This window comes from Thermus composti (assembly GCF_014647535.1).
Classification (GTDB): domain Bacteria; phylum Deinococcota; class Deinococci; order Deinococcales; family Thermaceae; genus Thermus; species Thermus composti.
This window is the reverse complement of sequence record NZ_BMPJ01000005.1, coordinates 1-53879: the sequence shown is the minus strand read 5'-3', so window position 1 is coordinate 53879 and position 53879 is coordinate 1. Positions and strand designations below refer to the sequence as shown.

Genomic DNA, 53879 nt, shown 5'->3' with positions numbered 1-53879 from the left:
CCTCACGGTGAAGAAGGTCCTGGTGGCCGAGGCGGTGGACATCGCCAAGGAGTACTACGCCGGCCTCATCCTGGACCGCGCCAAGAAGCGGGTGGTCCTCATGCTCTCCAAGGAGGGGGGCGTGGACATTGAGGAGGTGGCCGCCAGGAACCCGGAGGCCATCCACAAGTTCTGGATTGACCCCCACAAGGGCTTCCGCCCCTTTGAGGCCCGGGAGATGGTGAAGCGGGCGGGGCTTGAGGGCAACCTCAACAAGCTGGCCCAGGTCCTGGTGGCCCTCTACCGGGCCTACGAGGGGGTGGACGCCTCCATCGCCGAGATCAACCCCCTGGTGGTCACCACCGACGGCCAGATCGTGGCCGCCGACGCCAAGATCGTCCTGGACGACAACGCCCTCTTCCGCCACCCCGACCTGGCGGAGCTCAGGGAGGTGGAGGCGGAGCACCCCCTGGAGGTGGAGGCCAGCAACTACGGCTTCGCCTACGTGAAGCTGGACGGCAACATCGGCATCATCGGCAACGGGGCGGGGCTTGTCATGTACACCCTGGACCTGGTGAACCGGGTGGGGGGAAGGCCCGCCAACTTCCTGGACATCGGGGGCGGGGCCAAGGCGGACGTGGTCTACAACGCCCTCAAGGTGGTCCTCAAGGACCCCGACGTCAAGGGGGTCTTCATCAACATCTTCGGCGGCATCACCCGGGCGGACGAGGTGGCCAAGGGGGTGATCCGGGCCCTGGAGGAAGGGCTCCTCACCAAGCCCGTGGTCATGCGGGTGGCGGGCACCGCCGAGGAGGAGGCCAAGAAGCTCTTGGAGGGGAAGCCCATCTACATGTACCCCACGTCCATTGAGGCGGCCAAGGCCATCGTGGCCATGGTGGGAGGTGCGGCGTGATCCTGGTGAACCGCGAAACCCGCGTCCTGGTCCAGGGGATCACCGGCCGGGAGGGGCAGTTCCACACCAAGCAGATGCTGGACTACGGCACCAAGATCGTGGCCGGGGTCACCCCCGGTAAGGGGGGAATGGAGGTTCTAGGGGTTCCCGTCTACGACACGGTGAAGGAGGCGGTGGCGAACCACGAGGTAGACGCCTCCATCATCTTCGTCCCCGCTCCCATGGCGGCGGACGCCGCCCTCGAGGCGGCCCACGCCGGCGTGCCCCTCATCGTCCTCATCACCGAGGGCATCCCCACCCTGGACATGGTGAAGGCGGTGGAGGAGATCAAGACCTTGGGAAGCCGCCTCATCGGGGGGAACTGCCCGGGGATCATCAGCGCCGAGGAGACCAAGATCGGCATCATGCCCGGCCACGTGTTCAAGCGGGGGAAGGTGGGGATCATCAGCCGCTCCGGCACCCTCACCTACGAGGCGGCGGCGGCCCTTTCCCAGGCGGGGATCGGCACCACCACCACCGTGGGGATCGGGGGCGACCCCGTCATCGGCACCACCTTCAAGGACCTCCTCCCCCTCTTCAACGAGGACCCCGAGACCGAGGCGGTGGTCCTCATCGGCGAGATCGGGGGTTCCGACGAGGAGGAGGCGGCGGCCTGGATCAAGGAGAACATGAAAAAGCCCGTGGTGGGCTTCATCGGGGGGCGCTCCGCCCCCAAGGGTAAGCGCATGGGCCACGCCGGGGCCATCATCATGGGGAACGTGGGGACCCCGGAGTCCAAGCTAAAGGCCTTCGCCGAGGCGGGCGTCCCCGTGGCCGACACCATTGACGAGATCGTGGAGCTGGTGAAGAAGGCCCTAGGCTAAAGGAAAAACCCCAAAGCGGTCTAGCCCCCCCTTAGGGGGGGCTTTCTCACGCCCGCCCGGTGGCCTGGGCCAGGGCGAGAAGCCTTTCCCCGTGCGCTTCCTTAAGCTCCCCGGGCCTAAGCCGCCAGGCCCAGTTCCCCGAGGGCCTTCCCGGGTAGTTCATCCGGGCCTCGCTTCCCAAGGCCAGAACGTCCTGCACCGGGTAGACGGCAAGCCGGGCCACGGACTTCATCCCCAGGTGCATCAGGGCCCAGGGCACCTCCTCTTCTTCCCGGAAGGCGATCCCCCAGTCCGCCAGGTATTGGGCCATGAAGGCCCTCTCGTGGGGCGTGGCGGTGCGGTACCAGCCCAAGGTGGTGTCGTTGTCGTGGGTGCCGGTGTAGACCACCACCCGGCCGTGGGCGGGGTAGTTGTGGGGGAGGAAGGGGTTTTCCATCCCGTCGTCAAAGGCGAACTGCAGGACCTTCATCCCGGGAAGGCCGAACCGGTCCCGCAAGGCCTCCACCTCGGGGGTGATCACCCCCAGGTCCTCGGCCAAAATGGGCACCTCGCCGAAGGTCTCCTGGATCTTCTGGAAGAGCTTCTCCCCCGGGGCCTTGACCCAGCGCCCCTCCACCGCCGTGGGGCAGCTTGCGGGGATCTCCCAGTAGGCCTCAAAGCCCCGGAAGTGGTCTATGCGCACCAGGTGGAAAAGCTCCAGGGCCTTCTCCAGGCGGCGGATCCAGAAGGAAAAGCCCTCCCGCTCCAAAACGTCCCAGCGGTAGAGGGGGTTCCCCCAGCGCTGCCCCGTCTCCGAGAAGTAGTCGGGGGGCACCCCCGCCACCACCGTGGGGCGGCCCTCCTCGTCCAGGTGAAACCACTCGGGGTGGGCCCAGACCTCGGCGGAGTCCTCGGCCACGAAGATGGGCATGTCCCCGATGATCCGGATGCCCAAGGCCTCGGCCTCGGCCTTCAAGGCCCCCCACTGGCGGAAGAAGAGCCACTGGGTGAAGGCGTGGAAGGCCACCTCCTCGGCCAAGGCGCTTTTCGCCTCCCTCAGGGCCTTCTCTTCCCGCTTTCTCAGGGGAAGGGGCCACCGGTTCCAGGGAAGCCCCCCGTGGTGGGCCTTCAGGGCCATGAAGAGGGCGTAGTCCTCAAGCCAAGAGGCCTCCCTTTCCTGGAAGCGGGCGAAATCTTCCCGTTCCTCCTGGGTGGCCTTCTCCTTAAAGCCCCGGAAGGCCTCCCTCAGGGCGGGCCACTTCCAGGCGTAAAGGAGGCCGTAGTCCACCCGGCCCTCTGGAAAGCCAGGGTCTTCCAGGCGCAAATAGCCCCGCTCCGCAAGGGGCCTCAGGTCTATGAGGTAGGGGTTTCCGGCGAAGGCGCTAAAGGACTGGTAGGGGGAGTCGCCGTAGCCCGTGGGGCCTAAGGGCAGGACCTGCCAGTACCGCCCCCCCGCCTCCCGCAGGAAACGGAGGAAGTCCCGGGCCTCCTGGCCCAGGACACCGACGCCGTAGGGGCCGGGGAGGCTCGTGGGGTGGAGGAGGAGGCCAAAAGCGCGGGGAAGCTCCATGCCTTAAGTCTACCCCAAGCCGATGGAAAAGCTTCCAACCCTAACCAAGGACCCTCTCAAGAAGGCCCCTTAAGCCTTTTTGGGGCCCCACCGTGGCTTCCGCCACGGTGGGGTACCTAGCCCACCTTGTTCCCCTTCTCGTCGTAGGTGTAAAACCCCCGGCCCACCTTGCGGCCCAAAAGCCCCGCCTGGACCATGCGGCGAAGGAGGGGCGAGGGGCGGTACTTGTCGTCCCCGAAGCCCCGGTGGAGGACCTCCATGATGGCGAGGCAGGTGTCCAAACCGATGAAGTCGGCTAATTCCAAAGGCCCCATGGGGTGGTTCATCCCCAGGCGCATGATCCCGTCAATGGCCTCCTTGGTGGCCACCCCCTCCCGGAGGGCCTCAATGGCCTCGTTGATCATGGGCATGAGGAGGCGGTTGGAGATGAAGCCCGGGTAGTCTTGGACCTCGAGGGGGGTCTTCCCCATGCGCCTCGCCACCGCCACCACCACGTCCCGGGTCTCCTCGGAGGTGAGCTCCCCCCGGATCACCTCCACGAGCTGCATGAGGGGGACCGGGTTGAAGAAGTGCATGCCGATGAAGCGCTCGGGGCGCCCGGAGTAGCGGGCGAGGGCGGTGATGGGGATGGAGCTGGTGTTGGAGGCCAGGATGGCCTCGGGCTTGGCCAGGGCCCCCAGGCGCTCAAAGAGCCTCCGCTTCTCCCCCTCGTCCTCCACGATGGCCTCCACGATGAGGTCGGCCTCCTTTAGGTCCTCGAGGCGCAGGCTCGTCCGGACCCGCCCCAGGGCCTCGTCGTGGGCCTCCTGGGTGATCCTTCCCTTCTCCAAAAACCTGCCTAAAGAGCGCCTTATGGCGGCGAGGCCCCTTTCCAGGAAGCTTTCCGCCACGTCCACCAGGACCACCTCGTAGCCCGCGCTCGCCGCCACCTGGGCGATGCCGCTACCCATCTGCCCCGCGCCCACCACGCCGATCCTTTTCACCTCCATGGCGCTCACCCCGGCCCATTCTACGCCCTGAGGTTCACCAGGAGGACCCCAAGGAGGGCGACCCCCCCGCCCAGGAGGGAAAGGAAGGAGGGCACCTCCCCGAGCCAGAGGTAGGCGATGAGGAGGGCCAGGACCGGGGAGAGGTAGAGGAAGGAGGAAAGGCGGGAGGCGGGGGTGCGGGAAAGGGCGTAGGTCCAGGTGAGGTAGGCCAAAGCCCCGGGGAAGACCCCGAGGTAAAAGGCGGCGAGGAGGGCGGGCCTTGGGGCCTCCCTCAGGGCCTCGGGAAGCCCGGGGAAAAAGGCGAAAAGAGGCAGGGTGCCGAGAAGCAGGGTGTAGACGGTCATCTCCTCGCTCCCGTAGCGGCCAAAAAGGGGCTTTTGCAGGACGAAGTAGAAGGAGGTGGAAAGGGCGGCGAGGAGGATCAAGAAGGCCCCGGGGCTAAGCCCCACCCCGCCCCCTTCCCCGAAGGCGATGAGGGCGGAGCCCAAAAAGGCGAGGCCGAAGCCGAAAACCCCCCGCCTCCCAAGCCTTTCCCCAAGGAAGAGGTGGGAAAGAAGGGCGGTGAAGACGGGCCCCGTGGCGATGAGGAGGCTCGCCGCCCCCGCGCTCACCGTGAGCTCCCCGTAGACGAGGGCGGTGTGGTAAAGGGTGATGCCCAAGAACCCGAGGAGGAAGAGGCGGGGAAGGTCCTCCCGCCTCGGGGGAGAAAGCCCCCTCAAGAGGGCGTAGAGGAGGAGAAAGCCCCCCGCCACCAAAAAGCGGAGGAGGACGAGGTGGCCGGGCTCAAGGCCCTGAAGCCCCGCCCGGATCCCGGCGAAGGCGCTCGCCCAGAAGAGGATGGTGAGAAGGGCCGCCCCTAAGGCCCTAGGCTCCATGGGGAAGGACCAGGTAGAAGAGGCCCTCGTCCAAAAGGCCCCGCTCCAAGAGGGCGTTCACCTCCCGGGCCGAGACCCTCTGGACCCGGGCCTTCACCTCCTCTAAGGAGAGGTAGCGGCCCGTGTAGAGGTACTCCATCCCCAGGTGGAAAAGCCGCTGCATGGGGGTCTCCCCGGCGAAGACCAAGGCGGTGGCCAAGGGGGTCTTGGCCCGTTCCACCTCCTCTTCGTCCACCCCTTCCCGCCTAAGGCGGGCAAGCTCCGCCCTCAGGGTCTCCAGGACCGCCTCCTTGCGGGCGGGGTCCGCCTGGACGTAGGCGTGGAAGGTCCCGGCCCGGTCCGCCTCCTCGAGGCCAAAGGAGGCCACCTCGGCGAGGCCCGTGTCCACCAGGGCGAAGTGGAGCCTGCCCGAGCCCTCCTCCCCCAGGAGGTGGGCGAGAACCTGGCCGGCGAAGCGCGCCTCCTCCTGGTAGGCCACCCCGGGGAAAAGCCCCACCAGGTAGAGGGCCCGGGCCTTCTCGTAGGGGCGCTCCTCCACCCCGAAGGCGGGCTCCAAGGGCGGGTAGGTCCGCCCGGCCTCGCCTTTGGGCCAGGCCTCGGTGAGGCGCTCGGCCTCGGCGAGGAGGCGGTCAAAGTCCACCCTGCCCGTGGCGGCCAGGACCATGTTCTTGGGGAGGTAGCGCCTTTGGTGGTAGGCCGCCATCTGGTCCCGGGTGAGGGCGGTGATGCTTTCCACCGTGCCCAGGACGCTATTCCCCAAGGGGTGCCCCCGGAAGAAGCGGGCCCGGGCCCACTCGTAGGCCATGAAGCCGGGGCGGTCCTGGTAGCGGGCGATCTCCTCCAGGATCACCTGCTTTTCCGTCTGGAAGTCCTCGAGGCGGAGGGCGGGCCTCATGAGCCGGGAGAAGAGGGCAAGGAGCTCCGAGGCGAACTCGGGGAGGACCGCCCCGTAGTAGACGGTGGCCTCCTCGGAGGTGAAGGCGTTGTACTGGGCCCCCATGCGGTCAAAGGCCTGGTTCACGGAAAGGGCGTCCATGCCCTCGGGGCCCTTGAAGACCATGTGCTCCAGGAAGTGGCTCACCCCGCTTTCCGCCTTCTCCTCGTCCCGGGCCCCGGTCTTCACGAAGTAGCCGAGGGCCACGCTCCTCGCTTCAGGCACGATCTCGGCGATGACCTTAAGGCCGTTTTTTAGCTCCGCTTCACGAAACACCGTCCACCTCCCCCAAAAGCCCCACCCAGGGGTCCTTGTAGGGGTGCGCCCTGAGGAAGGCGTTCACCGCCTGCAGGTCCGTCCCCTCAATGGCCCCTTCAATCTCGGCGAGGGGGCGCACCCTTCCCAGGTAGAAGAGGTCCCGGGCCATGGAGGCGGCCCGGCTTCTAATGGACTCGTCCGCCATCACCAGGGCGGTCTTTAGGCCCACCTTGGCCCGGGAAAGCTCCTCCTCCGTAACGCCCTCCTCCAAGCGCGCCATCTCCTTGAGCATCACCTCCAGGGTCTCCCGGGCCCTTTCCTTGGTGGTGCCGGCGTAGGCCATGAGGAGGCCCTGGCCCTTGACCCCGGCGGGGAAGGCGGAGACGGCGTAGACCAAACCCCGCTTCTCCCGCACCTCGGTGAAAAGGCGGCTAGACATCCCCCCGGAGAGGACCTCGAGGGCAAGCCTCGCCGCGTAGAAGCCCGGGTCCTCAGGACCCACGTCGGGGTAGGCCAGGCCGATCTGCACCTGGGCCGTGGGGCGCTTTAGGACGAAGCGGTGGGGCTCGGAAAGCTCCGGCCTAGGGTACAAAGCCTCCTCCCCCTCCCAGGCGAGGAAGGGCTCGAGGGCGGCGGATAGCCTTTCCCAGGAAACCCCTCCCGCCACGGCGAGGATGGCCCCTTTGGGGGTGTAGCGCCTCCTGTAGTCCACCTTCAGGGCCTCGGCGCTCGCCCCCTTAAGGCCCTCCTCCCGGCCCAAGGGCTCGCGCCCGTGGGGGGAGCGGAAGACCTGGCGGCGAAGCTCGCTTAAGAGCTTCCTTGCGGGCTGGTCCTCCAGGGAGAGGAGGGCCTGAAGGGCCACGGACCGGACCGCCTCCAGGCCCTCCTCGGGAAGGCGGGGTCTCGTGAGGAGGAGGGCGTAAAGGCGGAAGACCTCCTCCAAGACCTCGGGGAGGAAGGCGGCGGCGAAGGCGGTGTACTCCAGGCCCGCCCCGCTACTCCGCCGCACCCCCAGGGCGTCCAGGGCCTGGGCCAGGGCCTTGGCGTCCAGGTCCCCGGCCCCCTTCCAAAGCCACCCCTCCAGGAGGGTGCTCGCCCCCTCCATCCCCTCGGGCTCGTTCACCGCCCCGGCGGGGACCAGAAGCTGGAAGGCAACCCCGGGGAAGTCCCTTTCCTCCAGGGCCACCACCAGGCCGTTGGGTAGGCGCTCCACGCGGCTCACAGGCCTAAGGGTATCATGGAAAGCGTGACGCAAGAGGAGCTCAAGGCCAGGCTCCTCAAGCCCCTTCTCCGGGAGCTCAAGGACGGGGCGCAGGACCGGGTGGTGGTGGGGGGCCTCGAGGCCTTGGTGGAAAACCTGGCCCGCCCTTTCCCCGAGATCCGCCGCCTCTTCCAGGGCTACGGGGAAAAGCCCCCGGAGGAGCGCAGGCGGGCCCTGGAGGCGGCCATCCGCCTGCTCCAAGGGGAGGAAGCCCCCGATCCCCCACCCCCCCAGGCCCGCCTGGCCCCAGAGGACTCCGCCCACCGCCTCGCCCCCCCGCAAAGCCGGAAGAAACTTTCCGAGCTCGGCCTTCGCACGGTGCGGGACATCCTCCACCACTACCCCCGCCGCTACGAGGACCGGAGGACCCTCCCCGGGGTGCGCTTCCTGGAGGACGGCAAGAAGGCCACCCTCCAGGTCAAGGTCCTGGCCAAGGAGCTCACCAAGACCCCCAGGAAGGGGATGCAGCTCGTCCAGGTGAAGGCCCAGGACGCCTGGGGGTGGCGGCTCACCCTGGTCTGGTTCAACCAGCCCTGGGTCCTCTCCCAGATAGAGGTGGGGTCCACCCTCATCGTCACGGGCAGGGTGGAAAGGCGGGGCGGGGTCAGGCTTTTCGTGGAGCACTTTGAGGACGAGGGCACGGAATCCCTCTCCACGGGGCGCATCGTCCCCATCTACCCCGCCAAGGAGGGGATAAGCCAGGCCTTCCTCCGGCGCACGGTGAAGCGCGCCCTGGAGGAGGCCCTGCCCCTTCCCGACCCCATCGCCCCCTACCGGGAGGCCCTCGGGCTTTGGGAATACAGCGAGGCCCTAAGGGCCATCCACTTCCCCGAGGACGAGGAGGCCCTGAAGCGGGCCCTCCTCCGCCTCAAGTTTGACGAGTACCTCCTCCTGGAGCTCAAAGCCCTCCTGGACGCCGGGGGAATGGTCCTGGGAAGGGCCTTCCGGGTGGAGCCCTCCTGGGTGGAGGAGTTTCAAAAATCTCTCCCCTTCCCCCTCACCCGGGCCCAGCGAAGGGTCATGGAGGAGATCGCCAAGGACATGGAAAGCCCCCGCCAGATGGCCCGCCTCCTCCAAGGGGACGTGGGCTCGGGGAAGACGGTGGTGGCGGCCTTCGCCCTCTTCCTGGCCGCCCGAAACGGGGCCCAGGGGGCCCTCATGGCCCCCACGGAGATCCTGGCCCGGCAGCACCACCAAAACCTCACCCGCTACCTCTTCCCCTTAGGCATCAGCGTGGAGCTCCTTTTAGGGTCCATGACCGCCAAGGAGAAGGAAGCCGCCACGGCCCGCCTCCGCTCGGGGGAGGCCCAGGTGGCCGTGGGCACCCACGCCCTGATCCAGGAAGGGGTGGGGTTTAAGGACCTGGGCCTCGCCGTGGTGGACGAGGAGCACCGCTTCGGGGTCTTGCAGCGGCGGGCCCTCCTCAAGCTCGCCAAAGCCCCCCCGGACGTCCTGGTCATGTCCGCCACCCCCATCCCCCGCTCCCTGGCCCTAACCCTTTACGGGGACCTGGAGGTGAGCGTCCTGGACGAGATGCCCCCAGGCCGCACCCCGGTGAAGACCAAGGTCCTCCCCCACCGCCTCCGCCTCCAGGCCTACGCCTTCGCCCGGGAGGAGGTGAAAAAGGGCCACCAGGTCTATGTGGTGGCCCCGGCCATTGAGGAGAACGAGGAGCTGGACATCCGGGCAGCCACCACCCTTTACGAGGAGCTAAAGGGCCTCCTTCCCGGGGTGCGCCTGGCCCTCCTCCACGGGAAGATGCCCGCCCGGGAGAAGGAGGAGGTCATGGAGGCCTTCCGGCGCGGGGATTACGACCTTTTGGTCTCCACCACGGTGATTGAGGTGGGGGTGGACATCCCCAGGGCCACCCTCATTATCGTGGAGAACGCCGAGCGCTTCGGCCTCGCCCAGCTCCACCAGCTAAGGGGCCGGGTGGGCCGGGGGGGGCTTGAGGGCTACGCCATCTTCATCGCCGGGGAGGCGAGCCAGAAGACCCTGAAGCGCCTGAAGATCCTCGAGGCCTCCACCGACGGGTTCTACATCGCCGAGATGGACCTGAAGCTAAGGGGCCCCGGGGAGCTTAGGGGGACCAGGCAGTCGGGCTACCCGGAGCTTCGGCTTGGGGACCTGGCGGAGGATACGGACATCATTGAAAAGGCCCGGGCCCTGGCCAAGCGGATCCTCGAGGCCGACCCCGACCTCTCCCGCCCCGAGCACCAGGCCCTAAGGCGGGAGCTCCAGGCCCAGGCGGAGCGGGTGGGCTTCCGGGAAGTGATCTGATGCGGGCCCTTCCTCACCCCCATCTCCCCGCCTTCTTCTCCGAGGGGGGGGCCTTTCGGGCCAAGGCCCTCCAGGACTACCTCCTCACCTTAAGGGAGGTCTACGTCCGCTACGCCCCCCTGCCCCCCGTGGCCCTTTACGTCCTCTCCGAGAAGGACTGGCGGGCCCGCCTCCCCTACCCTTACGGCCTTCCCTTCCAGCACGCAGGGCCCGAGGGCCTCGCCCTCTACGCCCCCCTCACCTACCCGGAAAGGCTCCTTTACCGCCTGAGGGAAGCCCTCCTCCCCCTGGGGCCGCCCCCTGGGGAGATCCCCGCCTTCTTGGACCTGAACCTGGGGCACGAGTACGCCCACGCGGTGCAGGTGGCCTGGCGGCTCCGCACGGGGGCCCGGTGGCTGGACGAGTTCTTCGCCAACTACCTCTTCCTCCTGGCCCTAAAGGAGGCCCGGCCGGACCTGGCCGAGGTCCTCCTAAGCTGGAGCCGGTACCTGGCGGGCCTAAACCCTAAGCGGAAGAGCCTTTCCGCCTACGAGCGGAGGCGGGGCGGCCTCGAGGGGGCCCTCTGGTTCCAGGCCCGCTTCACCCTGAAGGCGGAGGAGATCCAGGCGCAAGGGGGCGACCGGCTCCTAAAGGCCTTCCTGGAGGCGGCCCCCCTGGACCGCAGGAAGGGGCACCGCCTCCTCCTGGCCCTTTACCCGGACCTCAAGGACTGGTTCGCCTCCTTCAGGGCCGCACCCGGGGCGGCGTCTTCCCCTCCGCCATCGCCCTGAGCCAGTCCAGGAAGGAAACCTCCCCCACCTTCAGGGTGTAGAGCTCAGGCCTCGGCAGGATGCAGTGCTGGCCTCCGGGAGCCAGGTAGAAGGTGTAGTTTTCCGCCTGCGCCGGCCGAAGCACCGCCTCCTGAGCCTTCATGGCCCACTCCCTTGCGGTGGCCTCGGAAGGGGAAGCCTCCCCCTTCATCAAGGCGTAGAAGAAGATCTGGGTCCCGTCCAGAACCGTGGTGTACTGGGCGATGACCGCCTTGGGGTAGGCCTTGGCCAGGGCCAGGTAGATCTCCTGGACCTCGGGGTTTGGGGAAAGGCCGGGAAGCTCCGGGAGCCTGGGGTTCCAGCGGGCGAAGCCGGGGAAGCCCTCGGTGCGCACCCCCACGCCCGCGTCCCCGCAGACGGCGATCTGGGCGTTTTTGTAGGTGGAAAGGACCTTGTCGGCCCAGAAGACGGCCCCGTAGGCCCCGGCGCTGCACCCGGTGATGAAGACCCGCTCGGGGTTGGTGTGGTTCCTAAAGACGTACTCCAGCACCGCCCGCACGTTCCTGGCCCCCTGGTGGTGGACCTTGAAGCCCCCGTAGTCCACCGTGGCCTGGCCCACGTGGAGGTCCCCGGTGCAGTAGGGGATGAAAACGTGGGTCCAGCCGTAGAAGGGGTTGGCCACGCTGATCCGGTTATAGATGCCCTGGGCAAGCCCCAGCTCCTGGATATCCACCTGTTTGCGGTAGGTGCGGCTTTCCGGGCCGCAGGTGGCGGCGTCCCAGCAGGCCCCGCCCCCCTGGAAGTCTATGACCACCTTCCTGGGGTCCCCGGGGCTCACGTAAAAGCGGTAGGGGGAGCCGTCCGCGCAAACCCCGCCGGGCACCTCCACCGCTTGCCAGAGGGAAAGCCCCTGGGCCAGGGCCACGGCCAAAAGAACCCATAGCGCCAAAAGACGCTTCATTGGACACCTCCAAAAGGGAGTCTAACCAAGCAGGTTAGACCCGGTCAAGGGAGCGCTGACTTCAAACCCTTATACAAATAACCTGGCTAGGCCCGTTTTGCGCGGCCTTCCCCATAGGCCTAAGCTAGACCGCCCGCTAGCGAACGGCCCTAAGGGGAAGCCCCTCCGCCCTGGCCCAGGCCTCCCAGGCCAGGGCGGGCCTTTGGGCGAAGAAGGCCAGGAGGCGGGCGTAGGCGGGGTTTTCCGGGGAGGCCGGGGTCAAGGCCGCCCCTAGAAGCTCACCAAGCCCCGCCTTTTCGCAGAAAAGGGCCCAGAGGTGGGGCTCCAAGGCAGCCAAGGCCACCTCCCCTTCGGCCGCCGGGTAGACCCCGTAGCAGAGCGCCGAGCCGTCCAGGAAGGGAATGGGCGGGTAGGCGATGGCCTTCACCGCCTCGCTTAGGGCCACCTCGTAGACCCCGCCCCCCAGGAGAAGCCCTTTAAGGGCGGTAAGGGCCAGGGCGTAGGCCCCAGCCAGGTCGGCGAACTGGAAAGCCCGCCAGGGAAACCGGCCAAGAAGCCCCGCTTCCGCCAGGTAGGTGAGGTCGTGGCCCGGGTCCGGGGCATCGGGATAGCCCCTTAGGCGCAGGTAGACGAGCCGGGGGTTGACCCTAAGGAGCACCTCGGGGCCCAACCCCAGCCGCTCCATCACCCCCGGGCGGTTGGACTCTAGAAGGATGGCGGCCTCCCGCACCCACTCCAAAAGCCGCTTCCGCCCCTCCTCCGCCTTCAGGTCCAGGGTAAGGATCTCCTTTCCCCCGTTCAGGAAGCGGTAGGCCTCGAGGGCTAAAGCCCTCAAGGGGTCCCCGGAAGGGGGCTCCACCTTGAGGACGGGAAAGCCCATGTCGGCGAGGAGCTTCCCCGCCAAGGGCCCCGGCAAAAGCCGGGTCAGGTCCAAGACCCTACCGGGGGGCCATGCGGAGGGCGCCATCCAGCCGGACCACCTCCCCGTTCAGCATGGGGTTTTCCAGGATGTGGAGGACCAAGGCGGCGTACTCCTCGGGGCGGCCCAAGCGCCTGGGGAAGGGGACCTGCTCCGCCAAGGAGGCCTTGGCCTTCTCGGGAAGCCCCTGGAGGAGGGGCGTGTCAAAGAGCCCCGGGGCCACCGTCACCACCCGGATCCCCCATTCGGCCAGCTCCCGGGCGGCGGGGAGGGTGAGGGCCACCACGCCCCCCTTGCTCGCCGCATAGGCCGCCTGGCCGATCTGGCCCTCAAAGGCGGCCACGCTGGCGGTGTTCACGATGACCCCCCGCTGCCCCTCGGCGTCGGGAGGGTTTTCCCGCATGGCCCAGGCGGCAAGGCGCAGGACGTTGAAGGTGCCGAGGAGGTTCACCTCCAAGACCTTGCGGAAGCTCTCCAGGTCGTGGGGGCCCTCCCTGCCCAGGATCTTCCGGGCGAGGCCAATCCCGGCGGCGTTCACCACGGCGAAAAGGGTCCCCGCCCTTTGGGCCTCCGCCACCGCTTGGGCCACGTCCTCCTCCCGGGTCACATCCCCCTCCACGTAGGAAAGGCCGTCCTCGCCCCGCTTCAGGTCCAAGACCACCACCCGGTACCCCTTGTCCCTCAGGGCCAGGGCCGCCGCCCGCCCAAGCCCCGAGGCCCCACCCGTCACCAAAGCGCTTTGCATCCTTCCCCTCCTAGATCCTCTGGATCACCGTGGCCGTGGCCTGGCCGTGGCCGATGCACATCACCTGGAGGCCGAACTCCCCTCCCGTGCGCTCCAGCTCGTAAAGGAGCTTGGTCATGAGGATGGCCCCCGTGGCCCCCAAAGGGTGGCCGTGGGCGATGGCCCCGCCATTGGGGTTCACCCGCTCGGGGTCGGGGCGGAAGTGGCGCATCCAGGCGAGGACCACGCTGGCGAAGGCCTCGTTGATCTCTATGACGTCCAGGTCTTTTAGGGAAAGCCCCGCCCGCTTTAGGGCCTTCTCCGTGGCGGGGATCACCTCAAGAAGCTGCATCGTGGGGTCCCCCGCCACCACCACCCGGGCGAGGAAGCGGGCCCTAGGCCTTAGGCCCAAGGCCAAGGCCTTCTCCCGGTCCCCAAGGAGGAGGGCCGCCGCCCCGTCGGAGATCTGGCTGCTGTTGCCGGCGGTGACCACCCCGTTTTCCCGGAAGACGGGCTTTAGGGCGAGCATCTTCTCGTAGTCCACATCCGGGCGAACCCCCTCGTCCCGGCTCAGGAGAAAGGGCTTCCCCTGGGCGTCCAGGCCCTCTAGGGGCAAAAGCTGGGCGGCGAAGCGCCCCTCCTTTTGGGCCCGGGCCGCCCTTTTGTGGGAGAGGTAGCTCCACTCGTCTAGCTCCTCCCGGCAAAGGCCGTAGCGCTCGGCGATGCGCTCGGCGCTTTCCCCCTGGTGGACGAGCTCGTAGCGCTGGAAAAGCCCGGGGTTTAGAGTGTGGAAGCCCCCGCAGATGTCCGAGAACATGGGGACCCGGGTCATGCTTTCCACCCCACCGGCGATGGCGAAGTCCAGATCCCCGGCGGCGATGGCCTGGGCGGCGAAGTGGACGGCCTGCTGGCTGGAGCCGCACATGCGGTTCAGGCTCACCGCCGGCACCTCCTTAGGAAGCCGGGAGAGGAGGACGGCAAGCCGCCCCACGTTGGCCCCCTGCTCCCCCACCTGGGTTACGCACCCTGTGATCACGTCTCCGATGAGGCCCGGGTCTATCCCTGTGCGCTCCAAGAGGGCGTCCAGGACCTTGGCGTAGAGGGCATCGGGCCGCCAGGCCCTAAGGGCCCCGTTCCTCTTGCCGATGGGGGTGCGGACGGCCTCGAGGATCACCGGCTCTCCCATACCCAACCCCTTTAGAACCAGTGTACCCCGTTGACCCTCTCCTGACCCAGCACCCCTAGGCTTAGGGCATGCGGATCCTGGTGACCAACGACGACGGGATCTTTAGCCCGGGCCTCAGGCCCCCCGCCGCTCCGCCGCCTCCCCCGCCCCAAACCCCAAAAGCCCAAGCCCAAGGAGGCCCAGGGCGAAGGGAAAGGGCTCGCCCTGGGAGATCATCCCCACCCCGGCCCCTAGAAGGGCGGCGAGCAGGGTGGAGAAAAAGCCGGTGAAGCTCGCCGCAAGCCCCGCCACCCGGCCAAGCCCCTCCAAGGCCCTGGCCTGGGCGTTGGGAAAGGTGAAGGCCACCAGGACGAGGACCAAGGAGAGGTGCAGCCAGAAGGAGAAAACCCCTGGGGCCAGGGCGTGGAGGGGCAAAAGGAGAAGGAGGCCGAGAAGCCCCCTTAGGGCAAGCCTGAGCGCCCGCCCCAGGCCCAGCCGGGCCACAAGCCTCGGGCCCAAAAGGTTGGCCAGGGCTAAGAGAAGGCCCGTGGCCCCGAAGGCCAGGGCGAAGCGGGCGTTGGAAAGCCCCAGGTGGTCCTTGTAGAGCTGGGCCGAGGCGCTCAGGTAGGCGTAGAGGATCCCGAAGACCCCGCCCAAGGCCAGGGTGTAGCGGATGGCCCGGGGGTCCCGGACTACCCAGAAGACTCCTTCCTCGAGGCTTTTCCAGGCCAGGGGGCGCCGCTTGGCGGGAGGAAGGGTCTCCCGGAAGCGCCCGCTCCAGAGGAAGGCCAGGGCCCCGAGGAGGGCGGGGAAGGCGTAGGGCCCCCAGGCCCCAAGGCCAAGAAGGAGAACCCCAAGGCTTGGGGCCAAAACCGGGGCCACCATGAGGACCAAGAGGGCGTAGGAGAGGAGGCGGGCCATGGTCTCGCCCCGGTAGCGGTCGCGGACGCTGGCGGTGACCCCGATGCGGAAGCTGGCGGCGAAGAAGCCCTGGACCCCCCGTGCGAGGAGGAGGAGGCCGAAGGAAGGGGCCACCACGGTGAGGCCCGCCGCCAGGGCGAAGCCCAAGAGGGCCCCCCTAAGGACCGGCCGCCGCCCCCAGGCGTCCATCAAGGGGCCGAAGAGGAGTTGCCCCAGGGCGAAGCCCAAAAAATACACCCCCACCACCAGCTGGGCCGCCGTGGGGGTGATGCCGTAGCGGAGGGCGGTGGCCTCGAGGGCCGGAAGCATCACGTCTATGCTGAAGGCACCCAAGGCCATGAGGGTGCCTAGGAAAGGATCTCCTCCCGCGGTCCCATACGCCGAAAAGGCTACCCGCCCCCGGCCCTCCAAAAGGTGTCCGGCGGCCTTGCGGGGCGAAAAGCAAACCGCCCTCGCTTCCGAGGGCGGTAGCTTTGCTTCTTTTCGCTGGTGGCGGCGGTGGGACTCGAACCCACGACACCACGATTATGAGTCGTGTGCTCTAACCACCTGAGCTACGCCGCCAAGCGCGCCAGGCACCCCCTATCTTAGGGGAGGGGCCCCGGTCGGTCAAGGCGCCCCCAAGCAAGAAGGCTTCCCCACCCCCGAAAAGGCCAGGCATGAATCAGGTTCAGGACACCTTTCTTCCCCTAAGCGGGGTATGCTAGAGCCGGAGGTTAGGTATGGCCTACAAGCACATCCGGATCCCCGAGGACGGCGAGCGAATCACCATCCAGGGAGGCACCCTACAGGTGCCCGACCGGCCCATCATCGGCTTCATAGAGGGGGACGGCACCGGCCCCGACATCTGGAGAGCGGCCAAGCCCGTCTTAGACGCCGCCGTAGAGAAGGCCTACGGGGGCAAGCGGAAGATCGCCTGGGCCGAGATCTACGCCGGGGAGAAGGCCAACCAGGTCTACGGCGAGCCCATCTGGCTTCCCGAGGAGACCCTGGACTTCATCCGCGAGTACCTGGTGGCCATCAAGGGACCCCTGACCACCCCGGTGGGGGGCGGGATCCGCTCCATCAACGTGGCCCTAAGGCAGGAGCTGGACCTCTACGCCTGCGTGCGCCCGGTGCGCTGGTTCAAGGGGGTGCCAAGCCCGGTGAAGCACCCGGAGCTCGTCAACATGGTGGTCTTCCGGGAAAACACCGAGGACATCTACGCCGGGATTGAGTGGCCCGCGGGGAGCGAGGAGGTGAAGAAGGTCCTGGACTTCCTCAAGCGGGAGTTCCCCAAGGCCTACGCCAAGATCCGCTTCCCCGAGACCAGTGGCCTCGGGATCAAGCCCGTCTCCAAAGAGGGCACGGAGCGCCTGGTGGCCGCGGCCATTGACTACGCCATCAAGGAGGACCTCCCCAGCGTTACCCTGGTCCACAAGGGCAACATCATGAAGTTCACCGAGGGGGCCTTCCGGGAGTGGGGCTACGCCCTGGCCCGGGAGAAGTACGGGGCGGTACCCCTGGACGGGGGCCCCTGGCACGTGATGAAAAACCCCAGGACGGGCCGGGAAATCGTCATCAAGGACATCATCGCCGACAACTTCCTGCAGCAGATCCTCCTCCGCCCCGACGAGTACTCGGTGATCGCCACCCTGAACCTGAACGGGGACTACATCTCCGACGCCCTGGCCGCCCAGGTGGGGGGGATCGGCATCGCCCCCGGGGCCAACATCAACTACCAGACGGGCCACGCCGTCTTTGAGGCCACCCACGGCACCGCCCCCAAGTACGCGGGCCAGGACAAGGTGAACCCCTCTAGCGTCATCCTCTCCGGGGAGATGATGCTCCGTTACCTGGGCTGGAACGAGGCGGCGGACCTGATCCTACAGGCCATGGAGCGCACCATCTCCAAGGGCCTTGTCACCTACGACTTCCACCGCCTCCTCCAGGCGGAGGGGAAGCCCGCCACCCTCCTCAAGACCAGTGAGTTCGGCCGGGCCCTCATTGAGCACATGTAGCCAAGGGCCCACGGGTTGATTTCGCAACACGAGGCCTTTTCGGGGTAGTTAAACCAGGGCGAAGCGGGCCTCGAGGGCCGGAAGGTCCGCCTCCAGGAAGCGGAGGCGGGCCTCGGCGTTTAGGGGGAGGGCCTGGGAGAGGGCCACCTGGGCGGAAAGCCCGAGCTCGGGGAGGAGGAAGACCCCTTGCGCCCCCCTTCGCTCCACCAGGACCCCAGGCCCCTCGTAGCCCTTTTCCTGGAGGTAAAGGAGGGTCCAGTGGAGCTTGCTCTTGCGCTCCGCCTCCCGCACCAGGTCGGCCACCGCCTCCGCCGCCCCCACCCTTTCCAGAAGCTCCGCCTGGGAAAGGGGCCTTTCCCCCTTGAGCCAGGCCCTTAGCTGCTGGTGGGCCACCAGGTCCAGGTAGCGCCTCAAGGGGCTCGTCACCTGGGCGTAGAGGGGAAGCCCGAGGCCCTTGTGGGGGGCGGGGACCGCCTTGAGCTGGGCCCGCTTGAGGGCCTTCCTCTGCTCCCACATGGCGGCAAGCCCCTCCCCCTCCACCCTCCGGCTTGGGGCCTCCTGGGTGGCGAAGGGGAAGGGAAGCCCCTCCTTCAAGGCCAAGTGGGCGGCGGCGTAGCCCGCAAGGAGCATGGCCTCCCGCACCCAAAGGCGGCTTGGGTAGGGAGGAAGGGGCGTGATCCGGATCTCCTCCCCTTCCACCCGCACCTTGGCCTCGGGCAACAAGAGGTCCAGGGCCCCTTGGGCCAGGCGCTTCCGGTGGAAGGCCTCCGCCACCCGGCGCAAGGGGCTGAGCTCGGGCCGGTCCAAGGCCTCCTTGTAGGTGAGCCGCTGGACCCGGACCCAGCTCGGGTAGACCCGTTCCTCCAGGAGGTCGCCCTCCTCCGAGACCCATAGCTCAAAGGTGAGGGCCGGGGAGACCTCCTTTAGGCCCAGGCCGAGGGCCTCGGTGATGGCGGGGGGGAGCATGGGCACCGTCCCCTCGGGGAGGTACAGGTTCGCCCCCCGGCGCAAAGCCTCCCGGTCCAAGGGGCTTCCCGGGAGCACCAGGGCCGCCACGTCCGCCACGTGGACGAAGAGGCGGAAGCCCCCCTCCACCTCCTCGGCGAAGACGGCGTCGTCGGGGTCCTGGCTTCCCTCGTCGTCTATGGCGAAGGCGGGGAGGTGGGTGAGGTCCGCCCGCTTTTCCTCAGGGAGGGGGGGGACGGGGAGGTCTGGGGCCTCCAGAGGAAGGCCAAGCCTCCTGGGATGGGGGTTTTCCCGCCGCCACACCCCAAGGCGCAAAAGAAGCCCCTGGGCCGCTTCAGGAGTCTCGGGGAGGCCTAGGGCCTTTAGGACCCGGCTTTCCTTTCTTTCGCCCAGGGCCAGGGCCTCCACCTCGGCGAGGAGGGGGCGGTCTTCCTCCTCTGGGGCCCCCCTCCTAAGCCGCTCCACCCCTTCCCGGAAGGCCCTTTCTCGGGCCTCCTTCTGCCTTTGGGCCTCGAGGAGGGCGGCAAGCTCTTCCCGGGTCCGTGCCCGGACCCTTTCCCCCTCCCAAACGAAGCGCTCCCCCTTCTGGGCGAGGAGAAAGGCCCCGTAGGCGGCCTCCGGGGTGTAGGCCCCGTAGACCAGCTCGGCGAGCTCCCTAAGGCTTACCGCCTGCCCTTCCAAAAGCTCCCAGGCGGCCTCCTCCTCCCCTTGGGGGGGCGTTAGGTCCAAGGTGGCGGGCCCTGGGTGAAGGAGGAGGACGTCCTTGGGCCGGACCCGCTGGGTCTCCCCGCCGGGAAGGGTGAGGAGAAGCCGGTCTCCCCGCTCCTCGGCCAGGGCGGGCTTGCCTTTGTAGATGACGAGGGCGCGCTGAAGGGCCATAAGGCTCTCCTTCTTGTGGACAGCTTTCGGGAGCCGCGTAGCGGGTCCCCGACCCTTCCAAGAAGCCGGGGCGGCACCCCGAGGCCGAGTATACTAGCCCCCGTGGAGTGGGACCTTTCCGACCTGTACGCCGGGCCCGATGACCCCAGGATAGCCCAGGACCTCGAGGCCGCCCTCGCCCTGGCCCAAAGCCTGGACCCCCAGGGGCTTTGGGACCCCGAAGGGGCCCAAGACCTCCTAAGCCGCTACGAAAAGGCCCTGGAACTGGCCTACAAGCCCCTGAACTACGCCAGCCTCTACTTCGCCACCCGCACCCAAGACCCCGAGGCCAAGGCCCTCCTGGACCGGGTGCGGAGCCGCTTCACCGAGGTGAAAAACCGCCTCGTGCCCCTGGAGGTGGCCCTGAGGAAGCTCCCCGAGGAGGCCTTCCAGAAGCTCCTGGACCACCCGGGGCTAGCCGACCTCCGCCACTTCCTGGAAAGGCAAAGGGCCTACGCCCCCCACACCCTCTCGGAAAGAGAGGAGGAGCTCTTAAACCTCAAGGCCCTGGTGGGAAGGAGCGCCTGGAGCCAGTTCTACACGGAGTACACGGGCCGCTTCCGCTTCCAGGTGGGGGGGAAGGAGCTCACGGAGATGGAGGTGCGGGCCCTCCGCCGCGACCCAGACCCCGCGGTGCGGCGGGAAGCCCACCAGGCCCTTTACGGGAAGCTCCTGGCCGAGGCCCCCACCCTGAGCGCCGTCTTCAACGCGGTTTATCTGGATTACCTCCAGGAACTTAGGCTAAGGGGCTTCGCCCACCCCTTAGAACCCGTGGCCCTCCGGGACGAGGTGGAGGTGAGGGACATAGAAGCCCTCCTCGAGGCCACCCAGGCCCACTACCCCTTGGTGGAGGCCTACTACCGCTGGAAGGCCAAAAGGCTTGGCCAGGAGAAGACCCCAAGCCAAGACCTCCTCGCCCCCTTGGGGAAGAAGCCCAAGGTGCCCTTTGAAGAGGCCAAGGAGCTGGTCCTCACCGCCTTCCGCCGCTTCTCCTCCGAGGTGGAGGCCATCGCCCGGGAGTTCTTTGAAAAGCGCTGGATAGACGCCTACCCGAGGCCCGGCAAGCGGGGCGGGGCCTTTTGCAGCGGGGGGCTTCCCTCCACCCACCCCTACGTCCTCCTCAACCACACGGACGACCTGGATAGCGCCCACACCCTGGCCCACGAGCTCGGGCACGGGGTCCACTTTTATTTGGCGAGGAAGCAGCGCCTCCTCAACTTCGGGGCCTCCACCCCCCTGGCGGAGACCGCCAGCGTCTTCGCCGAGATCCTCCTGGACGACCTCCTCTTAGAAAGGCTTTCCGGGGAGGAAAGGACCCTCCTCCTCGCCGAGCGGGTGGAGGACGCCATCAACACCCTCTTCCGCCAGGTGATGTACACCTTCTTTGAGCGAAGGAGCCTCGAGGCCCGCAAGGAGGCCGCCCTCTCCCCCGAGGCCTTCCACGCCCTCTGGGACGAGGAGCAAAGGAAGCTCTACGGGGAGGCCGTGGCCTGGACGGAGCTGGACAAGGCCGCTTGGGCGGGCATCCCCCACTTCGTCCACTACCGCTTCTACACCTATAGCTACGCCCTGGGCTACCTGGTGGTCCTGGCCCTTTACGGCAAGTACCGGGAGGAGGGGGAGGCCTTCGTGCCCAAGTACCTGCGGATCTTGGAGGCCGGGGAAAGCGCTAGCCCCAAGGAGATCCTGGCCGAGGCCGGGGTGGAGCTGGGCTCGGAGGCCTTCTTCCGCCACGGCTTCGGGGTCCTGGAATCTTGGCTCAAAGCCCTCCCCTAAGGGAGAATAGGGGGATGGACCTGGTTTACCGCCCCGAGCGCTACCCCTTCCTCACCGAGGGCCTTCCCGGGGTGGGGGGGGAGATAAGGGTGGAGCCCCAGGACTTCCAGGTGGAGGAGGTACCCGCCTATTCCCCCTTGGGGGAAGGGGAGCACCTCTTCTTCCTCCTGGAGAAGGAGGGCCTCACCACCCGGCAGGTGGTGGAGTTTTTGCGAGACCAGGTGGGCGTGCCGGAAAAGGAGATCGGGGTGGCGGGCCTCAAGGACAAGCACGCCCGCACCCGGCAGTGGCTTTCCATCCCCCGAAAATACGAAGACGCCCTCTGCCTCCTGGAAAACCTGAGGGGGGTGCGGCTTCTCACGGCCGACCTCCACCCCCACAAGCTCCGCACGGGCCACCTCAAGGGCAACCGCTTTCGGATCCTCATCCGAGGCGCCCATGGCCGGGAAAGGGCCGAGGCCATCCTCAAGGCCCTCCAGGCAAAAGGAGTCCCCAACTACTACGGCCCCCAGCGCTTCGGCCTTGGGGGGCTAAACCCGGTCCGGGGCTACCGGCTGGTGAAGGAGGGGAAGGGCCGGGGAAGCCCCTGGCTCAAGCGCTTCCTCATCGGAAGCCTGCAAAGCCTCCTTTTCAACGACTGGGTGGCCCTTAGGATGGAACGGGGCCTTTACGAGCGGGTGATCCCCGGGGACTGGGCCAAGAAGCACGCCACGGGGGGGGAGTTCCTGGTGGAAGACCCCAAAGAGGCGGAACGGGCCTTGAGGCTAGAGATCAGCGCCACCGGGCCCCTCTTCGGCAAGAAGTACCCCGAGGCCCAAGGGGAGGCCAGGGCCTTAGAGGACGAGGTCCTGGCCCGCTACGACCTAAAGCGGGAGGAGTTCAGGGCAAGGCGGGGGGCCCGGCGGCCCATCCGCATCCCCCTCTCGGAGTGGCATCTGGAGGAGACCCCCGAGGGGCTATGGCTTGCCTTCTTCCTGCCCAAGGGAAGCTACGCCACGAGCCTTCTCCGGGAGGTGATGAAGAAGGAGGTGGACCTCCAAGAGGAAGGGGAGGAGGCCTAGGCCCTTAGGAAGGGCTTCAAGTTCTCCACGGAAAACTGGGCCGAAGCCAGGCCAAAGACCACCAGCAAAGCGCCCAACAGCTTCCTTATAGCTCCACCTCCGCAACCGGGGTATCACACGCTAAAGCCCTTTGACAAGGCTTCCCTCAAGCTACCGCCGGGAAGCACCCGGTAGCCCCGCTCGGCCAACACCGCCCCTACCGCTTCCCCCAAGCCCAAGGTGAAGATAGGGGGTGAGCCCAGGTTGAGGAGGACCACAAAGCCCGCCACGTACTCGGCCAGCTCCTCGAGGGTCATCCTGGGGCCCCCTGTGCGGCCGAAGCCGGGGAGGTCCAGGAGGTAGAAGGTGTACCCCTCGGGGAGGGCTTCGGGCCAGCGGGAAGCCTCCTCGGCCAGAAGGACCACCGGGGGGCCCTTCCCCACCCGGTCAAAGACCAGGTTGAGGCCGTAGAGGTGGAGGTAGCCCGTGCGCCTCATAGGGCGAGCCCCCCAGGCAAGGGCCTGAACCCCTCCCCCAGAAGAAAGCCCGCCACCAGCTCCCGCACCTCCTCCCAGGCCTCCCAGGGCACCAGGTGCCCCGCCCCTTCCAGGGCGAAGCGCAGGGCCTGTCCCTTGGCGAAGTCCGCCACCTCCTGGCCGTGGTGGGGCGGGGTGAAGGCGTCCAAAGCCCCTTGGATCACGAGGACCCGGGCCTTTGTCCCCCTAAGCCAACGCCTCTCGTCCCCCAAGGCCTCCAAAGCCTCAAGCCAAGCCCGAACCCCCGCCTCGTTCAGGCCCTCCTTCCAGGCCTCGTAGATGGCCTCATTGGCCGCCGCCTCCGGCCCAAAGAAGAGGGCCCGGCCGATGGTGGCGAAGCCCTCCACCCCGCCTTGTTCCAGGCCAAAGCGGAGGGCTTTGAGCTTAGCGGCCAAAAGGGCGTCTTTTCGCAGGATGGGGGAAAGGAGGACGAGGCTTCTCACCTCTTCCCGGAAGGCCGTCTTTAAGGCCTCCAGGGCCCCTTCCCCGAAGGCCAGGAGGTGGAGCCCCTCTTCGGAAGGGAGGTCCAGGAGGAAGTCCAGCCCCGCCGGGGGGGCCAAGAGGCCGGTGAAGGCGCGCACCTCGCCCACGCCCCCTTTATACTCCAGGGCATGGAACGCCCCGCCTTCTTGGACCGGGAGACCCTGGACCAGACCCTGGGCGTGCGCTACCTGAAGCTCACCCCACAAGAGGTGGTGGCCGAGCTGGAGGTGACCCCCAAGGTCCACCAGCCCTTCGGCTTCCTCCACGGGGGGGCCACGGTGGCCCTGGCGGAAAGCGTGGCCAGCGTGGGGGGGTTCCTGAACTGCCCCCCGGGGCACGCCGCCTTCGGGCTGGAGATCAACTGCAACCACATCCGCAAGAAGCAGAAGGGGGTGATCCGAGCGGTGGGCAAGCCCCTCCACGTGGGGCGCACCACCCAGGTCTGGGAGGTGAAGGTCTACGACGAGGAAGGGCGCCTCGTGGCCGCAAGCCGCTGCACCCTGGCGGTGGTGCCCCTAGAACCAACGAAGGAGCCAGCGTAGCCAGTTCCCGCCCAAAAACCCCTCGTCCCCTAAGGCGCGGAGGTCCCGGTGGCGGTCCAGGCCCTGGGGGATGGCCTCGAGGCCAAACCCCCCGTCCCAGTCCGTGCCTAGGCCCACCCCCGTAGGCCCCATAAGGCCTTCCGCGTGGGCCTTGTGGCGGAGGAAGGCATCCAAGGGAAGCCGCTTTTGCCCCCGCTTCCACCCTGGCTCCAGAAAGGCGTTGTAGGGCACGAGGCCCAAGACCCCGCCCCGCGCCGCCAAGGCCTTTAGGAGTTCATCGGAAAGGTGCCGGGAAGAAGGGTTTAAGGCCCTGCAGTTGGCGTGGGTGGCGCACACGGGGCCCCTGTAGGCCTTTAGGGCCTCCCAGGCCGCCTCCTCCGCCAGGTGGGAGAGGTCCAGGGCCACCCCTAAGGCCTCCATCTCCTTTAGGAGGGCCCGGCCCCTTTCCGTGAGGGGGCCTTCCTCGGCGTTTCCCCCGGCGTAGGGGTTTTGGGTGGCCCAGCTGAGGGAAAGGAGCCTGAGGCCCCGGGCCCTTAGGGGCCTTAGGTCCTCGGGGAAGGCCAAGGGATGGGCCCCTTCCAGGAGGAGGACGAGGCCCAAGGTCCGGTCCTCGGGGTAGCGGCTTAGGTGGTCCTTTAGGTCCCGCCCCTCCCTCAGGATGCGGACGAGGCCCCTCGCCTCCCAGGCCTCGTAGAGGGCGAGCTGGGCGTAGACCTCCTCCTCCCAGTCCTCCCGCCCCCCTTCCCGGGGGTCGGCGAAGAGGGTGGCGAAGGCCACCGCCACCCCCGCTTCCTTGAGGCTTTCCAGGGTGACCAGGGGGGTGTCGGGGTGGGGGTCTAGGGCCCTCAGGGCCTCCAGGGGCAGGGTGAGGTCCCGGCCCAGGGCCCTGGCGTTATAGGCCAGGTCCAGGTGGGCGTCCACCAAGGGTTCCACGGGGAGAGTCTACAATGGGGAGCGTGCGGCTTTCCGAGCTTCCTCCCCTCCCCGAAACCCCCGGGGTCTACCTCTGGAAGCGGGGGGAGGAGGTGCTTTATGTGGGCAAGGCCAAGAACCTCCGGGCCCGGGTGAGAAGCTACTTCCACGCCGAAGGCAAGGCCCGGCGCATCGCCGAGGAGGCCACGGGCCTAGACTTCATCGCCACCCGGGACGAGGTGGAGGCCCTTCTCCTCGAGGCCAACCTCATCAAGGCCCACCGCCCCCCCTACAACGTCCTCCTCAAGGACGACAAGCACTACCCCTTCCTCAAGCTCACCCAAGAGCCCTTCCCCACCCTCCTCGTGGTGCGCCGGGTGGAGGAGGACGGGGCCAAGTACTATGGCCCCTTCCCCGAGGCGGGCGCCCTAAGGCGCATCAAGACCCTCGTTGACCGCTACTTCCCCTTGCGCAAGAACTCGGGCTACCCCATGAAGAAAAGGCGCTACCCCTGCCTGAACTACAGCATGGGGCGGTGCCTCGCCCCTTGCGTGGGGAAGGCGGACCCCAAGGCCTACCAGGAGGTGGTGCGCCAGGTGGAGGCGGTTCTGGAGGGGAAGGTGGACGGGCTTTTGGCGGAACTGGAGGGGAAGATGCGGGAGGCCGCCCGAAGGCTAGAGTTTGAGCGGGCGGCGGAGATCCGCGACCAGATAGAGGCCCTACGGGCCTTCTTCGGCACGAGCCAGCAGGCCTTTGACCCGGAGCTTGGCGACCTGGACTTCTTGGGCCTCGCCCGCTCGGGGAGCCTAGCGGTGGTGCAGCTTTACCAGGTGCGCTCGGGGAGGATCCTGGGGCGGATCAGCCGGCTTCTGGAGAAGGAGGAGGCCACGGACGAGGAGATCCTCTGGGCCTTCCTCCGGGACCACTACCTCGAGGCCTCCCCCCTCCCTCCCCTCGTCCTCCTCCCCTTCCCCTTGGAGGACCTCGAGGGCCTGGCCGAGCTCTTAAGGCGCCGCGCTGGGCGCAAGGTGGAGCTAAGGGTGCCCCAGAGGGGGGAGAAGGCGAGGCTTTTGGAGCTCGCCGAAAAGAACGCCCGCCTCGCCCTAGAGACCGAGCTCAAGGCCCGGGAGCGCCGGGGGGACCACCCGGGGCTTAAGGGCCTTCAGGACCTTTTGGGGCTTTCCGCAAGGCCTTTCCGCCTCGAGGGCTACGACGTAAGCCACCTCCAGGGCGAGGCCCGGGTCTTCTCCGTGGCGGTCTTTGAGGGGGGAAGGCCCAAGAAGGCGGAGTACCGCAGGATGCGCCTCAAGGCGGGAAACGACGACTACCAGGCCATGGAGGAAGGGGTCTACCGGCGCTTCACGGGAAGCCTAAGGGAGATGCCCCTTCCCGACCTCCTCCTCATTGACGGGGGCCTGGGCCAGGTGCGGGCGGCCCAGCGGGCCCTGGAGCGGGCCGGGCTCAGGATCCCCCTGGTGGGCCTCGCCAAGGGGGAGGAGGTCCTGATCACCCCGGAAGGGCGGGAACTCCGCCTTCCCCTCACCCACCCCGCCCTAAGGCTCCTCATCCACCTGCGGGACGAGGCCCACCAAAACGGCCTCCGCTACCACCAGAAGAAGCGCACCGAAAAGGCCCTAAAGGTCCTCTCCGGCATCCCGGGGATCGGGGAGAAGAGGAGGCGGCTCCTTCTAGAGCGCTACGGGGGGCTTAGGGCCTTGAGGGAAGCCCCCTTGGAGGAGCTCGCCCGCCTGCCGGGGATGAGCCTGAAGGCGGCCCAGGCCCTCAAGGAGGCCCTAGGGGAAAAGGACCCGCTATGATGAGGGCCTGATGGTGCGCCGCGCCCTGGAAGAGGCCATTCACGAAGCGCTAAAGGCCATGGGCCTGGACCTCCGGCTCAAGGTGGCCAAGGCCCCCAAGGACAAGCCCGGGGACTACGGGGTCCCCCTCTTCGCCCTGGCCAAGGAGCTCAAGAAACCCCCCCAGGCCATCGCCCAGGAGCTAAGGGAACGCCTTGAGCTTCCCCCCTTCGTGGAAGAGGCCATCCCCGTGGGGGGGTACCTGAACTTCCGCCTCAAAACGGAGGCCCTCCTGGAGGAAGCCCTGAGGGAAAAGAAGCCCTTTCCCAAGCGGGAGGGCCTGGTACTCATTGAGCACACCTCGGTGAACCCCAACAAGGAGCTCCACGTGGGGCACCTGCGGAACATCGCCCTAGGGGACTCCTTGGCCCGGATCCTGGCCTTCGCCGGGCGGGAGGTCTTGGTCCTCAATTACATTGACGACACCGGCCGCCAGGCGGCGGAGACCCTCTTCGCCCTGAGGCACTACGGCCTCACCTGGGACGGGAAGGAAAAGTACGATCACTTCGCCGGGCGGGCCTACGTGCGCCTCCACCAAGACCCCGAGTACGAGAAGCTCCAGCCGGGCATAGAAGCGGTCCTCCACGCCCTGGAAAGGGGGGAGCTCCGGGAGGAGGTGAACCGGATCCTCCTGGCCCAGCTCGCCACCATGCGCGCCCTGAACGCCCACTACGACCTTTTGGTCTGGGAGTCCGACATCGTCAGGGCGGGGCTTTTGGGGAAGGCCCTGGAACTCCTAGAGCAAAGCCCCCACGTCCTGAGGCCCCGGGAGGGGAAGTACGCCGGGGCCTTGGTCATGGACGCAAGCCCCTTCATCCCAGGCCTCGAGGACCCCTACTTCGTCCTGGTGCGCTCCGGGGGGGCGGCCACCTACTACGCCAAGGACATCGCCTTCCAGTTCTGGAAGATGGGGCTTCTGGAGGGGCTTCGCTTCAAGCCCTACGAGAACCCCTACTACCCCGGGCTAAGGACGAGCGCCCCCGAAGGGGAGCCCTACACCCCTAAGGCCCGGGAGACCATCAACGTCATTGACGTGCGGCAAAGCCACCCCCAGGCCCTGGTGCGGGCGGCTTTGGCCCTGGTGGGCCGCCCCGACCTGGCGGAAGGGGCCTTCCACCTGGCCTACGAGACGGTGCTTTTGGAGGGCAAGCAGATGTCCGGGAGGAAGGGCCTCGCCGTGAGCGTGGACGAGGTCCTGGAGGAAGCGAAAAGGCGGGCCCTGGCGGTGGTTGCGGAGAAGAACCCCGAGCACCCCGACAAGGAGGAGGCGGCCCGGATGGTGGCCTTAGGGGCCATCCGCTTCGCCATGGTGAAGACGGAGCCCAGGAAGCAGATAGACTTCCGCTACGAGGAAGCCCTCTCCTTTGAGGGGGACACGGGGCCCTACGTGCAGTACGCCCACGCCCGGGCCCACAGCATCCTCCGCAAGGCGGGGGCGTGGGGAAGCCCGGACCTAAGCCAGGCCACCCCCTACGAGCGGGCCCTGGCCCTGGCCCTTCTGGACTTTGAGGAGGCGGTCCTCGAGGCGGCCGAGGAAAAGACCCCCCACGTCCTGGCCCAGTACCTCCTGGACCTCGCCGCCGCCTGGAACGCCTACTACAACGCCAAGGAGGGAAGTAGGCCCGCCACCCCCGTGCTCACCGCCCCTCCCGGCCTCAGGGAACTCCGCCTCGCCCTGGTGCAAAGCCTCCAGCGCACCCTAAAGACCGGCCTCTCCCTCCTGGGGATCCCCGCCCCCGAGGTAATGTAGAGCCATGCGGCTTTTCCTCCTGGTCCTCTTCCTCCTTCTAGGCCTCGCCCAGCGCCTCACTGTCCCCGAGGAAGTGGCCCGAAGCCAGGTGATCCGAAAGGCCCTTCCCGCCGTAGTGCGGATCCAGGGGACCACCCCCACCCCCTCGCAGGACCAGGTGGTGGGCACCGGGTTTTTCATCGGCCCGAGCCGCATCGTCACCAACTACCACGTCATCCAGGACCTGGCAAGCATCACCGTGCGCCTGGCCAACGGCCGCACCCTCCCGGCGGAGCGCTTCGCCGTGGACCCGGGGATTGACCTGGCCCTCCTCACCCTAAGGGGGGGGCAGGCCCCGGGGGTCCTGGCCTTCAGCAAGACCCCTACCCGGGAGCTTCCCTTAGGCATGGGGGTGGTCCTGGTGGGCTTCCCCTACGGGCAGGGGCCCTTGGCCTCCTACGGGATCCTCGCGGGCATCGGCCCCCTAGAGGTCCCCACCCCCGACCCCTCCGTCGGGGCCGAGGTGGGGGAGTACCTCTACACCGACGCCCCCCTCACCGTGGGCAACTCGGGAAGCCCCCTCCTGAACCTCCAGGGGGAGGTGATCGGGGTGGTCTCCGACGTGGTGGGAGGCCCCTCGGGGATCGGGGGCATCGGCCTTGCGGTGCCCGCGGAGCTCGTGGCCCAAAGCGTCCAGGACCTGGAGCGCTTCGGCATCCCCCAGAGGGGGTGGCTCGGGGCGAGCCTGATCTCCTTGGACGAGCTTCCCCCCGTGCTCCTCAGGGCCGTGGGCCTCACCACCGCCCAAGGGGCCATGGTGGACCAGGTGGAGCCGGGAAGCCCCGCCGCCCGGGCGGGCCTAAAGGGGGCCGGGCGGGACGCCCAAGGGAGGCTCGTGGCCCTGGGGGACGTGATCCTGGCGGTGAACGGCCAGGCGGTGAAGGACAAGGCGGCGGTGGTGCGCCTCATCGCCCGCTACCGCCCCGGGGACCGGGTGCGGCTCACCCTCTGGCGGGAGGGGAGGCGGCTCGAGGTCACCCTCACCCTCATCGCCCGCACCCGGAGGTAAGGGCCATGACCCTGGAGGCCCTCTTCGCCCCCTTCGGCCTGAAGGCCCCGCCCCTAGAGGTGCGGGGGATCACCCTGGACTCCCGCCGGGTGGCCCCGGGCTTCGTCTTCGTAGCCGTCCCGGGCGTCCCCCTTCCCCACCGCAAGCCCCTGGACGGCCACGACTTCATAGAAGACGCCCTTAGGCGGGGGGCCATCGCCGTCGTGGGGGAAAGGCCCCTCGCCCTCCCCGTCCCCTACCTGCGGGTGGCGGATAGCCGCCAGGCCCTGGCCGAGCTTGCCCGGAGGTTCTACGGAAACCCCGACCAAAAGCTCACCCTCCTCGGGGTCACCGGCTCCAAGGGGAAGAGCACCACGGCAAGCCTCCTCCACCACCTCCTTTGGGAAGGGGGGGTAGGGGCGGCCCTCCTTTCCACCGTGGGCCTAAGGCTGGGCCGGGAAAGGAGGCCCCCCCTGGGCCACTTCACCACCCCCGAGGCCCCCGAGGTCTACGCCTTCTTGCGGGAGGCTGTGGACCTGGGCCTGGAAGCGGCGGTCCTGGAGGTTTCCAGCCACGCCCTGGCCTTAAAACGGGTGGAGGGGCTTTCCTACCGGGTGGGGGTCTTCGTGAGCTTCTACCCCGACGACCACCTGGATCTCCACGGCACCCCGGAGGCCTACTTCCAGGCCAAGGCCCTTTTGGTGGAGCGCTCGGAGCTCGCCGTCTTGAATACCGCCCTTCCCCACCTGGACCAGCTACGCGGGAGGCCCCACCTCCTCTTCGGCCCCGGGGGGGAGGTGTGGGCGGAAGGGGTGCGGGAGAAAGAAGAGGGGCTTGCCTTCACCCTCCACACCCCCTGGGGCAAGGGGGAAGCCTTCCTGCCTATGCTTGGGGCCTACAACGTGGAAAACGCCCTGGCCGCCCTGGCCGCCGCCTTGGCCCTAGAGCTTCCCCTGGAAGGCCTTCTGGAGGCCTTGGGCCGCTTCCCGGGGGTCCCGGGGCGGATGGAGGTGGTGCAGCAAGCGCCCTTCCGCCTGGTGATAGACTTCGCCCACACGGGGAAGAGCCTCGAGGAGGCCCTAAGGACCCTGAGGCGCACCACCCCGGGCCGCCTCCTCCTGGTGGTGGGGGCGGCCGGGGAGCGGGACCCGAGGCGGCGGGAGGATATCGGCAAGGTGGCGGCGAGGCTCGCCGACAAGACCTTCTTCACCGAGGAGGACCACCGCACCGAGCCCCTAGAGGCCATCCTCCAGGCCCTGGCGGAGGCGGCGAGGAAGGAGGGGGGGGACTTCGTCCTCGTCCCCGACCGCAAGGAAGCGATCCTCCTGGCCGTCCTCGAGGCCCAGCCGGGAGACACCGTCCTCCTTGCGGGGAAGGGGCACGAGAACACCCTAGAAAAAGGCCAGGAAGCCCTCCCCTGGGACGAGCGGGCGGTGGCCCTCTGGGCCCTAGAGGTCAGGAAGGAGGCTTTGGGCCAGGGGGGGAAGGCCCGCCAGGAGGAAGAGGCTTAGCCTTAGGGGCATCTCAGACCAGGGCGGCCTCGGGGCTAGGAAGGGGCGGGTTCAGGCCGGAAAGCCAGGCGGAGAAGGCCTCGAGGCCCCTCCGGTACATGGCCTGGCGCTTCTCCTTCTTGCCCATCCGCCCCTCCACCGAAGGGACCAGGCCCCAGTTGGCGTACATGGGCTGGAAGCCCTCCGGGTTCGCCGTGGCCAAATAGCGCACAAGCCCTCCCAGCATGCTCTCCTCGGGGGGCGCCACGGGGGGAAGGCCCAAGGCCCGCCGGGCGGCGTTGAGCCCGGCCAAAAAGCCCGTGGCGGCGCTTTCCAAGTACCCCTCCACCCCGGCCAAGACCCCGGCGGCGAAAAGCCCCTCCGCCCCCTTAAACTCCAGGGTCTCGCCAAGAAGCCTCGGGGCGTTTAGGTAGGTGTTCCGGTGCATCACCCCGTAGCGGACGATCTCGGCGTTTTCCAGGCCGGGGATCATCTGGATGAGGCGCTTTTGCTCAGGCCACCTAAGCCCCGTCTGGAAGCCCACCAGGCTCCACATCCGCCCCGCCTTGTCCTCCTGGCGAAGCTGGACCACGGCATAAGGCTCCTTCCCCGTGCGGGGGTCCACGAGCCCCACGGGCTTCATGGGGCCGAAGAGGAGGGTCTGGTAGCCCCTCCGGGCAAGCTCCTCCACGGGGACGCAGGCCTCAAAGAACTGGAGGTTTTCCCAGTCGTGGGGCACGTGCTTTTCCGCCTGGACCAAAGCCTCGTAGAAGCGCCGGTACTCCTCCTCGGTCATGGGGCAGTTGAGGTAGTCGGCGCTTTGGCCGTAGCGCCCCGCGCGGAAGCACTTGGTGAGGTCAATGCTCTCGTAGAGGACGATGGGGCTTGCGGCGTCGTAGTAGGCGAGGAAGTGGTCGCCGAAACGCCTTTTCAGGGCCTCGGCCAAGGCCTCGGAGGTGAGGGGCCCCGTGGCGAGCACGGTGATCCCCGGGGGGATCTCCCGCACCTCCTCCCGCACCAGCTCTATTAGAGGGTGCCGGGAAAGCCTTTCCGTGATGTAGCCGCTAAACTCCTCCCGGTCCACGGCCAAGGCCCCCCCGGCGGGCACCCGGGCCCTTTCCGCCGCCTCCATGACGAGGCTTCCCGCCCGGCGCATCTCCGCCTGGAGAAGCCCCTTGGCGTTCGTCTCCCCTTCCCCGCCCAAGGAGTTGGAGCAGACGATCTCCGCCAGGCGGTCCGTGGCGTGGGCCGGGGTCATGCGCTTGGGGCGCATCTCAAAAAGGCGCACGGGAACGCCCAGTCGCAAAAGGGTCCAGGCGGCCTCGCTTCCCGCAAGGCCACCGCCCACCACGTTCACCCGTTCCATCCCTTAGATGGTAGCACCCAAAAGGCCTTGGAAAAAGTGGGCTATAATGGCCCCCGTGGTGCGGTCACCCCTATGAGCCTCGCCAAGCGCATCATCCCCTGCCTGGACGTCCACGCGGGCCGCGTGGTCAAGGGGGTGAACTTCGTGAACCTAAAGGACGCCGGGGACCCGGTGGCGGCGGCCCAGGCCTACGACGAGGCGGGGGCGGACGAGCTGGTGTTTTTGGACATCTCCGCCACCCACGAGGAGCGGGCCATCCTCCTGGACGTGGTGGCGCAGGTGGCGGAAAGGGTCTTCATCCCCCTCACCGTGGGCGGGGGGGTGCGCTCCTTGGAGGACGCAAGGAAGCTCCTTCTGGCCGGGGCCGACAAGGTAAGCGTGAACTCCGCCGCGGTGAAGCGGCCCGAGCTCATCCGGGAGCTTGCCGAGCACTTCGGGTCCCAGGCGGTGGTCCTGGCCATTGACGCCAAGTGGCGGGGGGACTTCCCCGAGGTCTACGTGGCGGGCGGGCGCGTGCCCACGGGGCTTCACGCGGTGGAGTGGGCGGCGAAGGGGGTGGAGCTTGGGGCCGGGGAGATCCTCCTCACCAGCATGGACCGGGACGGGACCAAGGAGGGGTACGACCTCAGGCTCACCCGCATGGTGGCCGAGGCGGTGGGGGTGCCGGTAATCGCAAGCGGGGGGGCCGGGCGGATGGAGCATTTCCTCGAGGCCTTCCAGGCGGGGGCCGAGGCCGCCTTGGCGGCCAGCGTCTTCCACTTCGGGGAGATCCCCATCCCCCTGCTCAAGGGCTACCTGGCGGAAAGGGGCGTCCACGTCCGGCTAGACTAGGGGCATGGACCTTTCCGCCGTGCGCTTTGACGAACGGGGCCTCGTCCCGGTGGTGGTGCAGGACGCCCGCACCGGGGAGGTCCTCACCCTGGCCTACGCCAACCGGGAGGCCCTGGAGGAGACCCTTAGGAGTCGGCGGAGCACCTTCTACAGCCGTAGCCGCCAGGCCCTCTGGCGCAAGGGGGAGACCTCGGGGAACGTCCAGGAGGTGGTGGAGGTCCTTCTGGACTGCGACGGGGACGCGGTGGTCTACCGCGTCCTCCCCCAAGGCCCCGCCTGCCACACCGGGGAAAGGACCTGCTTCCACCGGGCCCTCTTGCCAGGCCCCAAGGACCTGGGCTTCGTCCTGGGGCGGGTCTACGCCACCATAGAAGAGCGCCTAAGAACCCTCCCCGAAGGAAGCTACGTGGCCCGGATGCACCAAGCGGGCCTGGACCGCATCCTGAAGAAGGTGGGGGAGGAAGCCACCGAGGTGATCCTCGCCGCCAAGAACCGTAGCCCCGAGGAACTCCGCCACGAGGCCGCCGACCTCCTCTTCCACCTCCTCCTCACCCTGGCCGAGGCGGGGGTCTCCCTGGAAAAGGTGGCCGAGACCCTCTGGGGGCGGCACCGGCCCCAGCCCCCTTATGATGGAAGCCATGGAAATTGAGCGCAGGCTCGTCCTGGAAGTGGTGCGGGTGACGGAGCAGGCGGCCCTGGCGGCAAGCCGCTTCGCTGGCAAGGGGGACAAGGAGGCGGTGGACGAGGCGGGCACCCAGGCCATGCGCCGCGTCCTCAACGAGCTCCCCATCCGGGGCACCGTGGTCATCGGGGAGGGGGAGATGGACGAGGCCCCCATGCTCTACATCGGGGAGGTGCTGGGCCAGGGGGGCCTCGAGGTGGATATCGCCGTGGACCCCGTGGAGGGGACCACCACCGCCGCCAAGGGCCTCCCCAACGCCGTGACCGTGATCGCCCTAAGCGAGAAGGGCGGGCTTTTCCACGCCCCCGACATGTACATGGAAAAGCTCATCGTCCCCCCGCCCGCCGCCGGCCTCGTGGACCTTACCTGGCCCGTCTCCGCCAACCTCAAGGCCCTGGCCTTAGCCCTCCAGCGCTCCGTGGAGGACCTGGTGGTGGTGGTCCTGGACCGCCCCCGGCACGAAAGGCTCATCCGGGAGATCCGGGAGGCGGGGGCCAGGGTCAAGCTCATCTCCGACGGGGACGTGATCGCCGCCCTGGCCGCCGCCATAAGGGGCACCGGGGTCCACGCGGTGATGGGGATCGGCGGGGCCCCGGAAGGGGTCTTGGCCGCCGCCGCCTTAAAGTGCCTGGGCGGGGAGATCCAGGCCCGCTTCGTCCCCCAAAGCGAGGAGGAGCGGGAAAGGCTCAAGGCCATGGGCGGGGACGAAAACCGAATCTACAAGACCGAGGACCTCGCCCCCGGCAAGGAGATCGTCTTCGCCGCCACCGGGATCACCGACGGGGACATCCTGGAGGGGGTGCGCTTCTTCGGCGGGGGGGCCAGGACCCACTCCATCGTCATGGGCCACGCCACCCGGGTGGTGCGCTTCATAGACTCCATCCACCTCTTTGAGACGGGGGCCCGGGTCACCATCCGGGTCTAGGGGCCATGACCCGCTACCGCCTCGCCACCAAGCCCTACCTCCCCTACCCCGGGGAGCGCCTGGCCCGCAGGAAGGGCCTTGGGGGCGAGTTTTTTGAACTACGGCCCTACGCCCCCGGGGACGAGGTGCGCCGGGTCCACTGGCGGGCCTACGCCAAGACGGGAAGGCTTTTCACCCGGCTGGAGACCGCCCCCGAAAGGGCCCGCTTCCGCCTCTTCCTGGACGGAAGCGAGAGCATGCGCCTCCACGGGAAGCTCCCCTACGCCCGGGAGGTGGCGGCCCTTCTCCTTAAGATCGCCCGCCAGGAAGACCCCCTGGCCCGCCTCGAGGGGGGAAGCCCCAAGGACCTCCGCCCAGGAAAGGGGATCCTGGTCCTCCTCACCGACGGGCTGGACCCCTTGCCCTGGGCCCGGGTCCTCCCGAAGCGGGTGGTCCTGGTCCAGGTCCTCTCCCCCCTGGAGCTCAACCCACCCCCCATGGAGGCCCTCCTTAAGGACGTGGAGACCGGGGAAACCCTCCCCGTAGGGCGGGAAGAGGCGGAGGCCTACCGGGAGGCTTTGACCAGCCACCTCGAGGCCCTCCGCCTCCTCGCCCTCCTCCGGGGAAGGTACGCCCTCTTGCGGGTGGGCGAACCCCCCCTCCCCGCCCTCCTACGCCAGGGCGTTCTGGAACTCCTCTAGGCCCAAGGCCTCGAGCCTTTCCGGGTCCACGCCCCCTTCCCAGCCCGCAAGCCTCCGGTAGGTCCTCACCCCTTCCCGGAAGGCCTCAGGGTCCAAATAGGCCTCGGGGTTCCCCTTGCGGAAGGGCTGGAAGAAGCGCTCAGGAAGCCGGTCCTCCTCCGGCGGGATCCCCTCCCGCAGGTTGAAAAGCCGGGTGAGCTGCAAGGTCCTCTCCCCCACCGCCAGCATCTCCTCTGGGGAAAGCCGCCAGCCCGTGGCGGCGTAAAGGGCTTCTTGCCACTCCTCCGGGGTCCAGGGGACGAAGTCGCAAAGGACCAGGCTATTCACGAACCCCCTTTCCCGGGTCTTGGTCCAAAGCATCCGGATCTTGGCCTCGGAAAGGTTCTCCACGGGCAGGGGCTGGAAGTCTTCCCCGTAGAAGCGGAGCTCCCTCAAAGCCCTCCCCTCCTTGGCGAAGGCGGTGTCGTGGAGGTTGTGGTTGTGGTCCGCCCCCGTGGGGCTCACCGCGTAGCCCACCCCCAAGGCCCTTTTGTACCGGGGGTCGTGCATGGGCACCTCCTGCCCCTTCACGTGCATGGCGAGCTCCGGGTGGCCGATGGCCTCGGCGAGGCGCTTCGCCCCCAGGGCGAGAAGCTCCCCAAGCCTCCCTTCCCTCCGCGCCAGCTTCTCTATAGCGGCGATCAGGGCGTCCCCGTTGCCGAAGCGGAGCCCCAGGCCCTCGTCGTCCAGGAAGCCCTTCTCCACCGCCTCCATGGCGCAGGCGATGGTCACCCCCACCCCGATCACGTCCAGGCCGTACTGGTTGCAGAGGGTGTTGGCCTTGGTGACGGCGTAGGGGTCGGTGACCCCGCAGGTGGAGCCCAAGGCCCCAAGCCCCTCGTACTCCGGCCCCCCGTACTCGGGGCGGACATCGTACCTGCCCGTGCCCTCAATCTTCACCACCTGCTTGCAGCGGATGGCGCAGGCGTAGCAGGTGTCCCGGCCGATGCGGATGCCCAAAGCGTCCAGGCTGGTGCCGTCCAAGGCCTCGGCCCCCTCCAAAAAGCCATCCAGGAAGTTATGGCTGGGCAGAACCCCCCGGAGGTTGAAGGGCTTCACCGTGCCCACGGTGCCCATGGTGACGAGGCCCGCCGCCCGGTCCATGCGCTCTTTGGCCATGCGCCGGGCGAGCTCTTTAAGAAGGGCGGGGTCGTGGTAGGCGGGAAGGGTCTCCTTGCGGGCCCTGGCGGAGACCGCCTTGAGCCTTTTGGCCCCCATGACCGCCCCAAGCCCTCCCCTCCCGGCGAAGTGGGCCAGGTCGTGGATGACGTTGGCGGTGAGGACCTGGTTTTCCCCGGCGAGGCCGATCTGGGCGATGCGGGTGTTCCCCCCGTGCACCTCCTTGATGAGGGCCTCCACCTCCAGGGGGTCCTTGCCCCAGAGGTGGGAAGCGGGGTGGAGGGCCACCTCTCCCCCTTCCACGTGGAGGTAGACGGGGGCTTCCGCCTGGCCGAGGACCACGAGGGCGTCTAGGCCCGCGTTTTTAAGCTCCGCCCCGAAGAAGCCGCCCCCCTCCGCGTCCCCGTACCCCCCGGTCAAGGGGCTTTTGGCGGCCACGGTGTTCCGCCCCGAGCCGGAGATGGGGGTGCCGGTGAGAACCCCAGGGGCGAAGACCAGGGCGTTTTCCGGCCCCAAGGGGTCGGCCCCCTTGGGCACGTGCCTGAGGAGGAGGTAGGCGGCGAGGGCCCTGCCGCCAAGGAACCTCCGCCAGAAGGCCTCGCCATAGCTTTCGTACCAGATCTTCCCCGTGGAAAGGTCCACGAAGGCCACGCGGTCGTGATAGCCCTTGGGCATACTCAAAGTTTAACCCCGCCCAAAGCGGGCGGGGCCGGGCTTGAATCCCCTAACGGGTCCTGCCGGAGAGGAGGTCTTCGGCCAGCTTCTGGGCCCTGTCCAAGGCCGCCTTGGGGTCGGCCTTGTTGAGGATGGCCTCCTTGATGGCCTGGCCCAGGATGTCAAAGCGGATCTGCTCCCACTCCGCCAAGGCGGGCTCAAACTTGGCGTAGCGGCTCTGGCGCACGAAGGTGACGTAGTCGGGGTTTTCGGCGGCGTAGGCCTGGTAGACGGGGTCCTTTAGGGCCCCCTCGGTGACGGGCACGTAGCCCGTGGCCGTGGCGAAGACCGCCTGAGCCCTGGGCGAGAGGACAAACTCCAGGAAGTCCTTGGCCACCGCCTGTTCCTCCTTGGGGGCCTGGCGGAAGACCACCAGGTTGGTGCCCTGGACGAGGCCGTAACCCGGCTGGCCCTTAGTCCGGCCCGGCAGGGTGGCCACCCCCAGGTCAAACTTGGCCGCCTGCAGGTAGTAGGTGTAGCCGGCGGAGGTGTCCACGCTGAAGGCGTAGGGCCCCGAGCCCAGGTTCTGGTTGATGTAGCCAGAGGTGATGGGCTTGGCCCACCCCTCCTTGACCCCGTTTTGCAGGAGGGTGAGGGCCTCCACCGCCTCCTTGGAGTTCAGCACGAGCTTCCCGTCCTTGAGGTAGCTCCCGCCCAGGTTGAAGAAGAAGTAGGCGAAGGTAGAAGCGTCGGGCTGGAACCAGTAGACGGGGCCGCCCTCGGCTCGGGAGAGCTTCTTGGCGGCGGCCACGAACTCCTCGAGGGTTGCGGGCACAGGGACCCCGTGCTTCTTTAGGAGGTCCTTGTTGTAGTAGAGAACCTGGATGCTCTTGTTGAAGGGCACCCCGTAGACTACGCCCCCGAAGCGGACGGCGTTCAAGAAGGCAAGGTTCACCCCCTGGAGCCTGACCCCCAGAGACTCTATGGGCAGGAGGGCCTTGGCCTCGAGGTAGAGGGCGATATTGTTCTCAAAGGCCTGGGCCATGGTGGGCACCTTCCCGGCGGCGAAGGCCGCCTTTATCTTGGTGGAAAGGTCCCGGTACCCCCCCTGGGGCACGGGGCGGACGCACCGCCCCTGTTGGCCCTTGTTGAACTCCACCACCAGGTTCTCCAAAGCCGCCTTAGGGGCCCCGCCGGTGAAGCCGTGCCAGAGCTCGGCCACCACCTTGGCCTTGGCGCACTGCCCCTTGATCACGTCCTCCGGCTTGACCTGCTGGGCGAAGGCCACGCCCAGCGCTGCCACCAGCACAAGCGCCTTCTTCATCCCCTCATACCTCCGGGGAAAATATACCCTGCTTCCTGTCAGGGCCCCTTCAAGCTCACTTCAGCCCCGTGCGGGCGATTCCCTGGATGAACTGCCTCTGGGCCACGAAGTAGCCCAGGACCACAGGGGCGATGACGAAGGCGCTTGCGGCCATCAGGGCCCCGTAGTCCGAGCCCGCCTCGGAGACAAAGGCGAGGAGCCCGAGCTGCACCGTGCGCATCTCCGGACTCTGGGTGACGATCAAGGGCCAAAGCAGGGCGTTGTAGGCCCCGAGGAAGGTGAAGATGCCGTAGGAGACAAGGCCGGGCACGCTCAGGGGCAAGGCGATGCGGAAAAGCTGGGTCAGGTACCCCGCCCCGTCGATGCGGGCGGCGTCAAAGAGGTCCTGGGGAAGGGAAAGGTAAAACTGCCGCAAGAGGAAGATGCCGAAGACCGAGGCGAGCCAAGGGACGATGAGGGCGTAGAACGTGTCCAGCCAGCCCAGCCGGGCGAGGAGGACGTAGTTGGGGATGAGGAGGACCTCACCCGGCACCATCATCGTGGCCAGGACGAGGACGAAGACAGCCTCCTTCCCCGGGAAGGGGATCCGGGCCAGGGCGAAGGCGGCCAGGGCCGCGAGGAAGAGGCCCACCACCACCTGGACGGAGGCGGTGAAGAAGCTTACGAAAAAGTACCGGCCCCAGGGGGCGGCGTCCCAGGCCTCGAGGTAGTTGTGGAACACGTACCCCAAGGCCCCGGGCACCGCGTTCACCCACTCCAGCCGCCAGTACTCCCCCTGGGAGCGGCGGGCGTCCGGGGGCAGGGGAGGCTCCAAGGGCACCTCCTTGGGCCAGAGAACCACCAGGGGAACCCGGCGGAAGCCGGCCTCCCCCGTGTTGGTGAGGCGGACCCACCACCCCCCCTCCCCTCGGGCCACCTCCACCCTCGTCCCGTCGGCCACGGGGTCAAAGAAGGCCCCCGGGGAGCGGGGCACGAGGGCCTTTGGGGGCTTTGCCTCGGGCCCGGGGAAGAAGAGGGCCACGCTCCGCCCAGGGCCAAGGCCCCCAAAGAGGGAGCTATCCCCAAGCCTCGCCGCCTTGAGCCAGTTCATGGGCTTCATCCGTTCGGGAACCCAGACCGGCTCCGCCTGGAGGGCCTCCTGGGGGCTTTTGAAGCTCGTGGCCAGCATCCAGTAGAAGGGGAAGGCCATCACCCCTCCCCCCGCAAGGAGAACGAGGTGCACGATAAGACGCGCCGCCTTAGATCTCATAGTTCACCCGCTTCTCCAAAAGCCGCCGCTGGACCAGGGTCAGGACCAGGATCACCAGGAAGGTCACCATGGCGATGGCGCTGGCGTAGGAGAAGTCCGAGTCGCGGAAGCCCTTGTTGTAGAGGTAGAAGGTCAGGGTCAGGGTGTCCTGCAGCACCCCGCCCGTAGGGGTGAGGACGTAGACCTGGGTGAAGACCTGGAAGGCGCCGATGAGCCCCAGGGTGAAGAGGAAGAAGGTGGTGGGGGAAAGGAGGGGCCAGGTGATGAGGCGGTGCTTCTGGAAGAAGCTCGCCCCGTCCAACTCGGCGGCCTCGTAGTACTCCTTGGGGATGGCCTGAAGCCCCGCCAGGAGGATCACCACCTGGTAGCCCAGGAAGTGCCACACGCTCATGGCCATGACGGCCACGAAGGCCAGGCTGGGCCCCGCAAGGAAGCCTTGAAGCTCCACCCCCAAGGGGCGCAGAAGCAAGGCGAAGACCCCGGTGGGGGTGTTGAGCCAGTCCAGGCCCGGGGTGTGGAGGAGCCAGTTGAGGAAGCCGAACTCGGGGTGGTAGATCCAGCGCCACACGGCGGCCGCGGCGGTCAGGGCGGTGATGTAGGGAAGGAAGAAGAGGGTCCGGTATAGCCCAAGAAAGGCCACCTGGGTGTTGAGGAGGATGGCGACGAAGGTGGCGAGGAGAAGCCCCGTGGGCACGGTGAAGACCACGTACCAGAAGGTGTTGCCCAAGGCGCGCCAGAAGAGGGGGTCCTCCAGGAGGATCCGGTAGTTCTGGAGCCCGGCGAAGGCCGCGGGCCTGAGGAAGTTCACCCGGTCAAACAGGCTGAGGTAAAAGGCGTAGAAGGTGGGGAAAACCTGCCACACCAGAAGGAGGGCGAGGGCTGGCCAGACTAGGGCCCAGCCGTAAAAGGCGGCCTGGGCCTTCTCCGGAAGGGCCCGCCCCAAGGACAAGGCGGCGCCCAAGGGCCCGAGAAAAGCCAGGGGCGGGAAGAGCGGCGCCAAAAGCCCGAGGGCGAGGGGCACGGCCCGCCAACCTCCCCAACGGAGTCCCCAGAGGGCAAAAAAGAGGTACCCGGCCCACAGGCTCCACGCCCCCCAGGCGGGGAGAAAGCCCAGCCTTTGGGCGTAGAGGCCGAGGGCGAGGAACACCCCCACGCCCAAGGCCCAGTGCAGGGGATAGGTCCTCATTCCATGCCGGAGTATAGCAGGAGGCCCTAGGATGGGGAGGATGTGGACCCTGACCCTGGATACCGCCACCCCCTACCTCTCCCTGGGGCTTTTCCGGGGGGAGGAAGGGGTGGGCCGGGTGGTGCGCCTGGGAAGGCGGCACGAGGAGGCCCTCTTCGGCCTCCTGGAGGAGGTCTTGGCGGAGGTAGGGGCAAAGAGGAGCGAGATCGGCGCCCTGGTCCTGGGGGAAGGCCCCGGTTCCTACACGGGCCTAAGGATCGCCCTGGCGGCGGGGCTCGGGGTGGCCTTGGCCCAAGGGGCCAGGGTCTATGGGGTGCGTTCCCTCCTCGCCGCCTGCTGGCCCTTCCTGGAAGAAGGAGGGCCTCCCCTCACCCCCCTCTTCACCGCCCGAAACCGGCTCTACTACGGGGCCACCTACCTGAAGCGGGGGGGAAAGCCCGTGGAGGTCCTGCCCCCGAGGAAGCTCAAGGCGGAGGAGCTTCCCCAAAGGGGCCTTCTCCTAGACCCTCCCCCGGACCCCAGGGCCCTTTACGAGCTTTTGCCCTACGCCCGGGAAGGCCTAGAACCCCTTTACCTCTAAGCGGCCGCACGGTGGTTTCGTAACACGGGACACCCGAAATGGGGCTTGGGAAGCTCCTTTTGGGGCCCCCACCGCGGCGAAAGCCGCGGTGGGGTACTTAGTCCCCCGCCACCCGGGCCACGGAGGGCGAGCGGTAAAGGTAGCTGGGAAGGGGTTCTTGGAAGGAGGCCCCCCGGAGCCTCTCCGCCATGAGGACCAGGTTTTCCCCGGCGATCCGGGCGTCCTCCAGAAGCTCGGGGGTTTCCCTTAGGCTTCCCATCCCCTTTCGGTGGGCGTAGACCAGGCCCAGGGGGGCGAGGACGAAGCCCATGTAGCTCAAGGGAAGGAGCATCTGGGCCAAAGCCTGGCTCGCCCCCTCCTCCTCCGCCACCGCCAAAAGGGCCATGGGCTTGCCCAGGTTGAGGAGGCCCTGGTTCTCCATGGAGGTCATCCGCTCCAAAAGGGCCTTCATCCGAGCGGAGACGCTAAACCAATAGACCGGGGTGGCGAAGACCACGGCGTCGGCCCCTAGAAGTTTCTCCGCCACCTTGCCAAACCCGTCCCAGGGCCCCTGGACACAGGTCTCGGGGCCGCAGGAAGCGGGGTCTTGAGAGTAGTTCCCGGCGCAAAAGGGAAAGGGATACTTCACCAAATCCAGGCGCTCGGTGAGGGCCCCCTTGCGCCTGGCCGCCTCCAGCACCTCGTCTAAAAGCTCCGCCGTAAACCCGTCCGTCCGTGCCGATGCGTTGACGCCAAGCACGCGTAAACTCATAAATATCACCCGTATAAACCTCTTTTAGTATAGCACGCTTACTCCAAGGGGCGGAAGGCCCCGGCCACGAAGGGTAGGCCCTCGGAAACCTCCAGGAAGCGCCTCTCCCCGGTGCGGAGGTCGGTCAGGGCCAGGTGGGCGGTGTGGAAGGCCCCAAAGAGGCTTCCCGGAAGCCTAAGGGAGCCGCTCGGGGTCCACCCCCAGGAGGGCCGGGGCGCAGACCGCAAGGAGGAGAGCCAAAAGGCCATGGCTTGTCCCCCTTCTACGGTAGAGTGAGGCCCATGACCGACACCCACGCCCACCTGGACTTCCTGGAGCCCGAAGAGCTGGAGGAGGCCCAAAGGCACCTGGGGGAGCTCCGGGCCGTCCTCACCCTGGGGGTGGACCCAAGCCGCTGGGAAAAAACCCTAAACCTCGCCCAGGGGAACGTCTACGCCGCGGTGGGCCTCCACCCCACGAGCGCCCACCTCCTCTCCCCCGAGGTCATGGAGGCCCTCCGCCACTACGCCCAAAAGGAGCGGGTGCGGGCCATCGGGGAGACCGGTCTGGATTACTACTGGACCCCGGAGACAAAGGCCGCCCAGCTCAAGGCCCTGGACTTCCAGGCGGCCTTGGCGGAGGAGCTAGACCTTCCCCTCGTCCTCCACGTGCGGAGCCGGGACGGCAAGGCGGAAGAGGACCTGGCGGGCTGGCTCCTTCTCCACCGGCCCAAGCGGGTGGTCCTCCACGCTTTCTCCGGCCACCCCGCCCTCGAGGAAGCAGGCCTCAAGGTGGGCGCCTACTTCAGCTTCGCTGGCCCCCTCACCTACAAGAAGAACGAGGCCCTAAGGGAAGCGGCGAAAAGGCTTCCTGAAGAGCGCCTCCTGGTGGAAACCGACACCCCCTTCCTCCCCCCAGAGCCCCACCGGGGCAGGCGGAACCGTCCCCACCACGTGCGCTTCACCCTGGAGAAGCTCGCGGAGGTAAGGGGCCTTTCCTTCGCCGAGGCGGAGGCCCTCACCGACTGGAACGCCGCGGCCTGCTTCCGCTGGCTTGACCCCGGGGGCACAAACCCCTAAACTTAACCCCAACATGGGCCCTCTCATCGGCAACAACGCCGGCTAAGGGGGGCGAGGCACCAAGCCCCCCCGGTCCTCCATGGCCGGGGGGGCCAAAGCTTAAGGAGGCCGCCATGCGGGTACTGGTCAGAGACTTAAAGCAACACATCGGCCAAGAGGTGGAGCTTTGGGGGTTCCTCCACTGGCGAAGAGACCTGGGGAAGGTGCAGTTTCTCCTCCTCAGGGACCGAAGCGGGGTGGTCCAGGTGGTCACCGGCGGGCTCAAGCTCCCCTTGCCCGAGTCCGCCCTGAGGGTGCGGGGGGTGGTGGTGGAAAGCGCCAAGGCCCCGGGGGGCCTCGAGGTCCAGGCCAAGGAGGTGGAGGTCCTCTCCCCCGCCCTCGAGCCCACCCCCGTGGAGATCCCCAAGGAGGAGTGGCGGGCGAACCCCGACACCCTCCTGGAGTACCGCTACGTGACCCTAAGGGGGGAAAAGGCCCGGGCCCCCCTCAAGGTCCAGGCCGCCTTGGTGCGGGGCTTCCGCCGCTATTTGGACCGGCAGGACTTCACCGAGGTCTTCACCCCCAAGGTGGTGCGGGCGGGGGCCGAGGGGGGGAGCGGGCTATTTGGGGTGGACTACTTTGAGCAAAGGGCCTACCTGGCCCAGTCCCCCCAGCTTTACAAGCAGATCCTGGTGGGGGTCTTTGAACGGGTCTACGAGGTGGCCCCCGTGTGGCGCATGGAAGAGCACAACACCAGCCGCCACCTCAACGAGTACCTCTCCCTGGACGTGGAGATGGGCTTTATCGGCAGCGAAGAAGACCTCATGCGCCTAGAGGAAGAGCTTTTGGCGGAGATGCTGGAAGAGGCCCTGCAGACGGCGGGGAACGAGATCCGCCTCCTGGAAGCAGCGTGGCCCTCCTTCCCCAAAGACATCCCCCGCCTCACCCACGCCGAGGCCAGAAGGATCCTCAAGGAGGAGCTGGGCTACCCCGCGGGCCAGGACCTCTCCGAGGAGGCGGAGCGCCTCCTGGGGGAGTACGCCAAGGAACGTTGGGGCTCGGACTGGCTCTTCGTCACCCGCTACCCCCGCTCGGTGCGCCCCTTCTACACCTACCCCGAGGAGGACGGCACCACCAGGAGCTTTGACCTCCTCTTCCGCGGCCTGGAGATCACCTCGGGAGGCCAGCGCATCCACCGCTACGAGGAGCTTCTGGAAAGCCTGAAGGCCAAGGGCATGGACCCCGAAAGCTTCCGGGGGTACCTGGAGGTCTTCAAGTACGGCATGCCCCCCCACGGGGGCTTCGCCATCGGGGCCGAGCGCCTCACCCAGAAGCTTCTGGGCCTCCCCAACGTCCGCTACGCCCGGGCCTTCCCCCGGGACCGGCACCGGCTCACGCCCTGAGGCAGCGTAAGCGCGACCACATAGGTGGGCCCGGGAAAAGCTTAGGATAAAAATCGGCTCGGAAGAGCCGGAGGGAGGTAGGCATGAAGGTCCTGATTCTCGCTGGAGACGCCGCAGAAGCCCTAGAAACCTTCTATCCCCTGCAAAGGCTTCAAGAAGAGGGTTTCGCTGTCCACGTGGCCGCGCCCCGGAAGAGGGTCATTCAAACGGTGGTCCACGACTTTGAACCACTTATGGAAACCTACACGGAAAAGCTGGGCTACCGCCTGCAAGCAGACCTCAGCTTCGCTGAGGTGGACCCCGAGGCCTACCAAGGCCTCTACATCCCAGGCGGGCGCGCTCCGGAGTGGATCCGCACGGAACCTAAAGCCCTGGAAATCGTCCGTCACTTCTTCCAAGCCAACAAACCCGTGGGCACCCTCTGCCACGGGCCTTTGGTCCTTACCGCCGCCGGGGTAGTGAAGGGACGCCGCCTGGCGGCCTACGGCGTGCTCAAACCCGACGTAGAAATAGCGGGCGGCATCTTTGTGGACGATGCCCCCGTGGTGGACGGTAACCTGGTCTCGGGTCGGGCATGGCCCGACAACCCCGCCGTCCTCAAGGCCTTCATCCGCCTTTTGAAGGAAGGCGTAGCCTAGCTCCCAAGACCAAACGCGCCCCGGGGGTCCCCCGGGGCGCGCCCTTTATCGCCTTTAGAAGTGGTCAAAGAGGATCTCCCGCTTCACCTCCTCTATGAGCTGGGTCACGGGAATCTCCCGGGGGCAGGCCTCGGTGCAGTTGTAGGCGGTACGGCAACGCCAGACCCCGCTTCCCGAAGCCAGGGCCTTGAAGCGCTCCCTCTTCCCCCGGTCGCGGGAATCAAAGATAAAGCGGTGGGCCTGGACGATGGCGGCGGGGCCGATGTAGGTGCCGTTCACCCAGAAGACGGGGCAGCTCGTGGTGCAGCTGGCGCAGAGGATGCACTTGGTCCCCTGGTCAAACCGGGCCCGCTCCTCGGGGGACTGGAGCCTTTCCCTTTGGGGCGGGGGCTCGTCGTTGATGAGGTAGGGCTTCACCGCCCGGTAGGCGGCGAAGAAGGGCTCCATATCCACGATGAGGTCCTTCTCCACCGGGAGGCCCCGGATGGGCTCCACGGTGATGACGCTCCCCAGGTCCTTCACCAGGGTCTTGCAGGCCAGGCGGTTCCTTCCGTTGATGAGCATGGCGTCGGAGCCGCAGATGCCGTGGCCGCAGCTCCTTCGGAAGGCCAGGGAGCCGTCCTGGTACCACTTGACCTTGTGAAGGAGGTCCAGAACCCGGTCCCAGGGCTCGGCCTCCACCTGGTAGGTCTCCCAGTGGGGCTTCTTGTCCTTGGCGGGGTCAAAACGCAGGATCTTGAGCGTAACTTGCATGGAGCCTCCTAGTAGGTGCGGGGCTTGGGCTCAAAGCGGCCCAGAACCACGGGCTTGTAGCGGAAGGCCACCTTGCCGTCCTCCACCTTGTAGGCCAGGGTGTGCTTGAGCCAGTTCTCGTCGTCCCGCTCGGGGTAGTCCTCCCGGGCGTGGGCCCCCCGGGACTCGGTGCGGTTTAGGGCGGAGTGGACCAGGGCCTCGGAGACCTCGAGGAGGTACCCAAGCTCCAAGGCCTCCACCAGCTCGGTGTTGTAGGCGTCCCCCTTGTCGTCAATGGAGATCCGCTTGTAGCGGTCCATGAGCTCTTTAAGGATCTCCACCTGCTTTTGCAAAAGCTCCCCGGTGCGGAAGACGGAGGCGTTATCCATCATGGACTGCTGGAGCTCGGCCCGAAGGACCGCCACCTTCTCCTTGCCGGTGGAGTTCTTGATGCGCTCAATGCGCTCGCGGCTTGGGCCCAGGTGCTCCTCGGTGAGCTCGTGGTAGTCGGCGTCCTTGGCGAAGCGGGCGGCGTGGATCCCAGCCCGGCGCCCGAAGACCACCAGGTCTCCAAGGGAGTTCGTCCCCAAGCGGTTCGCCCCGTGGAGGCTCACGCAGGCCGCCTCCCCGGCGGCGTAAAGCCCGGGGACCACGGTGTTCTTCTCGTCCTTGATCACCTGGCCCCAGAGGGTGGTGGGGATCCCCCCCATGGCGTAGTGGGCGGTGGGCATCACGGGAACGGGCTCCTTCAAGGGGTCCACCCCCAGGTAGATGCGGCTGAACTCGGTGATGTCGGGAAGCTTCTTCTCAATGACCTCGGGGGGCAGGTGGGTGAGGTCCAAGAGGACGTGGTCCTTCTTGGGCCCGCACCCCCTCCCTTCCCGCACCTCCAGGTACATGGCCCGGGAGACCAGGTCCCTTGGGGCCAGGTCCTTGATGGTGGGGGCGTAGCGCTCCATGAACCGCTCCCCCAGGGCGTTCCGAAGGATCCCCCCCTCCCCCCGGGCCCCTTCCGTGAGAAGGATGCCCAAGGGGTAAAGCCCCGTGGGGTGGAACTGGTAGAACTCCATGTCCTCCAAGGGAAGCCCCTTGCGGTAGAGAATGGCCTGGAGGTCGCCGGTGAGGGTGTAGGCGTTGGAGGTCACCTTGTAGATCCGCCCGAACCCCCCGGAGGCGATGACGATGGCCTTGGCCTGGAAGAGGTGAAGCTCCCCGGTGGCGAGCTCCAGGGCCACCAGGCCCTTGGCCACCCCGTCCTCAATGATGACGTCGGTGACGTGGAACTCGTTGTAGAAGGTGATGTTGTGCTTGACGCACTGCTGGTAGAGGGTCTGGAGGATCATGTGCCCGGTGCGGTCGGCGGCGTGGGCCGCCCGGTGCACCGGGGCCTTCCCCCAGTCCTTGGTGTGGCCCCCGAAGCGGCGCTGGGCGATCTTGCCGTTGGGGAGGCGGTCAAAGGGGAGGCCCATGTGCTCCAGCTCAATCACCGCCTCAATCACCTCTTTGGCGAAGACCTCGGCGGCGTCCTGGTCGGTGAGGTAGTCCCCCCCCTTGACCGTATCGAACATGTGCCACTCCCAGTGGTCCTCCTCCACGTTGCCGAGGGCGGCCCCTATGCCCCCCTGCGCCGCCCCGGTGTGGCTCCGGGTGGGGTAGAGCTTGGTGACCACGGCCACGTCGGCCCCTTCCCGCGCCGCGTAAAGGGCGGTGGCGAGGCCCGCCCCGCCCGCGCCCACCACGATGACCTCGTGCCTGTGCGCCATACTAGTTCACCCCGAAATCGTGGTTAAAGAGGGAAAGGCTCCCCAGGAAGAACAGGAAGGCCAAAAGCCCGTAGACCACCACCTTGGTCCAAAACCGCTTGGCGGGATCCCGCACCCAGTCGTCCAGCACGTAGCGCAGCCCGTTCCCCCCGTGGAGGAGGGCCAGGGCCAGGATCAGCCAGTCGTAGACCTTCCAGGTGGTCTGGGAAAGTCTCTTGGCCACGTACTCGTAGTCAATGGAATTTAGGTCCACCAGGACGGCGTTCATCCACATGTGGCCGATGAGGAGGAAGACCAGCACCAGCCCGGAGATGCGCATGAAAACCCACCAGTAAAGTTCCAGGTTGGTGCTGGCCTCGAGCCTCGCCTCCTGGTAACGCTTGGACTTAATCGCCATGGCTCCCTCCCAGGATCCCGCCCCCTATCTTGAGGAGGAAGGGCAGGTAGAAGACCACGAAAAGGACCCAAACCGCGTACCAGAGCTGCCTCTGGTAGCGCACGCCCCAGGCGGTAAAGTCCATGAGGATGATGCGGAGGCCGTTGAACCCGTGGTACAGCACCCCGGCGATCAGGACGAGGAGGCCGAGCTGGAACACGGGCTGGTGGTAGAACTTCATGAAGGCGTTGGACACCTCAGGCCCCCACATGGCGCTGGCGATGTTGAGGACGTGGAGAATCAGGAAAACCAGGATGCCGATCCCCGAGATCCGGTGCAGGTAAAAGGCCCACTGCCCTTCTCTTCCCCGGTACATGGCACCTCCTTGCCGACGGTTATGATACCACCTTCCCTCCCCGTCCTCAGTGTAGGCCAGGGCCGCTTCTTATACCCCACCCCCGTAAAAGAGAGCGATGGCAACGAAGGCGTGCCCCCAAGCCCCCCCTTCCCCCTCCCCACCTCCTACCCCCCAGGACTCTCCCAGAAGGGGCCTCGGGTTTTCCCGCCTCGGCACGAGGTATTGACAGGGGGGGGAGGGGGGGGCATAATGGGGGGCGTGCCTCGGGGAATACCCCGGGGGGCACGGGAAGGAGGTGGAGACGGTGGAACTCTTCGGTTTCGGCCCGCACCTGATGGTGGACGGCTACGACGCCAACCCGGCCAAGCTCCGGGACGCCGAGTTGGTGCGCCGCATCCTGGACGAGCTCCCTGAGGAGATGGAGATGACCAAGGTCCTCCCCCCCTTCGTCTACAGCTACGGGCCGGACGGGGAGGACGGGGTCACGGGCGTGGTGATCATCGCCGAGAGCCACATCGCCATCCACACCTTCCCCAAGAAGCGCTTCCTTTCCGTGGACATCTTTTCCTGCAAAGCCTTTGACATGGCCAAGGCCCTGAAGAAGCTCGCCGAGGTCTTTGAGATCGGGCGCTACGAGACCTACATGATCCACCGGGGCAAGGAGTTCCCCAAGGACCCCGAGCTGGCCAAGAAGATCGTCTTGGGCGAGCGGGAATACCTGGAGGCCCGGGTCAGCTAAAGGGCTCCTTTTCCCCCCTTCCCCGGGTGCGCCCCGGGGATTTTTCATGGACCCCTCATCTTTTCCCCCTAGGCTTGGTTTGGGAGGCTCAGGTATGGTGCGCGTGATCTTCGCCCTTCTCGTGGCGTTGGGTGGAGCCTTGGCCCAGAACTACCGGGGACTCGCCCTGGGCACCAGCTACCCCGAGATGGGGATCCAGCCCGGGGAGACGGTGAACCTCACCCTAACCCTAAAGAGCTACGGGCTTCCCCCGGGCGTGGTGCGCCTCTCCCTGCCCCAGGTGCCCGAGGGCTGGCAGGCGACCCTGATCGGAAACGGCCGGCTGGTGCGGGCGGTCTACCTCGCCCCCGACGGTGAGGCCACCCTCACCCTGAGGCTCCAACCCCCCAAGGAGGTGCGGCCCGGCACCTACCGCTTCCTGGTGCGGGCGGAGGGCCTGGGGCAGACAGCGAGCCTCCCCATCGGCCTGGTGGTGGGCGAGGGGCTTCCCCAAAGGCTTAGCCTCGAGGCCGAACTCCCCATCCTCAAAGGCCCCCCCACCAGCTCCTTCCGCTACCGGGTGACCCTGAGGAACGAGTCCGACCGGGACCTCTTGGTCTCCCTGGAGTACCAGGCTCCCCAGGGCTTCCAGGTGAGCTTCACCCCGGCCTTCTCCAGCCAGCAGGTGACGAGCCTGCCCTTAAAGGCCGGGGAGAGCCGGGACCTGGACGTGGAGGTCTCCCTGCCCCGGGACACCCAGGCGGGCACCTACGCCGTGCGGGTGCGGGCGGTGGCCGGGGAGGCCCGGGCCGAGCTTGGGCTTACCCTCGAGGTCACCGGCAGGCCCGAGGTCCGCTTCACCACGCCCGACGGGAGGCTCTCCGGCCGGGTGGTGGCGGGGCGGGAAAACCCAGTGAAGCTCACGGTCAAAAACGAGGGGAGCGCCCCTGCCAAGAACCTCTCCTTCAGCGCCCTAGAACCCTCGGGCTGGGAGGTGAAGTTTGAACCCGAGAAGATTGAGGCCCTAGACCCCGGCCAGGAACAGGAGGTGACGGCCCGCATCAAACCCTCCCCCAAGGCGGTCACCGGGGACTACATGGTGACCCTCTCCCTCACCGGGGACGAGGGGGTCTCGGAGAGCCTGGACTACCGGACCACCGTGGTCCGCTCCAGCCTCTGGGGCCTGGTGGGGGTGGGGATCATGGCCGTGGCCCTTTTGGTCCTGGGCTTCGCCGTGAACCGCTTCGGCCGGAGGTAGCATGGCGGTCATCCAAACCCGCGGCCTCACCAAGCGCTACGGCCGGGTGGTGGCCGTGGAGGACCTGAACCTGGAGGTGGAAGAGGGGGAGGTCTTCGGCCTCTTAGGCCCCAACGGCTCGGGGAAGACCACCACCATCCTTATGCTCCTGGGCCTCACCGAGCCCACCTCGGGGGAGGCCCGGGTCCTGGGGCTGGACCCCATGCGGGAGCCCCTAAAGGTCAAGGCCCGGGTGGGCTACCTCCCCGACCAGGTGGGCTTTTACGGGGAGCTCTCCGCCTGGGAGAACCTCCGCTACACCACCCGCCTCCTGGGCCTTCCCGAGGCCGAGGCCAAGGCCCGCATTGAGGAGGTCCTGAAGCGCATGGGGCTTTGGGAGGTGAAAGACCGCAAGGTGGCGGCCTTCAGCCGGGGGATGCGCCAGCGGCTAGGCCTCGCCGAGGTCCTCCTCAAAAGGCCCAAGGTGGCCATCCTAGACGAGCCCACCCTGGGCCTGGACCCCGAGGCCGCCCGGGAGTTTTTGGAGCTCATCAAGGGCCTGAAGCGGGAGGGGATCACCGTCCTCCTTTCCAGCCACCTCCTCCACCAGGTCCAGGAGATCTGCGACCGGGTGGGGCTTTTCCACAAGGGAAGGCTCGCCTTGGTGGGCACGGTGGAGGCCCTGGCCCAGCAAGTCCTGGGAGGCGGGTACGAGATCCTGGTGGAGGCGAGCCCGGGCCTGGAGGAGGCCTTCCAGGCCCTGGAGGGGGTGGGCCGGGTGGAGGCCGAGGGAGGCCGCTACCGGGTTTTGGCGAGCCGCGACCTAAGGCCCGAGCTGGCCCGGATCGCCGTGGAGCGGGGAAGCCTCTTGGGGCTTTCCCTGCGCAAGCCGAGCCTGGACGAGGTCTACGCCCGTTACTTCCAGGAGGTGGCCCATGCGGCGTGAAGGCTCCCCTTGGACCGGTCTTTGGGCCGTCTTCTTCAAGGAGATGGCCGACCACCTCTCGGGGCTGAGGATGCGGATCCTCGAGGCCCTCATCCTCCTCTCCGCCCTGGCCGCCGTCTACACGGGCACCCAGACCCTAAGGCAGACGGTGGGGGAGGACCCCTACCTCTACCTCAAGCTCCTCACCACCGCCCAGGACCCCCTGCCCTCCTTCGTGGGCTTCCTCTCCTTCTTCGTGCCCCTGGCGGCCATCGCCTTGGCCTTTGACGCGGTGAACGGGGAGTACGCCCGGGGAACCCTTTCCCGGGTCCTCTCCCAGCCCATCTACCGGGACGCCCTCCTCTTCGGCAAGTTCCTGGCGGGCCTGGGCACCCTGACGGTCCTCCTCCTGGCCCTCTTCCTCCTGGTGGTGGGCCTGGGGCTTTTCACCCTGGGGGTGCCCCCGGAGGCGGAGGAGATGGCCCGGGCCTTCTTCTTCCTCCTGGCCACCTTAGCCTACGCCGGCGTGTGGCTGGCCTTGGCCCTCCTCTTCTCGGTCCTCTTCCGCCAGCCCGCCACCGCCGCCCTGGCGGCCATCGGGGTTTGGCTCTTCTTCGCCGTCTTCTTCCCCATCCTCACCGACCTGGCGGCCAGCGCCCTCCTCCTTCAGGCGGACCCCTTTGACCCGGAAAGCCAGCTTAGGCAAGCCAACCTGGCCCTCTGGGTCTCCCGCCTTTCCCCCAACACCCTCTACGCGGAAAGCCTCACCGCCCTCCTCAACCCGGCGGTGCGCTCCTTGGGGCCTATCCTCATCACCCAGTTGGAAGGGGCGGTGTTGGGCACCCCCTTGCCCCTTTCCCAAAGCGTGCTTTTGGTCTGGCCCCAGCTCACCGGGCTTTTCGCCCTGGCGGTCCTCCTCTTCACCCTGGGCTACGTGGTCTTCCAGCGGCAGGAGGTGCGGGCCTAGTCCTCCAGCCACTCCGTGGCGTAGCCGCTCGTCTTGGGGATGACGCAGAGGAACTCCACGGGCTCGGGGCCCTCGTTCACGTAGGCGTGGGGGGTGTCCGGGGGGATATAGACCGCCTGGCCTGCGGACACCTCCCGCACCTCCTCCCCCAAAAGGACCTTCATGCGCCCGGAAAGCACGTACTGCTCGTGCTCAATGGTGGGGTGCTTGTGCTTGGGGATGCGGCCGCCCGGGAGCAGGGTGAACTTGCGGGTGATGAAGTGGGGGGCCCCGTCCTCGGGGCCGATGAGCACCTGGATAAAGGCCTTCTCCCCCCGCTCCACGGGCCGGGCCTCCACGCTGGCCGCCTGCTTGACCACGGGCCTCACGCCGCCCATTGTAGCAAAAGGGCCTCCACGTCCTCGTCGGTGACCTCGCTGAAGTCCAGGTAATAGGCCCCCACCGCGGCGAAATCGGGGGGGGCGTGGAGGGCCACCACCTCGGCCCTCTCCTTTAGCCTTTCCAAGGCCTCGGGGCTTCCCACGGGCACCGCCACCACCACCCGCCGGGGGCCCTCGGCCAGGACCACGGAGAGGGCCGCCTCCATGGTGGAGCCCGTGGCCACCCCGTCGTCCACCAAGACCACGTCCCGCCCCTTCAGGGGCACCTTGGGGCGCACCTTGCGGTAGCGGGCCGCCCGCTTGCGGAGCACATCCTTCTGCCGGGCGGCCTCCCGCTCCAGATAGCTCTCGTCGGCGTACTGGAAGGCGTAGGGCCGAAGGACCAAGGCCCCGTTTTCCCCCACCGCCCCCAGGGCAAACTCCGGGTTACCCGGGGCCCCCACCTTGCGCACCAGGATGACGTCCAGCTCTCCCCCAAGGCGCCTCGCCACCTCGTCGGCCACCACCACGCCGCCTCGAGGAACCCCCAAAACCACAGGGGCTTCCAGCCCCAAGGGCTTCAAGGCCTCGGCCAAGCGGGCCCCGGCCTCCCTGCGGTCGCGGAAGCGCATACCCTTATGCTACATCCCCGGGGACCCTTGAACCCGGTACAAGGGTTCTGGTAGCCTAAAGGGGCAAAAGGGAGGAAAAAATGGCCGAGGTAAGCGCCAAACCGTGGCTCACCCACTACGACCCCGGGGTTCCCGCAGAGATAGAGGTGCCGGAAAAACCCCTCTGGCACTTCCTGGAACAAAGCGCCCAGCGCTTTTCCAAAAACATCGCCCTAGACTTCCTGGGCAAGACCCTCACGTACGAGGCCCTCTGGGATCTGGCCCGGCGCTTCGCCCAGGGGCTTAAGGACTTAGAGGTGGCCCCGGGGGACCGGGTGGCCATCATGCTTCCCAACACGCCCCAGTTCGTCATCGCCTTCTACGGCACCCTCCTAGCGGGAGGCGTGGGGGTGAACGTGAACCCCCTCTACACCCCGAGGGAGCTACGGCACCAGCTCAAAGACGCCGGGGCGGAGACCCTGGTGATCCTGGACCACCTTCTCCCCCGCTTTTTGGAGGTGGAAAAGGAGGTGCCGGTGAAGCGGGTGGTGGTCACGGGGATCCGGGACTTCCTCCCCTTTCCCAAGAACCTCCTCTACCCCCTAAAGGCGAAAAGGGACGGCCTCCCCTTAGGCTTCCCCAAGCGGGAGGGCTTTTTCGCCTTCACCCATCTCCTGAAGCGCCCCCCCGCCACCCCCCACCCCGCCAAGCCCGACGACCTCGCCCTCCTCCA

Annotated in this window: 52 protein-coding genes and 1 tRNA gene (1 of these 53 running past the window's edge); 25 read left to right on the top strand and 28 right to left on the bottom strand. The window is 67.5% G+C overall.

Annotated elements, in window-relative coordinates:
- Together sucC and sucD are read left to right on the top strand one after the other, a co-directional pair.
- Positions 1–892, top strand: the 3' portion of a protein-coding gene (sucC, locus tag IEX93_RS03005) for an ADP-forming succinate--CoA ligase subunit beta (RefSeq protein WP_188846321.1). It extends 284 nt beyond the left edge of the window; the window shows 892 of its 1176 coding nt (coding positions 285–1176); its start codon lies off the left edge, out of view; it ends in the stop codon at positions 890–892.
- Positions 889–1755 (top strand): succinate--CoA ligase subunit alpha, encoded by an 867-nt coding sequence (gene sucD, locus IEX93_RS03000; protein WP_188846319.1) that lies wholly within the window; start codon positions 889–891, stop codon positions 1753–1755. The genes sucC and sucD overlap by 4 nt, the downstream gene beginning before the upstream one ends.
- A 46-nt stretch (positions 1756–1801) precedes the next feature.
- On the opposite strand, the gene malQ is transcribed toward sucD, so the two are convergent.
- The 5 genes from malQ to IEX93_RS02975 form a co-directional block, all read right to left on the bottom strand.
- On the bottom strand, positions 1802–3304 hold the full coding sequence (gene malQ, locus IEX93_RS02995) for a 4-alpha-glucanotransferase (protein ID WP_188846317.1): 1503 nt from the start codon (positions 3302–3304) through the stop codon (positions 1802–1804).
- Positions 3305–3420: 116 nt separating this feature from the next.
- On the bottom strand, positions 3421–4293 hold the full coding sequence (locus IEX93_RS02990; RefSeq protein ID WP_188846401.1) for a 3-hydroxybutyryl-CoA dehydrogenase: 873 nt from the start codon (positions 4291–4293) through the stop codon (positions 3421–3423).
- Between the two features lie 20 nt (positions 4294–4313).
- Positions 4314–5168 carry a DMT family transporter gene (locus tag IEX93_RS02985; RefSeq protein ID WP_188846315.1) on the bottom strand — a complete coding sequence of 285 codons (855 nt, stop codon included), beginning with the start codon at positions 5166–5168 and terminating at the stop codon, positions 4314–4316.
- Entirely contained in the window at positions 5158–6378 is a 1221-nt protein-coding gene (locus IEX93_RS02980) for a M16 family metallopeptidase (protein WP_188846314.1), read from the bottom strand. The genes IEX93_RS02985 and IEX93_RS02980 overlap by 11 nt, the downstream gene beginning before the upstream one ends.
- Positions 6368–7582 (bottom strand): M16 family metallopeptidase, encoded by a 1215-nt coding sequence (locus IEX93_RS02975; protein WP_188846312.1) that lies wholly within the window; start codon positions 7580–7582, stop codon positions 6368–6370. Before IEX93_RS02975 ends, IEX93_RS02980 begins: the two co-directional genes overlap by 11 nt.
- A gap of 15 nt (positions 7583–7597) precedes the next feature.
- Between IEX93_RS02975 and recG the strand changes: the two genes are divergently transcribed.
- Together recG and IEX93_RS02965 are read left to right on the top strand one after the other, a co-directional pair.
- Entirely contained in the window at positions 7598–9901 is a 2304-nt protein-coding gene (gene recG / locus IEX93_RS02970; protein WP_188846310.1) for an ATP-dependent DNA helicase RecG, read from the top strand.
- On the top strand, positions 9901–10671 hold the full coding sequence (locus IEX93_RS02965) for a hypothetical protein (RefSeq protein WP_188846308.1): 771 nt from the start codon (positions 9901–9903) through the stop codon (positions 10669–10671). Before recG ends, IEX93_RS02965 begins: the two co-directional genes overlap by 1 nt.
- Here the strand turns inward: IEX93_RS02965 and IEX93_RS02960 are convergent.
- The 6 genes from IEX93_RS02960 to IEX93_RS02935 form a co-directional block, all read right to left on the bottom strand.
- Positions 10625–11611 carry a pectin acetylesterase-family hydrolase gene (locus IEX93_RS02960; RefSeq protein WP_188846306.1) on the bottom strand — a complete coding sequence of 329 codons (987 nt, stop codon included), beginning with the start codon at positions 11609–11611 and terminating at the stop codon, positions 10625–10627. The two genes, IEX93_RS02965 and IEX93_RS02960, sit on opposite strands and share 47 nt — an antisense overlap.
- 136 nt (positions 11612–11747) lie before the next feature.
- Entirely contained in the window at positions 11748–12578 is an 831-nt protein-coding gene (locus IEX93_RS02955) for a CoA transferase (protein ID WP_188846304.1), read from the bottom strand.
- On the bottom strand, positions 12550–13275 hold the full coding sequence (locus IEX93_RS02950; protein WP_188846302.1) for a 3-hydroxyacyl-CoA dehydrogenase: 726 nt from the start codon (positions 13273–13275) through the stop codon (positions 12550–12552). Before IEX93_RS02950 ends, IEX93_RS02955 begins: the two co-directional genes overlap by 29 nt.
- Before the next feature lie 10 nt (positions 13276–13285).
- On the bottom strand, positions 13286–14440 hold the full coding sequence (locus IEX93_RS02945) for a thiolase family protein (RefSeq protein ID WP_188846300.1): 1155 nt from the start codon (positions 14438–14440) through the stop codon (positions 13286–13288).
- 114 nt (positions 14441–14554) lie between these two features.
- The gene (locus IEX93_RS02940) at positions 14555–15649 is read right to left on the bottom strand and encodes an MFS transporter (RefSeq protein WP_229906082.1); all 1095 of its coding nucleotides are present in this window, start codon (positions 15647–15649) and stop codon (positions 14555–14557) included.
- A 178-nt stretch (positions 15650–15827) separates the two neighbouring features.
- Positions 15828–15904 (bottom strand) — tRNA-Met (locus tag IEX93_RS02935).
- Between the two features lie 158 nt (positions 15905–16062).
- On the opposite strand from IEX93_RS02935, the gene icd reads away from it, so the two are divergent.
- Positions 16063–17340, top strand: a complete 1278-nt coding sequence (gene icd / locus IEX93_RS02930) for an NADP-dependent isocitrate dehydrogenase (protein WP_188846296.1) — start codon at positions 16063–16065, stop codon at positions 17338–17340.
- 48 nt (positions 17341–17388) lie between these two features.
- Here the strand turns inward: icd and IEX93_RS02925 are convergent, their stop codons facing one another.
- On the bottom strand, positions 17389–19185 hold the full coding sequence (locus tag IEX93_RS02925; RefSeq protein ID WP_188846294.1) for an RNB domain-containing ribonuclease: 1797 nt from the start codon (positions 19183–19185) through the stop codon (positions 17389–17391).
- 102 nt (positions 19186–19287) lie between these two features.
- On the opposite strand from IEX93_RS02925, the gene IEX93_RS02920 reads away from it, so the two are divergent.
- Positions 19288–21000 carry a M3 family oligoendopeptidase gene (locus tag IEX93_RS02920; RefSeq protein ID WP_188846293.1) on the top strand — a complete coding sequence of 571 codons (1713 nt, stop codon included), beginning with the start codon at positions 19288–19290 and terminating at the stop codon, positions 20998–21000.
- Between the two features lie 14 nt (positions 21001–21014).
- Positions 21015–22061: a tRNA pseudouridine(13) synthase TruD gene (gene truD, locus IEX93_RS02915; RefSeq protein WP_188846292.1), complete on the top strand. Its 1047-nt coding sequence runs from the start codon at positions 21015–21017 to the stop codon at positions 22059–22061.
- Positions 22062–22174: 113 nt separating this feature from the next.
- Here truD and IEX93_RS02910 read toward each other — a convergent pair whose 3' ends face one another.
- Both IEX93_RS02910 and IEX93_RS02905 read right to left on the bottom strand, forming a co-directional pair.
- Positions 22175–22537 carry an alpha/beta fold hydrolase gene (locus IEX93_RS02910; protein WP_188846291.1) on the bottom strand — a complete coding sequence of 121 codons (363 nt, stop codon included), beginning with the start codon at positions 22535–22537 and terminating at the stop codon, positions 22175–22177.
- A complete protein-coding gene (locus tag IEX93_RS02905) occupies positions 22534–23166 on the bottom strand; it encodes an alpha/beta fold hydrolase (protein WP_188846290.1) in 633 nt (210 codons plus the stop codon). The genes IEX93_RS02910 and IEX93_RS02905 overlap by 4 nt, the downstream gene beginning before the upstream one ends.
- A gap of 21 nt (positions 23167–23187) precedes the next feature.
- Between IEX93_RS02905 and IEX93_RS02900 the strand changes: the two genes are divergently transcribed.
- Positions 23188–23601, top strand: a complete 414-nt coding sequence (locus IEX93_RS02900) for a PaaI family thioesterase (RefSeq protein WP_188846289.1) — start codon at positions 23188–23190, stop codon at positions 23599–23601.
- Here the strand turns inward: IEX93_RS02900 and IEX93_RS02895 are convergent.
- The gene (locus IEX93_RS02895) at positions 23575–24534 is read right to left on the bottom strand and encodes a dipeptidase (protein WP_188846288.1); all 960 of its coding nucleotides are present in this window, start codon (positions 24532–24534) and stop codon (positions 23575–23577) included. The two genes, IEX93_RS02900 and IEX93_RS02895, sit on opposite strands and share 27 nt — an antisense overlap.
- A gap of 14 nt (positions 24535–24548) precedes the next feature.
- On the opposite strand from IEX93_RS02895, the gene uvrC reads away from it, so the two are divergent.
- Genes uvrC through IEX93_RS02875 form a run of 4 tightly spaced genes read left to right on the top strand, consistent with a single transcriptional unit; the run spans position 24549 to position 30657 of the window.
- Positions 24549–26330 carry an excinuclease ABC subunit UvrC gene (gene uvrC, locus IEX93_RS02890; protein ID WP_188846286.1) on the top strand — a complete coding sequence of 594 codons (1782 nt, stop codon included), beginning with the start codon at positions 24549–24551 and terminating at the stop codon, positions 26328–26330.
- A 10-nt stretch (positions 26331–26340) separates the two neighbouring features.
- Positions 26341–28119 carry an arginine--tRNA ligase gene (locus IEX93_RS02885; RefSeq protein WP_188846284.1) on the top strand — a complete coding sequence of 593 codons (1779 nt, stop codon included), beginning with the start codon at positions 26341–26343 and terminating at the stop codon, positions 28117–28119.
- A 4-nt stretch (positions 28120–28123) separates the two neighbouring features.
- The gene (locus tag IEX93_RS02880; protein WP_188846282.1) at positions 28124–29167 is read left to right on the top strand and encodes a S1C family serine protease; all 1044 of its coding nucleotides are present in this window, start codon (positions 28124–28126) and stop codon (positions 29165–29167) included.
- Positions 29168–29172: 5 nt separating this feature from the next.
- A complete protein-coding gene (locus tag IEX93_RS02875) occupies positions 29173–30657 on the top strand; it encodes a Mur ligase family protein (RefSeq protein ID WP_188846279.1) in 1485 nt (494 codons plus the stop codon).
- A 13-nt stretch (positions 30658–30670) separates the two neighbouring features.
- On the opposite strand, the gene trmFO is transcribed toward IEX93_RS02875, so the two are convergent.
- Positions 30671–32002 (bottom strand): methylenetetrahydrofolate--tRNA-(uracil(54)-C(5))-methyltransferase (FADH(2)-oxidizing) TrmFO, encoded by a 1332-nt coding sequence (gene trmFO / locus IEX93_RS02870; protein ID WP_188846277.1) that lies wholly within the window; start codon positions 32000–32002, stop codon positions 30671–30673.
- Between the two features lie 72 nt (positions 32003–32074).
- Here trmFO and hisF point away from each other — a divergent pair, with 72 nt between their 5' ends.
- From hisF to IEX93_RS02850, 4 genes are read left to right on the top strand one after another with little or no spacing between them, the layout of a single operon-like run.
- Positions 32075–32833 (top strand): imidazole glycerol phosphate synthase subunit HisF, encoded by a 759-nt coding sequence (gene hisF / locus IEX93_RS02865; RefSeq protein WP_188846275.1) that lies wholly within the window; start codon positions 32075–32077, stop codon positions 32831–32833.
- Between the two features lie 4 nt (positions 32834–32837).
- Positions 32838–33482, top strand: a complete 645-nt coding sequence (hisIE, locus tag IEX93_RS02860) for a bifunctional phosphoribosyl-AMP cyclohydrolase/phosphoribosyl-ATP diphosphatase HisIE (RefSeq protein ID WP_188846273.1) — start codon at positions 32838–32840, stop codon at positions 33480–33482.
- On the top strand, positions 33472–34440 hold the full coding sequence (gene glpX, locus IEX93_RS02855) for a class II fructose-bisphosphatase (protein WP_188846271.1): 969 nt from the start codon (positions 33472–33474) through the stop codon (positions 34438–34440). Before hisIE ends, glpX begins: the two co-directional genes overlap by 11 nt.
- Positions 34441–34445: 5 nt before the next feature.
- Positions 34446–35120, top strand: a complete 675-nt coding sequence (locus tag IEX93_RS02850; protein ID WP_188846269.1) for a DUF58 domain-containing protein — start codon at positions 34446–34448, stop codon at positions 35118–35120.
- Here IEX93_RS02850 and IEX93_RS02845 read toward each other — a convergent pair.
- From IEX93_RS02845 to IEX93_RS02830, 4 genes are read right to left on the bottom strand one after another with little or no spacing between them, the layout of a single operon-like run.
- On the bottom strand, positions 35091–36953 hold the full coding sequence (locus IEX93_RS02845) for an aldehyde ferredoxin oxidoreductase family protein (RefSeq protein ID WP_188846267.1): 1863 nt from the start codon (positions 36951–36953) through the stop codon (positions 35091–35093). The genes IEX93_RS02850 and IEX93_RS02845 overlap by 30 nt on opposite strands.
- Positions 36954–37002: 49 nt before the next feature.
- Positions 37003–38256: an ABC transporter substrate-binding protein gene (locus IEX93_RS02840; RefSeq protein WP_188846265.1), complete on the bottom strand. Its 1254-nt coding sequence runs from the start codon at positions 38254–38256 to the stop codon at positions 37003–37005.
- Between the two features lie 55 nt (positions 38257–38311).
- Positions 38312–39445, bottom strand: coding sequence for a carbohydrate ABC transporter permease (locus IEX93_RS02835; RefSeq protein ID WP_188846399.1), 1134 nt, complete (start codon positions 39443–39445; stop codon positions 38312–38314).
- Positions 39446–39494: 49 nt separating this feature from the next.
- Positions 39495–40691, bottom strand: coding sequence for a carbohydrate ABC transporter permease (locus IEX93_RS02830; protein WP_188846263.1), 1197 nt, complete (start codon positions 40689–40691; stop codon positions 39495–39497).
- Positions 40692–40722: 31 nt separating this feature from the next.
- Here IEX93_RS02830 and tsaB point away from each other — a divergent pair, with 31 nt between their 5' ends.
- Complete coding sequence (gene tsaB / locus IEX93_RS02825; protein WP_188846261.1) at positions 40723–41271, top strand: tRNA (adenosine(37)-N6)-threonylcarbamoyltransferase complex dimerization subunit type 1 TsaB; 549 nt, start codon at positions 40723–40725, stop codon at positions 41269–41271.
- A gap of 97 nt (positions 41272–41368) precedes the next feature.
- Here tsaB and IEX93_RS02820 read toward each other — a convergent pair whose 3' ends face one another.
- Both IEX93_RS02820 and IEX93_RS02815 read right to left on the bottom strand, forming a co-directional pair.
- Positions 41369–42022 (bottom strand): flavodoxin family protein, encoded by a 654-nt coding sequence (locus tag IEX93_RS02820; RefSeq protein WP_188846260.1) that lies wholly within the window; start codon positions 42020–42022, stop codon positions 41369–41371.
- Positions 42023–42060: 38 nt separating this feature from the next.
- Positions 42061–42270, bottom strand: coding sequence for a hypothetical protein (locus tag IEX93_RS02815; RefSeq protein WP_229906081.1), 210 nt, complete (start codon positions 42268–42270; stop codon positions 42061–42063).
- A gap of 33 nt (positions 42271–42303) precedes the next feature.
- Here IEX93_RS02815 and IEX93_RS02810 point away from each other — a divergent pair, with 33 nt between their 5' ends.
- The 3 genes from IEX93_RS02810 to IEX93_RS02800 all read left to right on the top strand — a co-directional run bounded on the left by IEX93_RS02810 (position 42304) and on the right by IEX93_RS02800 (position 45100).
- Complete coding sequence (locus IEX93_RS02810; protein ID WP_188846258.1) at positions 42304–43080, top strand: TatD family hydrolase; 777 nt, start codon at positions 42304–42306, stop codon at positions 43078–43080.
- Between the two features lie 113 nt (positions 43081–43193).
- Entirely contained in the window at positions 43194–44462 is a 1269-nt protein-coding gene (gene aspS / locus IEX93_RS02805) for an aspartate--tRNA(Asn) ligase (protein ID WP_188846256.1), read from the top strand.
- Positions 44463–44545: 83 nt separating this feature from the next.
- Positions 44546–45100, top strand: coding sequence for a DJ-1/PfpI family protein (locus IEX93_RS02800; protein ID WP_188846254.1), 555 nt, complete (start codon positions 44546–44548; stop codon positions 45098–45100).
- Between the two features lie 54 nt (positions 45101–45154).
- Here IEX93_RS02800 and IEX93_RS02795 read toward each other — a convergent pair whose 3' ends face one another.
- The 4 genes from IEX93_RS02795 to sdhC are packed head-to-tail and all read right to left on the bottom strand — an operon-like array spanning position 45155 to position 48347.
- Positions 45155–45853 (bottom strand): succinate dehydrogenase iron-sulfur subunit, encoded by a 699-nt coding sequence (locus IEX93_RS02795; RefSeq protein ID WP_188846243.1) that lies wholly within the window; start codon positions 45851–45853, stop codon positions 45155–45157.
- A gap of 8 nt (positions 45854–45861) precedes the next feature.
- The gene (gene sdhA / locus IEX93_RS02790) at positions 45862–47595 is read right to left on the bottom strand and encodes a succinate dehydrogenase flavoprotein subunit (RefSeq protein ID WP_188846241.1); all 1734 of its coding nucleotides are present in this window, start codon (positions 47593–47595) and stop codon (positions 45862–45864) included.
- 1 nt (position 47596) lies between these two features.
- Positions 47597–47992 carry a succinate dehydrogenase hydrophobic membrane anchor subunit gene (locus IEX93_RS02785; protein ID WP_188846239.1) on the bottom strand — a complete coding sequence of 132 codons (396 nt, stop codon included), beginning with the start codon at positions 47990–47992 and terminating at the stop codon, positions 47597–47599.
- Positions 47982–48347, bottom strand: coding sequence for a succinate dehydrogenase, cytochrome b556 subunit (sdhC, locus tag IEX93_RS02780; protein ID WP_188846237.1), 366 nt, complete (start codon positions 48345–48347; stop codon positions 47982–47984). The genes IEX93_RS02785 and sdhC overlap by 11 nt, the downstream gene beginning before the upstream one ends.
- Before the next feature lie 286 nt (positions 48348–48633).
- Here sdhC and speD point away from each other — a divergent pair, with 286 nt between their 5' ends.
- The 4 genes from speD (at position 48634) to IEX93_RS02760 (ending at position 52176) form a co-directional block, all read left to right on the top strand.
- Positions 48634–49068: an adenosylmethionine decarboxylase gene (gene speD / locus IEX93_RS02775; protein WP_188846397.1), complete on the top strand. Its 435-nt coding sequence runs from the start codon at positions 48634–48636 to the stop codon at positions 49066–49068.
- A 94-nt stretch (positions 49069–49162) separates the two neighbouring features.
- Positions 49163–50305 carry an NEW3 domain-containing protein gene (locus IEX93_RS02770; RefSeq protein ID WP_188846234.1) on the top strand — a complete coding sequence of 381 codons (1143 nt, stop codon included), beginning with the start codon at positions 49163–49165 and terminating at the stop codon, positions 50303–50305.
- Between the two features lies 1 nt (position 50306).
- The gene (locus tag IEX93_RS02765) at positions 50307–51230 is read left to right on the top strand and encodes an ABC transporter ATP-binding protein (RefSeq protein ID WP_188846232.1); all 924 of its coding nucleotides are present in this window, start codon (positions 50307–50309) and stop codon (positions 51228–51230) included.
- A complete protein-coding gene (locus IEX93_RS02760; RefSeq protein ID WP_188846230.1) occupies positions 51220–52176 on the top strand; it encodes an ABC transporter permease in 957 nt (318 codons plus the stop codon). The genes IEX93_RS02765 and IEX93_RS02760 overlap by 11 nt, the downstream gene beginning before the upstream one ends.
- Here IEX93_RS02760 and IEX93_RS02755 read toward each other — a convergent pair.
- Positions 52173–52553 (bottom strand): cupin domain-containing protein, encoded by a 381-nt coding sequence (locus IEX93_RS02755; protein ID WP_188846228.1) that lies wholly within the window; start codon positions 52551–52553, stop codon positions 52173–52175. The genes IEX93_RS02760 and IEX93_RS02755 overlap by 4 nt on opposite strands.
- Positions 52541–53167 carry a phosphoribosyltransferase gene (locus tag IEX93_RS02750; protein WP_188846226.1) on the bottom strand — a complete coding sequence of 209 codons (627 nt, stop codon included), beginning with the start codon at positions 53165–53167 and terminating at the stop codon, positions 52541–52543. Before IEX93_RS02750 ends, IEX93_RS02755 begins: the two co-directional genes overlap by 13 nt.
- An 80-nt stretch (positions 53168–53247) precedes the next feature.
- Here IEX93_RS02750 and IEX93_RS02745 point away from each other — a divergent pair.
- On the top strand, positions 53248–53879 hold a 632-nt coding region (locus IEX93_RS02745), incomplete at its 3' end, for an AMP-binding protein (protein ID WP_188846224.1).

What these genes read in the sequence shown, in the direction of transcription:
- malQ (WP_188846317.1), bottom strand. Translation starts at nt 3,304, where the DNA reads ATGGAGCTTCCCCGCGCTTTTGGCCTCCTCCTCCACCCCACGAGCCTC.
- IEX93_RS02990 (WP_188846401.1), bottom strand. Translation starts at nt 4,293, where the DNA reads ATGGAGGTGAAAAGGATCGGCGTGGTGGGCGCGGGGCAGATGGGTAGC.
- IEX93_RS02985 (WP_188846315.1), bottom strand. Translation starts at nt 5,168, where the DNA reads ATGGAGCCTAGGGCCTTAGGGGCGGCCCTTCTCACCATCCTCTTCTGG.
- recG (WP_188846310.1), top strand. Translation starts at nt 7,598, where the DNA reads ATGGAAAGCGTGACGCAAGAGGAGCTCAAGGCCAGGCTCCTCAAGCCC.
- IEX93_RS02965 (WP_188846308.1), top strand. Translation starts at nt 9,901, where the DNA reads ATGCGGGCCCTTCCTCACCCCCATCTCCCCGCCTTCTTCTCCGAGGGG.
- IEX93_RS02960 (WP_188846306.1), bottom strand. Translation starts at nt 11,611, where the DNA reads ATGAAGCGTCTTTTGGCGCTATGGGTTCTTTTGGCCGTGGCCCTGGCC.
- IEX93_RS02955 (WP_188846304.1), bottom strand. Translation starts at nt 12,578, where the DNA reads ATGGCGCCCTCCGCATGGCCCCCCGGTAGGGTCTTGGACCTGACCCGG.
- IEX93_RS02950 (WP_188846302.1), bottom strand. Translation starts at nt 13,275, where the DNA reads ATGCAAAGCGCTTTGGTGACGGGTGGGGCCTCGGGGCTTGGGCGGGCG.
- IEX93_RS02945 (WP_188846300.1), bottom strand. Translation starts at nt 14,440, where the DNA reads ATGGGAGAGCCGGTGATCCTCGAGGCCGTCCGCACCCCCATCGGCAAG.
- IEX93_RS02940 (WP_229906082.1), bottom strand. Translation starts at nt 15,649, where the DNA reads ATGCTTCCGGCCCTCGAGGCCACCGCCCTCCGCTACGGCATCACCCCC.
- icd (WP_188846296.1), top strand. Translation starts at nt 16,063, where the DNA reads ATGGCCTACAAGCACATCCGGATCCCCGAGGACGGCGAGCGAATCACC.
- IEX93_RS02925 (WP_188846294.1), bottom strand. Translation starts at nt 19,185, where the DNA reads ATGGCCCTTCAGCGCGCCCTCGTCATCTACAAAGGCAAGCCCGCCCTG.
- truD (WP_188846292.1), top strand. Translation starts at nt 21,015, where the DNA reads ATGGACCTGGTTTACCGCCCCGAGCGCTACCCCTTCCTCACCGAGGGC.
- IEX93_RS02910 (WP_188846291.1), bottom strand. Translation starts at nt 22,537, where the DNA reads ATGAGGCGCACGGGCTACCTCCACCTCTACGGCCTCAACCTGGTCTTT.
- IEX93_RS02900 (WP_188846289.1), top strand. Translation starts at nt 23,188, where the DNA reads ATGGAACGCCCCGCCTTCTTGGACCGGGAGACCCTGGACCAGACCCTG.
- uvrC (WP_188846286.1), top strand. Translation starts at nt 24,549, where the DNA reads ATGGGGAGCGTGCGGCTTTCCGAGCTTCCTCCCCTCCCCGAAACCCCC.
- IEX93_RS02885 (WP_188846284.1), top strand. Translation starts at nt 26,341, where the DNA reads ATGGTGCGCCGCGCCCTGGAAGAGGCCATTCACGAAGCGCTAAAGGCC.
- IEX93_RS02880 (WP_188846282.1), top strand. Translation starts at nt 28,124, where the DNA reads ATGCGGCTTTTCCTCCTGGTCCTCTTCCTCCTTCTAGGCCTCGCCCAG.
- IEX93_RS02875 (WP_188846279.1), top strand. Translation starts at nt 29,173, where the DNA reads ATGACCCTGGAGGCCCTCTTCGCCCCCTTCGGCCTGAAGGCCCCGCCC.
- trmFO (WP_188846277.1), bottom strand. Translation starts at nt 32,002, where the DNA reads ATGGAACGGGTGAACGTGGTGGGCGGTGGCCTTGCGGGAAGCGAGGCC.
- hisF (WP_188846275.1), top strand. Translation starts at nt 32,075, where the DNA reads ATGAGCCTCGCCAAGCGCATCATCCCCTGCCTGGACGTCCACGCGGGC.
- hisIE (WP_188846273.1), top strand. Translation starts at nt 32,838, where the DNA reads ATGGACCTTTCCGCCGTGCGCTTTGACGAACGGGGCCTCGTCCCGGTG.
- glpX (WP_188846271.1), top strand. Translation starts at nt 33,472, where the DNA reads ATGGAAATTGAGCGCAGGCTCGTCCTGGAAGTGGTGCGGGTGACGGAG.
- IEX93_RS02850 (WP_188846269.1), top strand. Translation starts at nt 34,446, where the DNA reads ATGACCCGCTACCGCCTCGCCACCAAGCCCTACCTCCCCTACCCCGGG.
- IEX93_RS02845 (WP_188846267.1), bottom strand. Translation starts at nt 36,953, where the DNA reads ATGCCCAAGGGCTATCACGACCGCGTGGCCTTCGTGGACCTTTCCACG.
- IEX93_RS02840 (WP_188846265.1), bottom strand. Translation starts at nt 38,256, where the DNA reads ATGAAGAAGGCGCTTGTGCTGGTGGCAGCGCTGGGCGTGGCCTTCGCC.
- IEX93_RS02835 (WP_188846399.1), bottom strand. Translation starts at nt 39,445, where the DNA reads ATGGCCTTCCCCTTCTACTGGATGCTGGCCACGAGCTTCAAAAGCCCC.
- IEX93_RS02830 (WP_188846263.1), bottom strand. Translation starts at nt 40,691, where the DNA reads ATGAGGACCTATCCCCTGCACTGGGCCTTGGGCGTGGGGGTGTTCCTC.
- tsaB (WP_188846261.1), top strand. Translation starts at nt 40,723, where the DNA reads ATGGGGAGGATGTGGACCCTGACCCTGGATACCGCCACCCCCTACCTC.
- IEX93_RS02820 (WP_188846260.1), bottom strand. Translation starts at nt 42,022, where the DNA reads ATGAGTTTACGCGTGCTTGGCGTCAACGCATCGGCACGGACGGACGGG.
- IEX93_RS02815 (WP_229906081.1), bottom strand. Translation starts at nt 42,270, where the DNA reads ATGGCCTTTTGGCTCTCCTCCTTGCGGTCTGCGCCCCGGCCCTCCTGG.
- IEX93_RS02810 (WP_188846258.1), top strand. Translation starts at nt 42,304, where the DNA reads ATGACCGACACCCACGCCCACCTGGACTTCCTGGAGCCCGAAGAGCTG.
- aspS (WP_188846256.1), top strand. Translation starts at nt 43,194, where the DNA reads ATGCGGGTACTGGTCAGAGACTTAAAGCAACACATCGGCCAAGAGGTG.
- IEX93_RS02800 (WP_188846254.1), top strand. Translation starts at nt 44,546, where the DNA reads ATGAAGGTCCTGATTCTCGCTGGAGACGCCGCAGAAGCCCTAGAAACC.
- IEX93_RS02795 (WP_188846243.1), bottom strand. Translation starts at nt 45,853, where the DNA reads ATGCAAGTTACGCTCAAGATCCTGCGTTTTGACCCCGCCAAGGACAAG.
- sdhA (WP_188846241.1), bottom strand. Translation starts at nt 47,595, where the DNA reads ATGGCGCACAGGCACGAGGTCATCGTGGTGGGCGCGGGCGGGGCGGGC.
- IEX93_RS02785 (WP_188846239.1), bottom strand. Translation starts at nt 47,992, where the DNA reads ATGGCGATTAAGTCCAAGCGTTACCAGGAGGCGAGGCTCGAGGCCAGC.
- sdhC (WP_188846237.1), bottom strand. Translation starts at nt 48,347, where the DNA reads ATGTACCGGGGAAGAGAAGGGCAGTGGGCCTTTTACCTGCACCGGATC.
- IEX93_RS02770 (WP_188846234.1), top strand. Translation starts at nt 49,163, where the DNA reads ATGGTGCGCGTGATCTTCGCCCTTCTCGTGGCGTTGGGTGGAGCCTTG.
- IEX93_RS02765 (WP_188846232.1), top strand. Translation starts at nt 50,307, where the DNA reads ATGGCGGTCATCCAAACCCGCGGCCTCACCAAGCGCTACGGCCGGGTG.
- IEX93_RS02760 (WP_188846230.1), top strand. Translation starts at nt 51,220, where the DNA reads ATGCGGCGTGAAGGCTCCCCTTGGACCGGTCTTTGGGCCGTCTTCTTC.
- IEX93_RS02755 (WP_188846228.1), bottom strand. Translation starts at nt 52,553, where the DNA reads ATGGGCGGCGTGAGGCCCGTGGTCAAGCAGGCGGCCAGCGTGGAGGCC.
- IEX93_RS02750 (WP_188846226.1), bottom strand. Translation starts at nt 53,167, where the DNA reads ATGCGCTTCCGCGACCGCAGGGAGGCCGGGGCCCGCTTGGCCGAGGCC.